Source organism: Methylobacterium sp. J-068 (assembly GCF_022829445.1).
In the GTDB taxonomy this organism is placed as follows: Bacteria; Pseudomonadota; Alphaproteobacteria; order Rhizobiales; family Beijerinckiaceae; genus Methylobacterium.
In genome coordinates this window covers 1-57,215 of sequence record NZ_JAKSXY010000046.1, presented here as the reverse complement: position 1 = coordinate 57,215, position 57,215 = coordinate 1, and the positions used below count along the sequence as shown (strand labels likewise).

The 57,215-nt window shown below is 69.4% G+C and carries 50 protein-coding genes, 1 tRNA gene, 1 other RNA gene and 1 pseudogene (1 of these 53 running past the window's edge); 25 read left to right on the top strand and 28 right to left on the bottom strand.

Annotated features, from left to right (window positions below):
* From MKK54_RS04150 to MKK54_RS04140, 3 genes are all read right to left on the bottom strand, one after another.
* Positions 1-755: the 5' portion of a class I SAM-dependent methyltransferase gene (locus MKK54_RS04150; protein WP_244009328.1), read on the bottom strand. It extends 712 nt beyond the left edge of the window; the window shows 755 of its 1,467 coding nt (coding positions 1-755); its start codon is at positions 753-755; its stop codon lies beyond the left edge, outside the window.
* A gap of 672 nt (positions 756-1,427) precedes the next feature.
* Positions 1,428-1,640, bottom strand: a complete 213-nt coding sequence (locus MKK54_RS04145; RefSeq protein WP_244009327.1) for a hypothetical protein — start codon at positions 1,638-1,640, stop codon at positions 1,428-1,430.
* A 20-nt stretch (positions 1,641-1,660) separates the two neighbouring features.
* Entirely contained in the window at positions 1,661-3,310 is a 1,650-nt protein-coding gene (locus MKK54_RS04140) for an inorganic phosphate transporter (protein WP_409564124.1), read from the bottom strand.
* Positions 3,311-3,532: 222 nt separating this feature from the next.
* Between MKK54_RS04140 and MKK54_RS04135 the strand changes: the two genes are divergently transcribed.
* Entirely contained in the window at positions 3,533-5,113 is a 1,581-nt protein-coding gene (locus tag MKK54_RS04135) for an alkaline phosphatase D family protein (protein WP_244009325.1), read from the top strand.
* A 28-nt stretch (positions 5,114-5,141) separates the two neighbouring features.
* Here the strand turns inward: MKK54_RS04135 and MKK54_RS04130 are convergent, their stop codons facing one another.
* Positions 5,142-5,588 (bottom strand): NUDIX hydrolase, encoded by a 447-nt coding sequence (locus MKK54_RS04130; RefSeq protein ID WP_244009324.1) that lies wholly within the window; start codon positions 5,586-5,588, stop codon positions 5,142-5,144.
* A gap of 180 nt (positions 5,589-5,768) precedes the next feature.
* On the opposite strand from MKK54_RS04130, the gene MKK54_RS04125 reads away from it, so the two are divergent.
* The gene (locus tag MKK54_RS04125; RefSeq protein WP_244009323.1) at positions 5,769-6,245 is read left to right on the top strand and encodes a CYTH domain-containing protein; all 477 of its coding nucleotides are present in this window, start codon (positions 5,769-5,771) and stop codon (positions 6,243-6,245) included.
* Positions 6,246-6,297: 52 nt separating this feature from the next.
* Here the strand turns inward: MKK54_RS04125 and MKK54_RS04120 are convergent, their stop codons facing one another.
* On the bottom strand, positions 6,298-7,053 hold the full coding sequence (locus MKK54_RS04120) for an AraC family transcriptional regulator (RefSeq protein WP_244009322.1): 756 nt from the start codon (positions 7,051-7,053) through the stop codon (positions 6,298-6,300).
* A 109-nt stretch (positions 7,054-7,162) separates the two neighbouring features.
* Here MKK54_RS04120 and MKK54_RS04115 point away from each other — a divergent pair, with 109 nt between their 5' ends.
* Positions 7,163-8,359, top strand: coding sequence for an MFS transporter (locus tag MKK54_RS04115; protein WP_244009321.1), 1,197 nt, complete (start codon positions 7,163-7,165; stop codon positions 8,357-8,359).
* A gap of 26 nt (positions 8,360-8,385) precedes the next feature.
* On the opposite strand, the gene MKK54_RS04110 is transcribed toward MKK54_RS04115, so the two are convergent.
* From MKK54_RS04110 to MKK54_RS04100, 3 genes are all read right to left on the bottom strand, one after another.
* Positions 8,386-8,853 (bottom strand): SRPBCC family protein, encoded by a 468-nt coding sequence (locus tag MKK54_RS04110; protein ID WP_244009320.1) that lies wholly within the window; start codon positions 8,851-8,853, stop codon positions 8,386-8,388.
* Between the two features lie 48 nt (positions 8,854-8,901).
* Positions 8,902-9,321, bottom strand: a complete 420-nt coding sequence (locus MKK54_RS04105; protein WP_244009319.1) for a VOC family protein — start codon at positions 9,319-9,321, stop codon at positions 8,902-8,904.
* 136 nt (positions 9,322-9,457) lie between these two features.
* Entirely contained in the window at positions 9,458-10,360 is a 903-nt protein-coding gene (locus MKK54_RS04100) for a LysR family transcriptional regulator (RefSeq protein ID WP_244009318.1), read from the bottom strand.
* 142 nt (positions 10,361-10,502) lie between these two features.
* Here MKK54_RS04100 and MKK54_RS04095 point away from each other — a divergent pair, with 142 nt between their 5' ends.
* Positions 10,503-11,129, top strand: coding sequence for a LysE family translocator (locus MKK54_RS04095; RefSeq protein WP_244009391.1), 627 nt, complete (start codon positions 10,503-10,505; stop codon positions 11,127-11,129).
* A gap of 7 nt (positions 11,130-11,136) precedes the next feature.
* On the opposite strand, the gene MKK54_RS04090 is transcribed toward MKK54_RS04095, so the two are convergent.
* Positions 11,137-12,366 (bottom strand): MFS transporter, encoded by a 1,230-nt coding sequence (locus MKK54_RS04090; RefSeq protein WP_244009315.1) that lies wholly within the window; start codon positions 12,364-12,366, stop codon positions 11,137-11,139.
* A gap of 181 nt (positions 12,367-12,547) precedes the next feature.
* Between MKK54_RS04090 and MKK54_RS04085 the strand changes: the two genes are divergently transcribed.
* Entirely contained in the window at positions 12,548-13,300 is a 753-nt protein-coding gene (locus MKK54_RS04085; RefSeq protein ID WP_244009313.1) for an alpha/beta fold hydrolase, read from the top strand.
* Between the two features lie 69 nt (positions 13,301-13,369).
* Here the strand turns inward: MKK54_RS04085 and MKK54_RS04080 are convergent, their stop codons facing one another.
* Positions 13,370-14,248 carry a LysR family transcriptional regulator gene (locus tag MKK54_RS04080; RefSeq protein ID WP_244009312.1) on the bottom strand — a complete coding sequence of 293 codons (879 nt, stop codon included), beginning with the start codon at positions 14,246-14,248 and terminating at the stop codon, positions 13,370-13,372.
* Between the two features lie 223 nt (positions 14,249-14,471).
* Between MKK54_RS04080 and MKK54_RS04075 the strand changes: the two genes are divergently transcribed.
* The 4 genes from MKK54_RS04075 to MKK54_RS04060 all read left to right on the top strand — a co-directional run bounded on the left by MKK54_RS04075 (position 14,472) and on the right by MKK54_RS04060 (position 19,585).
* Positions 14,472-15,782 (top strand): dicarboxylate/amino acid:cation symporter, encoded by a 1,311-nt coding sequence (locus MKK54_RS04075; RefSeq protein WP_244009310.1) that lies wholly within the window; start codon positions 14,472-14,474, stop codon positions 15,780-15,782.
* Between the two features lie 65 nt (positions 15,783-15,847).
* On the top strand, positions 15,848-16,687 hold the full coding sequence (locus tag MKK54_RS04070; RefSeq protein ID WP_244009308.1) for a bifunctional allantoicase/(S)-ureidoglycine aminohydrolase: 840 nt from the start codon (positions 15,848-15,850) through the stop codon (positions 16,685-16,687).
* Positions 16,684-17,190, top strand: coding sequence for an ureidoglycolate lyase (locus tag MKK54_RS04065; protein WP_244009307.1), 507 nt, complete (start codon positions 16,684-16,686; stop codon positions 17,188-17,190). The genes MKK54_RS04070 and MKK54_RS04065 overlap by 4 nt, the downstream gene beginning before the upstream one ends.
* Positions 17,191-17,422: 232 nt before the next feature.
* Positions 17,423-19,585, top strand: coding sequence for a malate synthase G (locus MKK54_RS04060; RefSeq protein WP_244009390.1), 2,163 nt, complete (start codon positions 17,423-17,425; stop codon positions 19,583-19,585).
* A 58-nt stretch (positions 19,586-19,643) separates the two neighbouring features.
* Here MKK54_RS04060 and MKK54_RS04055 read toward each other — a convergent pair whose 3' ends face one another.
* The 12 genes from MKK54_RS04055 to MKK54_RS04000 all read right to left on the bottom strand — a co-directional run bounded on the left by MKK54_RS04055 (position 19,644) and on the right by MKK54_RS04000 (position 33,980).
* Positions 19,644-21,365, bottom strand: a complete 1,722-nt coding sequence (locus tag MKK54_RS04055; RefSeq protein ID WP_244009306.1) for a PAS domain-containing sensor histidine kinase — start codon at positions 21,363-21,365, stop codon at positions 19,644-19,646.
* Between the two features lie 25 nt (positions 21,366-21,390).
* Positions 21,391-21,720: a circadian clock KaiB family protein gene (locus MKK54_RS04050; protein ID WP_244009305.1), complete on the bottom strand. Its 330-nt coding sequence runs from the start codon at positions 21,718-21,720 to the stop codon at positions 21,391-21,393.
* Positions 21,717-22,040 carry a circadian clock KaiB family protein gene (locus MKK54_RS04045; RefSeq protein WP_244009304.1) on the bottom strand — a complete coding sequence of 108 codons (324 nt, stop codon included), beginning with the start codon at positions 22,038-22,040 and terminating at the stop codon, positions 21,717-21,719. Before MKK54_RS04045 ends, MKK54_RS04050 begins: the two co-directional genes overlap by 4 nt.
* A complete protein-coding gene (kaiC, locus tag MKK54_RS04040) occupies positions 22,037-23,728 on the bottom strand; it encodes a circadian clock protein KaiC (RefSeq protein ID WP_244009303.1) in 1,692 nt (563 codons plus the stop codon). Before kaiC ends, MKK54_RS04045 begins: the two co-directional genes overlap by 4 nt.
* Positions 23,718-23,906, bottom strand: a complete 189-nt coding sequence (locus tag MKK54_RS04035) for a YlcI/YnfO family protein (RefSeq protein ID WP_244009302.1) — start codon at positions 23,904-23,906, stop codon at positions 23,718-23,720. Before MKK54_RS04035 ends, kaiC begins: the two co-directional genes overlap by 11 nt.
* 236 nt (positions 23,907-24,142) lie before the next feature.
* On the bottom strand, positions 24,143-24,838 hold the full coding sequence (locus MKK54_RS04030) for a response regulator transcription factor (RefSeq protein WP_244009301.1): 696 nt from the start codon (positions 24,836-24,838) through the stop codon (positions 24,143-24,145).
* Positions 24,835-27,555, bottom strand: a complete 2,721-nt coding sequence (locus tag MKK54_RS04025; RefSeq protein ID WP_244009299.1) for a sensor histidine kinase — start codon at positions 27,553-27,555, stop codon at positions 24,835-24,837. Before MKK54_RS04025 ends, MKK54_RS04030 begins: the two co-directional genes overlap by 4 nt.
* Positions 27,556-27,579: 24 nt before the next feature.
* Positions 27,580-28,185, bottom strand: coding sequence for a K(+)-transporting ATPase subunit C (locus MKK54_RS04020; RefSeq protein WP_244009298.1), 606 nt, complete (start codon positions 28,183-28,185; stop codon positions 27,580-27,582).
* 33 nt (positions 28,186-28,218) lie between these two features.
* Positions 28,219-30,327 carry a potassium-transporting ATPase subunit KdpB gene (gene kdpB, locus MKK54_RS04015; protein WP_244009297.1) on the bottom strand — a complete coding sequence of 703 codons (2,109 nt, stop codon included), beginning with the start codon at positions 30,325-30,327 and terminating at the stop codon, positions 28,219-28,221.
* 118 nt (positions 30,328-30,445) lie between these two features.
* Complete coding sequence (gene kdpA / locus MKK54_RS04010; RefSeq protein ID WP_244009296.1) at positions 30,446-32,161, bottom strand: potassium-transporting ATPase subunit KdpA; 1,716 nt, start codon at positions 32,159-32,161, stop codon at positions 30,446-30,448.
* 13 nt (positions 32,162-32,174) lie between these two features.
* A complete protein-coding gene (locus MKK54_RS04005; RefSeq protein ID WP_036267122.1) occupies positions 32,175-32,264 on the bottom strand; it encodes a K(+)-transporting ATPase subunit F in 90 nt (29 codons plus the stop codon).
* A gap of 552 nt (positions 32,265-32,816) precedes the next feature.
* Entirely contained in the window at positions 32,817-33,980 is a 1,164-nt protein-coding gene (locus MKK54_RS04000) for a LysR family transcriptional regulator (protein WP_409564123.1), read from the bottom strand.
* On the opposite strand from MKK54_RS04000, the gene MKK54_RS03995 reads away from it, so the two are divergent.
* The 8 genes from MKK54_RS03995 to MKK54_RS03960 all read left to right on the top strand — a co-directional run bounded on the left by MKK54_RS03995 (position 33,948) and on the right by MKK54_RS03960 (position 41,574).
* Positions 33,948-34,964, top strand: a complete 1,017-nt coding sequence (locus MKK54_RS03995) for a carbon-nitrogen hydrolase family protein (protein WP_244009295.1) — start codon at positions 33,948-33,950, stop codon at positions 34,962-34,964. The genes MKK54_RS04000 and MKK54_RS03995 overlap by 33 nt on opposite strands.
* Positions 34,965-35,039: 75 nt before the next feature.
* Complete coding sequence (locus MKK54_RS03990) at positions 35,040-36,350, top strand: substrate-binding protein (RefSeq protein ID WP_244009294.1); 1,311 nt, start codon at positions 35,040-35,042, stop codon at positions 36,348-36,350.
* 11 nt (positions 36,351-36,361) lie between these two features.
* A complete protein-coding gene (locus MKK54_RS03985) occupies positions 36,362-37,237 on the top strand; it encodes a branched-chain amino acid ABC transporter permease (protein WP_244009292.1) in 876 nt (291 codons plus the stop codon).
* On the top strand, positions 37,237-39,159 hold the full coding sequence (locus tag MKK54_RS03980) for an ABC transporter permease subunit (protein ID WP_244009290.1): 1,923 nt from the start codon (positions 37,237-37,239) through the stop codon (positions 39,157-39,159). The genes MKK54_RS03985 and MKK54_RS03980 overlap by 1 nt, the downstream gene beginning before the upstream one ends.
* Positions 39,146-39,850: an ABC transporter ATP-binding protein gene (locus tag MKK54_RS03975; protein ID WP_244009288.1), complete on the top strand. Its 705-nt coding sequence runs from the start codon at positions 39,146-39,148 to the stop codon at positions 39,848-39,850. Before MKK54_RS03980 ends, MKK54_RS03975 begins: the two co-directional genes overlap by 14 nt.
* Before the next feature lie 43 nt (positions 39,851-39,893).
* Positions 39,894-40,544, top strand: a complete 651-nt coding sequence (gene nthA, locus MKK54_RS03970) for a nitrile hydratase subunit alpha (RefSeq protein WP_244009286.1) — start codon at positions 39,894-39,896, stop codon at positions 40,542-40,544.
* Positions 40,541-41,218 carry a nitrile hydratase subunit beta gene (nthB, locus tag MKK54_RS03965; RefSeq protein WP_244009284.1) on the top strand — a complete coding sequence of 226 codons (678 nt, stop codon included), beginning with the start codon at positions 40,541-40,543 and terminating at the stop codon, positions 41,216-41,218. The genes nthA and nthB overlap by 4 nt, the downstream gene beginning before the upstream one ends.
* Complete coding sequence (locus MKK54_RS03960; protein WP_244009282.1) at positions 41,215-41,574, top strand: nitrile hydratase accessory protein; 360 nt, start codon at positions 41,215-41,217, stop codon at positions 41,572-41,574. The genes nthB and MKK54_RS03960 overlap by 4 nt, the downstream gene beginning before the upstream one ends.
* Before the next feature lie 318 nt (positions 41,575-41,892).
* Here MKK54_RS03960 and MKK54_RS03955 read toward each other — a convergent pair.
* Positions 41,893-41,969, bottom strand: a tRNA-Arg gene (locus tag MKK54_RS03955).
* A gap of 504 nt (positions 41,970-42,473) precedes the next feature.
* On the opposite strand from MKK54_RS03955, the gene MKK54_RS03950 reads away from it, so the two are divergent.
* Both MKK54_RS03950 and MKK54_RS03945 read left to right on the top strand, forming a co-directional pair.
* Positions 42,474-42,860 (top strand): hypothetical protein, encoded by a 387-nt coding sequence (locus tag MKK54_RS03950; protein ID WP_244009280.1) that lies wholly within the window; start codon positions 42,474-42,476, stop codon positions 42,858-42,860.
* A 60-nt stretch (positions 42,861-42,920) separates the two neighbouring features.
* Complete coding sequence (locus MKK54_RS03945; RefSeq protein WP_244009279.1) at positions 42,921-43,598, top strand: general stress protein; 678 nt, start codon at positions 42,921-42,923, stop codon at positions 43,596-43,598.
* A 441-nt stretch (positions 43,599-44,039) separates the two neighbouring features.
* Here MKK54_RS03945 and ssrA read toward each other — a convergent pair.
* The 4 genes from ssrA to MKK54_RS03925 form a co-directional block, all read right to left on the bottom strand.
* Positions 44,040-44,407: a transfer-messenger RNA gene (ssrA, locus tag MKK54_RS03940) on the bottom strand.
* A gap of 5 nt (positions 44,408-44,412) precedes the next feature.
* Positions 44,413-44,763, bottom strand: a complete 351-nt coding sequence (locus tag MKK54_RS03935) for a hypothetical protein (protein WP_244009278.1) — start codon at positions 44,761-44,763, stop codon at positions 44,413-44,415.
* Positions 44,744-44,926: a hypothetical protein gene (locus MKK54_RS03930; protein ID WP_409564122.1), complete on the bottom strand. Its 183-nt coding sequence runs from the start codon at positions 44,924-44,926 to the stop codon at positions 44,744-44,746. The genes MKK54_RS03935 and MKK54_RS03930 overlap by 20 nt, the downstream gene beginning before the upstream one ends.
* Before the next feature lie 159 nt (positions 44,927-45,085).
* On the bottom strand, positions 45,086-46,258 hold the full coding sequence (locus MKK54_RS03925; protein WP_244009276.1) for a zinc-dependent alcohol dehydrogenase: 1,173 nt from the start codon (positions 46,256-46,258) through the stop codon (positions 45,086-45,088).
* 243 nt (positions 46,259-46,501) lie between these two features.
* Here MKK54_RS03925 and MKK54_RS03920 point away from each other — a divergent pair, with 243 nt between their 5' ends.
* The 6 genes from MKK54_RS03920 (at position 46,502) to parE (ending at position 56,775) form a co-directional block, all read left to right on the top strand.
* On the top strand, positions 46,502-46,708 hold the full coding sequence (locus tag MKK54_RS03920) for a hypothetical protein (protein ID WP_244009275.1): 207 nt from the start codon (positions 46,502-46,504) through the stop codon (positions 46,706-46,708).
* Positions 46,709-46,868: 160 nt separating this feature from the next.
* Positions 46,869-47,252: a response regulator gene (locus tag MKK54_RS03915; RefSeq protein ID WP_244009274.1), complete on the top strand. Its 384-nt coding sequence runs from the start codon at positions 46,869-46,871 to the stop codon at positions 47,250-47,252.
* A gap of 113 nt (positions 47,253-47,365) precedes the next feature.
* On the top strand, positions 47,366-49,273 hold the full coding sequence (locus MKK54_RS03910; protein WP_244009273.1) for an AI-2E family transporter: 1,908 nt from the start codon (positions 47,366-47,368) through the stop codon (positions 49,271-49,273).
* A 157-nt stretch (positions 49,274-49,430) separates the two neighbouring features.
* Positions 49,431-52,238 (top strand): type I DNA topoisomerase, encoded by a 2,808-nt coding sequence (gene topA, locus MKK54_RS03905; RefSeq protein WP_244009271.1) that lies wholly within the window; start codon positions 49,431-49,433, stop codon positions 52,236-52,238.
* Positions 52,239-52,481: 243 nt separating this feature from the next.
* Complete coding sequence (locus tag MKK54_RS03900; RefSeq protein ID WP_244009270.1) at positions 52,482-54,479, top strand: PhoX family protein; 1,998 nt, start codon at positions 52,482-52,484, stop codon at positions 54,477-54,479.
* A 244-nt stretch (positions 54,480-54,723) separates the two neighbouring features.
* Positions 54,724-56,775 (top strand): DNA topoisomerase IV subunit B, encoded by a 2,052-nt coding sequence (gene parE, locus MKK54_RS03895; protein WP_244009268.1) that lies wholly within the window; start codon positions 54,724-54,726, stop codon positions 56,773-56,775.
* A 221-nt stretch (positions 56,776-56,996) separates the two neighbouring features.
* On the opposite strand, the pseudogene MKK54_RS03890 reads toward parE, so the two are convergent.
* Positions 56,997-57,215, bottom strand: a pseudogene (locus tag MKK54_RS03890) (porin family protein); the annotation flags it as partial.

The window sequence follows — 57,215 nt, the reverse complement described above, 5'->3', positions numbered from 1 at the left end:
AGCCCGGGTGGGGCATAATCGTACCGATCGATCTCGATTTCCTCGGCGGCGTCGATTTTTATTCCGCCCCAACCCGTATAATCGAACGCCCATAAAATCGGCCGCTTGTATCCGAATTTGTTGTCCAGGAAATAATCTTCGACAGCTTGTCGTGCGCCCTGCCAATGGCCGTAATCGTCGATGATGAGCACGCCACCTTTCGTCAGGCGGGGATATAGATATTCCAGCTCCGCAAAAGTGCTGTCGTAGAAATCCGTGTCCAATCGAAGGAGAGAGATTTGAAATGTTTGCGTTCTTTTGACGGTCTCGCGCGCATCACCTTTGATGAGGCGTACCAGGCGCATGTCGTAACCAGTGCTTGCGATCGCGGCATACACATCATCGAAACCGATGGAGGCTTTCACCAACTCGGCAATTTCAGGTCCCCGTATGCCTTCCATAAGCTTGGAGGCCGGGTCTCCATGTAAATCGACATCGGTCTCGCCGGGTAACGTCATGCCTTCAAAGGTATCGAAAAGATAAATATCACGATTCGCGACGCCTTTATGCAGCAATGCTAACATAATCAGCATGGAAGAGCCGCCTTTCCAGACGCCGCATTCGACAAATGCGCCTGGAATGTCGTTGTCGACGATTGTGGTGACAGCATTCCAAAGCGCGAAACCGCGCTCGGGCGAAGTCATCGTAAAGGATTTGACTTTCTCCCACGCATCCTGAAAATCTTTTGTCAGCCGTTTGTCGATTTGTTCGAGCATGTTTCTGTGGCCTGATCGTCGATATGGATGCTTTGGATGCTGTCGGGGTCGATTAAATATAAGTTGTATTGATATCCGGAATAATCGAAGTATGACTTTGCAGCGATAAATCTGTATTCTGCCTGTACCGGATTCCCCTCGCGTCGGGGGGGAAAGATATCCGAGCATTCCAATATCACCAAGCCACCGGTGCGCTCGAAAGTAGGCGAGGCGTGCCGGGCCGTGTGCACACGCGAGGGCTGGCGGAAAGGACGACCAGCCACGCCCGCAATCCGCCCTGGAGCGGGTTTCCGCCATTCCAGCGCGCCGTGACGATCTTGAGGGGCACGCGGATCGTTTGAGCCAGGATGCCGACTCGCACGCATCGGCGCCGCATAAATCCGCGGGCCATGCTGGAGACACGACACGTCCGTGCCGGCTCGATCTCGATAGCGTGGCACGCGCTCTGGCCCCGTGGCGACTGTTTCACGGATCAGGGCGGCAGGTCTTTTGGTTTGAGGGTCTGTCGTCCTGGCCCCAATGGCTCGGCGGCGGTTGTCAGCCCGGGATCAAGGACGTCCTTGCCGACATCGATCGCGCCCCACGGCGGAGCCCCACCGCCGGGAGCGCACTCCGGAAAACCGGACGGTGATCCACTGAGGGTGGGTCCCTCATCGCTCCCGTTGAGCGAGATCAGGCGGCCGAGGCGCCGGTCGGCGGTCGCTTCAGCACCTCCGTGACCTCCTCCTTCGATTTTCCGCGCACCCGATATCCCATCGCCTCGAACCGCTCGATGAGCGAGGCGCTCTCGGCCGCGCAACACGCCGCCCACTCGGCCAGCATGGCGTTCATGGATACGAGGCGCTCGCCGGAGGCCTCGTCGGGATGTGCCTGGGACTCCGTCATCCGAGCTTCCTCTCCCCCATTCAGAACACGTGCCGCAGGATGAAGAACAGGAGGCCGGCCAGGGTGATCGCGGCGGGCAGCGTCAGCACCCAGGCCAGCGCCATGTTGCGAACGGTCGACATCCGCAGGCCCGAGCCGTTGGCCGCCATGGTGCCGGCGACACCGCTCGACAGGATGTGCGTGGTCGAGACCGGCAGGCCGTAGAGTTCGGCCAGCCCGATCGTGCCGGCCGCGACCATCTCGGCCGAGGCACCCTGGGCGTAAGTGAGGTGGGTCTTGCCGATCTTCTCGCCGACCGTGACCACGATGCGCTTCCAGCCGACCATGGTGCCGAGGCCCAGGGCCAGGGCGACGCAGACCTTCACCCAGGTCGGGATGTAGCGGGTCCCGTCGTTGAGGAGGCCGGTGTAGGATTTCAGCGTCGCGGCCTCGGCCTCGGAGAAGCTGGCGCCGTTCTTCGGCAGCAGGCGGATCGCATCGGAGGCCAGGTACATGTCGTTGCGCAGGTTGGAGGTCTGCGCGGCCGGGACCTGCTTGATCGCGCCGTAGTTCTTCACGTTGGCGGCGATATCGGTCGCGAGGGACGCGAGCGCGGCGTACAGGGCGGGCTGGTTCAGGTCCTTCGAGCGTAGCGCTTCCGAGACCTGCTTGCGGGCGGACGCCGCGTCGGGCTGGGCGCTGCCTCCGGCACGGGCGGCGAACACCGCGCTCGCGCTCTGCGACATCTGGATGAAGGCCGGGGTGGTGTCGTCCGCCATGGTGCGGTTGAGGGCGTAGGCAGTCGGCGCCGCGCCGATGAGGATGAGCATGATGAGCCCCATGCCCTTCTGGCCGTCGTTGCCGCCATGGAAGAACGACACGAGGGTGCAGGTCAGGATCAGCAGGCCGCGAATCCAGAGCGGGGGCGGCGCCTCGCCCTGGGGGGCCTCGTAGAGGTCCTTGCGCCGCACCGTTAGCTTGAGCGCCAGGAGGAGCAGGGCGGCGGCGAAGAACCCGCAGAGGGGGCTGAACAGCAGGGCCTTGAACACGCCGAGCGCCTGCGCCCAATCGACCCCCGAAGTCGCGGAGCCCTCCGGCGCCATCAGCTGGTTGGCGAGGCCGACGCCGATCACCGAGCCGATCAGCGTGTGCGACGAGGAGTTCGGCAGGCCGAAGGCCCAGGTGCCGAGGTTCCAGAGGATGGCGGCGATCAGCAGCGCGAAGATCATCGCGTACCCGGCCCCGGAGCCGACCTGGAGGATCAGCTCCACCGGCAGCAGGGTGACGATGGCGTAGGCCACGGCACCGGACGAGAGCAGGACGCCGAGGAAGTTGAACGCCCCGGACCAGATCACCGCCACCAGCGGCGGCATCGCGTGCGTGTAGATCACGGTCGCGACCGCGTTGGCCGTGTCGTGGAAGCCGTTCACGAACTCGAAGGCCAAAGCGATGAGCAGGGCGAGGCCGAGCAGCACGAACGCGCCGATGGCCAGGGGCTCCTGGTGGACCGCGTTCATGTCGGCGATGAGGCTGACGACGGCGTAGGCCAGCCCTCCGACGAGCACCAGCAGGAAGGCGATGATGCCGCCGGGATGAATGCGGTGATTCATCCGCGGCCCGGGCCGCGACGTCCCTGCCCGTGCCAGGTTCGGTGACGGCAGGTCGGGGGACGTCATGGCAGCGTCGGACATGGAAGTTCCTGGGCGTCGATGCGGCGATCGTCCGTGCGCTATCCCCGAACTGATACGTTCATGTGACAGGCTGCCGCAATCCTCGCTTATTCCGGATGAGGAGTGAAGCGTTCGACGTGCTGGATTCGGCATCCGGCGCCTTCGTCCGCAACGCGGGTCGGACGTCGTCAAGGCGTCAAAGGGGAGCGGCATGGTGGAGGCGTGCCCGTCGAGTCCGCAGCCATGTCCCGTTCGAGCCTGACCCGTCGTCCGTTCCTGATCGGTGCCGCGGCCGGCCTCGCGGGCGCCGGCGCGGGTGTCTTCCGCCCCGGTCTCAGCCGGGCCGCCGATCGCCCCGTCCTGACGCACGGCCTGCAATCCGGCGACGTCGACGCGACGTCCGCCATCGTCTGGGCGCGGGCCGACCGGCCCTGCCGCGCGATGATCGAGTGGGCGACCACGGAGCGTTTCACCGAGATTCGGGGCGGCGTGTTCGCCGACGCCCTCCCCGTGAGCGACGGGACCGTAAAGGTCGCCCTGACGGGACTGCCGCCCGGCCAGGACGTCTTCTACAGGGTTCGCCTCCAGGATCTCGCCGCGCCCACGATCCTCGGCGCGCCGCAGGTCGGGCGCTTTCGGACCGCGCCGTCGGACCGCCGCTCGGTCTCGTTCTGCTGGTCCGGCGACACGGCCGGGCAGGGCTGGGGCATCGACGAGGCCCGCGGCGGGATGACGATCTACGCCGCCATGCTGCGCAACCGGCCGGACTTTTTCCTCCATTCCGGCGACACGATCTACGCCGACGGTCCGATCGTTCCCGAGGTGCGGCTCCCGGACGGCAGCCTCTGGCGCAACCGCGTCACCGAGGCGGTGTCGAAGCCCGCCGAGACCCTCGACGAGTTCCGGGGCCGTTACCGCTACAATCTCACCGACGCCAACGTGCTCGCCATGAACGCCGAGGTTCCGGTCTTCGCGCAATGGGACGACCACGAGGTCACCAACAACTGGTGGCCGGGCGAGCCGCTGACCCGCGCCGAGCACCTGCGCAAGATGTACCGCGACCCGAACGTGCTGGCCTTGCAGGTGCGCGCCACGCGCGCCTTCCACGAATACCTGCCGATGCGCTTCGAGCCCTCGGAGCCCGGCCGGGTCTACCGCAGGATCTCGCACGGGCCCCTGGTCGACGTCTTCCTGCTCGACATGCGCTCCTATCGCGGGCCGAACGGCGAGAACCGGCAGGCCGCCTACGGACCGGAATCCCATTTCCTCGGCCCGACGCAGATCGCCTGGCTCAAGCACGAACTCCGCGCCTCGCGGGCGACCTGGAAGGTGATCGCCGCCGACATGCCGCTCGGGCTCGTCGTGCCGTACGATCCGGACCGGACATTCGGCTCGGAGGCCGTCGCGCAGGGCGACGGGCCGCCCCTCGGGCGGGAACTCGAGATCGCCGATCTCCTGCGATTCCTGCGGGATTCCCGCATCCGCAACACGGTCTGGCTCACCGCCGACGTCCACTACGCGGCGGCGCATTACTACGACCCGAACCGGGCGCGCTTCCAGGATTTCGAGCCGTTCTGGGAATTCGTCGCCGGCCCGCTGCATGCCGGCACCTTCGGGCCCAACGCGCTCGACGACACCTTCGGGCCGCAACTGCGCTTCGTGAAGGCGCCCCCGCCGGGGCAGGCGAACCTCTCGCCGGCGGCGGGCTACCAGTTCTTCGGCCACGTCGCCGTCGACGGCCGCACGGAGCAGATGACGGTCACCCTCAAGGACGCCGCCGACGCCGCGCTCTGGTCGGTGATCCTCGATCCCGCGCGAGGCTGACGGCGCGGCGTCCGGCCACCCGGATCGCCTATCCGCGAAACGCCCGCAGCAAAACCCGCAGGTCCCATTCCTGAACCAGGGCCGCGGCGTCCTCGGCCGCATACCAGCGCCGCTCACGCTGCTTGTGCTCGGGCCAGCGCTTGCGCTCCTCGCTGACCCGGAGCGGATAGACCTTCACCGCGCAGGGCAGCGCGCTGCCGTCGCCCAGGCGCTTGTCGTAGCGGTAGAGGCCGACCGCCTTCTTGCCGATCCGCCCCTTCAGGCCCGCCTCCTCGAAGGCCTCCTGCTCGGCGGCACGATGGTCCTTGCGGCCGCGCATGGGCCAGCCCTTGGGGATGATCCACCGCTTCGTCTCGCGTGAGGTGACCAGCAGGATTTCGGGACGGCCCTCGGCATCGAGTCGAAACGGAAGCGCGGCGATCTGCGTGCGGGGCGTGTGCTTCTTCTTCAGCTTCGTGTCCTCGGCCATCCGCATGATATTTCGGCGATCCTGCCCTGCAACCAATGGGCCCGCATTGATTTTGTTAAATGACGGGCGCGAAATGCACCCCCGGTGCGGCGAAACAGGGACAACTCCGGTGCCCGCCGTTGGTGCCCTTGCCTTCAGCCCGGCCGTGCGGCAGGAAGCCGCCCTCGCAACGGATTCAGGCCCTGCATGCCGATCGAGATCGAGCGCAAGTTTCTCGCCCACCCGTCCGTGCTGGAGCACTGCCGGTCCGGAATCAGCATCGTGCAGGGATACCTCCTCACGGATTCGGAGAACACGATCCGGATTCGCCGGATGGACGACCGCTACTTCCTGGCCTGGAAGGGAAAGCGCCGGGGCGCCTCCCGTGTGGAGCTGGAGCAGGAGGTCGCGCGCGAGATCGGCGCGGTGATGCTCGCCACGGTCGCGTCTCGGCATCGCATCGAGAAGGTCCGCCATCGCATCGAGGCGCACGGACACGTCTGGGAGGTGGATCTCTTCGCGGGTGCGCTGAGCGGCCTCATCCTGGCCGAGGTCGAACTCGAACGCGAGGACGAGGAGGTCGTGTTCCCGGCCTGGCTCGGGCGCGAGGTGACCTCGGACGAGCGCTATCGCAACTCGTGCCTGGCGGCGCGAACCTTCAGGTCCCTTCCGATCGCGGCCTGAGGCCGAGCGGGTCCTCGAGGCCGCTCCGTGCGGGGCCCATCGGCCGCGTCGCTCAGGCCTCTCGCGCCTCGCCGATCAGGGCTTCCGTCCGGCCGCGCAGGGCCTGGAGACTGCGATAGCCGACCGAGGCCGCGACCTGGCGCGGTGCCCGGCCATCGGCCGCGAGCGCCAGGGCGCGCACGACCCGCGCTCGGGCACGCCACTGGCCGAAGGTGAGACCCGTCTCGCGGCGGAATCCCCGCGTCAGGGTCCGCCGGCTCAGGCCCGCCTGATCGGCCCAGGCGTCGAGGTCGAGCGTCCGGGCGGGATCGTCGATCAGCCCCAGGCAGACGCGGCGAAGGCGGGCGTCGCGCGGCAAGGGCAGGGTCAGCCGGGTCTCCGGGGCCCGCCCGATCTCGTCGAGGACGAGGGCCGCCAGATGCCCGCCGCGCCCGGCCTCGTCGTAGAGCACGGGCTCGTCCGTGAGGGCGACCAGGGCGGCCGCGAGAAGGGCCGAGACCTCGATGACGCGGGCCTGGCCGGGGAAGTCGCGGATCGCGTCGCGCGCGAGATAGGCCGAGCACATCGCGACGTCGCCGTGCATGGCCACCGCGTGCGGCAGGCCGGGCGGGATCCACAGGGCATGCCCTTCCGGCACGACCCAGGTCCCGGTCTCGGCCGTCGCCATCATCAGGCCGGCGGTCGCGTAGAGCAGTTGCGCGCGCGGGTGAACGTGGCGGTCCGTATGGCTGCCGGCCCTGAAGGTCTTCGGCATCACCGCGACGGCGCGCGGCACCGCCTGATAGTCCTCGGCCCGGATCGAGCGCATGGCGCCTCCCTTGTCGCGGCGTTCCCTGGCCCGAATGCGTACACCTTCGGCCCGACGGCGTTCAACGGGTCAGGTTAAGCAGGAGTCCGCTCGCGGAGAGGCCTGCCCGATGGATGCCGAGACCCTGTCCCGCCGGACGCTGCGCTTCGTCAACGTGGCGCATGCCCTCGACCACTTCGTCCTGCTGATCTATCCGACGGCCGTGATCGCTATCGCGGCCCAGACCGGCCTCGGCTACGGCGAACTGATCACGCTCGCGACCGGCGCCTTCGTGGCCTTCGGCCTCTGCGCCCTGCCGATGGGCTGGCTCGCCGACCGGTTCGGGCGGCGCAACCTCCTGGCGATCTTCTTCTTCGGCTACGGCCTGTCCTGCCTCGGCGTGGCGAGTGCCGCGAGCCCGACGGCCTTCATGGTGTGGCTCTGCGTGCTCGGGTTGGCCTCCGCGATCTACCACCCGGTCGGGTCGAGCATGCTGGTGACGCACGCCCGCCGCCTCGGACGCGATCTCGGCGTGAACGGCGTCTGGGGCAATGTCGGCGCCGCCACGGCCTCGGGCGTGACGGCGCTCCTGGCGACGGGGTTCGGCTGGCAGGCGGCCTTCGTCGTGCCGGGCCTGTTCTGCCTCGCCTGCGGGACGGCGTTCCTGGCGCTCGTCCCCGGCGACGGCGAGGGAACGCACGGCAAGGCGGGCGCCGGGCCTATCATCCCGGTGGCGCGTCCGCTCCCGCTCCTCATCGTGTTCGCCTTCGCGATCGTGGCGGGGGGGATGACCTTCAACATCACCACGATCGCCCTGCCCAAGGTGGTCGACGAGCGCGTAGGCGACGGCCTGCCCCTCGTTCTGATCGGCTCGGTCGCCACCCTCGTCTTCGTGTTCGGGGCCCTGACCCAGCTGGTGATGGGGCGTCTGATCGACCGCTACAGCCTGCCGGTGCTCTTCCTCGGATTGTCCGTCCTGCAACCGCTGGGGCTGGGCATCGCGGCGGTGAGCACGGGTCTTGCGCTCCTGGTCGGCCTCGTCCTGACGATGGCGGCCCTCTACGGGCAGGTCGTCATCAACGACGCGATGGTGGCGCGCTACGTGCCGCCGCTCTACCGCGCCCGCGCCTACAGCGTGCGCTACTTCCTCGGCTTCACGGTCAGCGGGTTCGTGGTGCCGATGATCGCCTTCCTGCACGATCGGGGCGGATTCGGATTCGTGCTGGGGATCGCGGCGGCGTTCGGGAGCGTCATCTTCGCCTCGGCGCTCGGCTTCTTCGCGCTCACGCGGCGGGACGCGGCGCGCCCGCTCGCGGCGGCGGAATAGGCGGCCGCGATCCGGTCCAGGGCGCGCTAGATGGCCTGCGCGAGTCCGGCGAGCTGGTCGGCGCAGAGGCCCCAGCCCTCGTGGAAGCCCATCGCCTTGTGGGCCGCGCAATCCTCCGCCGACCAGTGCCGGGCGCGCGCGGTGTAGCGCGTGCCGCCCGCCTCCGGCTCGAAGGTGATGATCCCGGTGAAGAAGGGTTTGGCCGAGGGCTCCCAGGCCGTGACATAGGCATCCGTGAAGACGATCCGGGCGTTCTCGACGAGTTCGAGATAGACGCCGGCGCTGGGGAATTCCGAGCCGTCCGGCGCCCGCATCACGATGCGCGTCGCGCCGCCGGGCCGGAGGTCCGTCTCGGCCTCCGACACCGTGTAGGGCTTGGGCGCGAACCAGCGCTTCAGGAGGGCCGGCTCGGTCCAGGCCCGGTAGAGGGCCGAGGCCGGTGCGGGGATGAGGCGGGTGAGGACGAGTTCGCGCTCGGGGGTGCCGTCGGTCATGTTCGGATTCCTGGTTCGCGATCGGGACGGACGTGATGGGAGCGGGGTTCAGCGGGCCCCCTGGTTCATGCCCCAGAGCACGCCGAAGGGATCGCGCACCTGAGCGTAGCGGTCGCCCCAGAACATGTCGGTCGGCGGCAGCACCGCCGTCGCGCCGGCCTCCAGCGCGCGCGTCCACCACGCTTCGAGATCCTCGACCATCAGGGTCATGGTGTAGCCCTGCGGCGTCTGCAGCGGATGGCCGTGCTCCGGATAGGCGTCGGACAGCATCAGCGACGAGCCGTTGACGTAGAGATGGACATGCATGGTCCGTCCCTGCTCGTCGGGCGGCATCGCGCCGGCCAGTTCCGCGCCGAAGGCCTGGCCGTAGAACGCGGCCGCCTTCATCGCTCCGTCGAGGGCGAGATAGGCGACGAGACCGCCCTTCACGGGGACGGGCGCGTGCTGTGCGTCGATCGTCGTGCTCATCGGGCGTCTCCTCGCGGCCGATCCCTGAATCGGCGGCCGTCTCGGCAAGGACACCTGAAATGCCGGCCCTCCGACAAGGGGGTGACAGGTGTTTTTTCGAGATCCGTCGCGCGCGTTCCCTGCCACCCGCGTCGTGCTACCCGGGCCGCCTCATGTCCTGCGCGAGCGCGATGACCGCGTCCACCAGCGGATTGTGCCGCGCCGTCGACCAGACCAGGGCTGCCGCCACGATCTCGACCCGCTCCGTCAGGGCACGGAACGCCACCTGCGGCGGCGCCAGGCGTTCGAAGCGCGCGGGCACGAGGGCGATACCCTGACCACAGGCGACGAAGGCGATCTGCGAGGTGACGGACCGGACCTCGTGCAGGATGCGCGGCGAGAACCCTCGTGCATGGCAGGCGGCGAGCACGTGGTCGAAATAGACCGGGCTGAAGCGCCGGGAGAACATCGTGAAATCGGCGTGGGCGAGGTCGGCGAGAGCGATCTCGGAACGCCGCGCGAGGGGATGCTCCTGCGGGACGGCCACCACGAGACGATCCTGGGCCACCGCGTGCGAGCGGATCGTGGGGCCGAGTTCCCCCTCCAGCCGCGCGAAGGCGAGGTCGAGCTCGCCCGCTTCCAGGGCCGGCACCGCCTCGACGCTATCGATTTCCCGCACCGAGACGGTGGTCTGGGGGTAGGCGACGCGCAGGCGCTCGACCAGGGGCGGCAGATCCTCCAGCATCGCCGAGTTGATCGCGCCGATCCGCAGCGTTCCGGTCTGTCCGTCGATCGCCTCGCGGACCGCGAGTTCCAAGCGACCCAACTGCTCGGCGAAGGTCCGCACGGCGGGCAGGATGGCGGAGCCCGCGGGCGTCAACTGCACGCCGCGCCGGTTGCGATCGAACAACCTGACCCGCAGGGCCTGCTCCAGCGCCTGAATCTGCTCCGTGAGAGGCGGCTGGGACATGCCCAGGCGCTGCGCCGCGCGCCCGAAATGCTTCTCCTCGGCCACCGCGAGGAACACCCACAGGTGACGGATCAGGCGAACGTTGATCATCGCGGCGATAGGTTTTCCAGATCACGGCCATCCGATCTTCGGAATTTACCTATCATGGAGGCGGTGCGATCTCACCCCCACCGCGCGGTCGAACACGGCGCGGATCACCTCAACGGACCCCAGGCCCATGCCCGCGATCGCACTGCCCGGCACCGCCGAGCTCACGTCCTTCCTCGTCGTCGTCCTGGGCTTTGCCGTGACGCCCGGCCCGAACATGATCTACCTGATCTCGCGCGCGATCGGACAGGGGGCGGCGGCCGGGCTGATCTCCCTCGGTGGGATGGTCCTGGGCTTCGTCGTCTACCTGCTCTGCGCCGCCCTCGGCATCACCGCGCTGCTCACGACGGTTCCCTTCGCCCACGTGACCTTGCGCCTCGTCGGCGCGGTCTACCTGATGGTTCTGGCCTGGCAGGCCCTGAAGCCCGGTGGACGCTCGCCGTTCGAGATCCGCTCCGTGCGCCGGAGCAGCGGCGGCCGCCTGTTCGGCATGGGCCTGGTGACGACGCTCCTCAACCCGAAGGCGGCCCTCCTCTATCTCGCCCTGCTGCCGCAATTCATCGTGCCCGGCCACGGCAGCGTCTTCGTCCAGACCCTCGTGCTGGGCCTGCTGCATATCGGGGTGAATCTCGTCGTCTCCGTGGGCATCGCCCTCACGGCCGGCGCCCTGGCGGGTGTCCTGGCCCGGCGGCCGGCCTGGCTGCGGGCGCAGCGCTGGATGATGGGCGGCCTGCTCGCGGCGTTCTCGGTCAAGCTGGCCGCCGAGGGCTGAGCGCCGCTCATCCCGCGCCCCGGCCCAGCGCCCGGCGGGCGACGACCAGCGACAGGCCGACATTCAGGAGCGCGGCGGCCAGCATCAGTCCCAGCAGGGCATCGAGCCCGAACCAGGCCGAGAGCGTGCCGCAGGCCAGGGGCGTCGCCGCCTGTCCGAGCAGCGGCATGCGGGCGAGCCGCCCCATCACGGCGGCATAATCCTGCTGGCCGTAGAGGGTCAGCGGCAGCGTTCCGCGCACCACGGTGCGCATCCCGTTTCCGACGCCGTAGAGGATGATGCCGGCCCAGGCGAGGCTCGGGGCGGCGGCGAGGATGACGAGGCCGAGACCGACGCTCCCGCTCGACACCAGGAGCGCCCAGGCCGGATGCGCCCGCCGCCCGAAGATCAGTTCGAGGATGCGCGCACCGACCTGCGACGGACCGATCAGCGTGCTCAGGGCGACGGCCGTGCCCGCCGCGACGCCCTTGGCCTGGAGCAGCAGGAGCAGCTGCACGGAGGTCGCCGTCATGATCACCGCCGCGCTGGTGAAGGTGACGGCGAGGATGCGCTCGCCGGGCAGCGGCCCGCGCCCGGTCGGGCTGACGAGCGGGGCCGCTCCGGCCGTCGGCGCGGATGACACGGCGCCGATGGGCGCGCGGCTCTGGGACGGCAGCGCCCAGGCGAAGAGCGGGACCACCACGAACGCGCAGAGGCCCGCGTAGACGACGCAGGTGCCCCGCCACCCGATCGCACCGACGAGGAAGCTCGAGGCCGGCCAGCACAGGGTGATGGCGAAACCCGATGCGATCGCGATCTGGGTCATCGCCCCGCGCGCCGAGGACCCGTAGGCCTGCCCGATGGCGGCGAAGAGCGGATCGTACAGGGCGCCGGCCATGCCGATGCCGAGAACCATCCAGGCCAGGAGGAAGACCGGCAGGTTCGGCGCCACGGCCATGAGGATCAGCCCCCCGGCGATGATCAGGGACCCCGCCATCAGGACCGGCCGGCCGCCATGCCGCCGGATCAGGCGCCCGACCCGGGGCGAGAGCAGGCCCGAGATCAGAATCGCCAGGGACAGGGAACTCACCACGGCGCCCTGCGGCCAACCGGTCGACTGCACGATGGGCTCGGCGAGCACGGCCAAGAGGAAGAACGAGCCGCCCCAGAGAAGGATCTGCGTGACGCCGAGCGCCGCGTTGCTCGCGAGCGTCGGCGCGCGCGGCTGCGCCGAACGGACCGGGGACGGGTCTGGCACGGGTCGGGTCTCCGCTTATCGGGTCGCGTGACGTCGCGGCGGGATTGTCACCGTTCGGGCCGCGGCAAGGCTCACACGCATCCCGGTCGATGACATCGGTATGCCGCCCCTGTGAAGCGTGGTCCAACCGCCATGTCGGTCTCGGACACGGAAACACCGGCGCGATGCTGTGAGAGAGATCATGACGTCACGGGTGCCGAGTCCCCTCGTCCTCCTGCCGGGCCTCCTGAACGATGCCGACCTGTTCCGGGATCAGGTCTCCGCGCTGTCGGACATCGCCGCCTGCCAGGTCGGCGATCTCACGCGCGGCACGACGCTGGAAGACCTCGCCGACGGGGTGCTGGCTCAGGCCCCGCCCCGCTTCGCGCTGGCGGGCTTCTCCTTCGGGGGCTACGTGGCGCAGGAGGTCGTCCGGCGCGCGCCGGAGCGGGTGACGCGCCTGGCGCTCCTCGACACCTCGATCCGCGCGGATTCCGACGATCGGGCCGCCAACCGCCGCGCCCTCGATCAGATCGCGCGCATACCGGGTCGCTTCCACGGCTTCGGCGACCGCCTGCTCGCAACCTATCTCGATCCGTCGCATCTCGGCGACGGCGCGATCGTCGCGCGCATCCGCGACATGACCGAGCGCCTCGGACCGGAGGTCTTCATCCGACAGAACAACATCGCGCGGCGTGACGGCACCGGAACGCTGCGGGCCCTCCGCGTCCCGCTGCTCGTCCTGTGCGGCGAGAGCGACGCCCTGACGCCGCCCGCGATCCACCGCGAGATGGCCGCCCTGGTGCCGGGGGCCAGGCTCGTGATCGTGCCGGGGGCCGGCCACATGAGCCCGATCGAGCAGCCCGAGGCCGTGTCGCGCGCCCTGCGGGCGTGGCTGCTCGGCATCGAGGATTCCGGGACGGAGGATTCCGGCGCCGGGGACGGTGTCGACTGAGGCGCCCTCCCGCCCGGCGGTCCTTTCCGAGGTCCCGCATCGCTTGCGCCACCCGCTTCCCGGCACGCCTCAGGCCCCGCCGGAACGCACGAGCTCCAGGAAATTGGTGATCAGGGGCCCCGCCTTCTCCTTGGACCACAGGGCATGGACGTCGGCACGGATCGGTTTGCCCGTGACGGGCCTGTAGACTACATCCGCGTGCGCCAGACGGGCGACGAATTCCGGAATGATGGCGATCCCCAGTCCCGTCGCGACGAGGCTCGTCAACGAGGCCGCCTCGACGACCTGATGCGTGATGTTCGGGACGAAGCCGGCGTCGACGCAGCAATCCCAGAGGTATTTCGCGAACAGGGAATCCGACAGCCGCAGGAACACGAACCGCTCCCGGCTCAGCTCGGCGAGGTCGATCGTCGCCCTCCCCGCCAGGCGATGGTCCTTCGGGAGAACGAGGCTGACGGTCTCGCACCACGCGCGTTCGCTGACGAGGTCCGCGTCGTGCGGTGGGCTGCGCAGGAAGCTGATGTCGGTCTGGCCGGCCTTCAGCATCGAGATCTGCCGGTCCGGCGACATCTCGTGGATGCGCAGGTCGACATCGGGATACAGGCTCAAAAAGTCGCGTATGGCCTGGCCGAGCGGGCCGGCCAGCATGGATCCCGTCAGGCCGACATTGACGATGCCGGCCACCCCGGCGCCGATGGCGCGGGCGCGGTCGACGGCTTCGCCGGATTTTTCCAGGATGCCGAGCGCCTGCGCGTGGAAGTCCATGCCGGCCCTCGTCAGCGCGACGCGACGCGTCGTCCGTTCGAACAGCGCGGTGCCGATCTCGGCTTCGAGATCGCGGATCTGCTGGCTCAGCGGTGGCTGCGCGACGCCCAGGCTCTCGGCGGCGGCGGTGAAGCTCAGATGCCGGGCCACGGCCACGAAGTAGCGCAGGTGCCGGAGTTCCATACGTTATATATATCGGGAAAGTATCAATGGCGATATATGAAATATTTGACGTTTAGATGCCTCGGCAACATGGTGCCGCCGATCGCGCGGATCCACCGACGGGCTGCACGATAACGCCGGTGGTGCGATATCCCTCCAGCGCCAGAATCGACGCGAGTTCAGACGCATGTGAGCCTGGCGGTCGGGGAACGGAACGGCTCGAGGAAACACGAGGGGGTTTGCGATGAGGCGGTTCTTTGGGTCGCTGTTCGGGCAGGTTGTCGCCGCCCTCGTGCTCGGCGTCGTTCTCGGCATGGTCTGGCCCGGCTTCGCGGTGACGCTCAAGCCGCTCGGCGACGCCTTCATCAAGCTGATCAAGATGGCGATCGCACCGCTGGTGTTCGGTGTGGTCGTCCACGGCATCGTCGGTGCCGGCGACCTCAGAAAGGTCGGCCGCGTCGGGCTCAAGTCCCTGATCTACTTCGAGGCGGTGACGACCATCGCCCTCGTGCTCGGTCTCGTGTTGGCCTACGTGTTCGCGCCCGGCCACGGCATGAACGTCGACCTGACCACCTTGGACGCGAAATCCATCGCCGGTTACACCGAGCGCGTCGGGCAGGTCACCGGCACCGTCGACTTCCTGATGAAGCTGGTGCCGACGACGTTCGTCGACGCCTTCGCCAAGGGCGACATCCTCCAGGTCCTCATCCTGGCGATCCTGTTCGGGTCCGGGCTGGCGCTGCTGGGCGAGCGGGGCAAGCCGCTGGCCGACAGCCTGGAGCGCATCACCGAGGTCCTGTTCAAGATCATCGGCTTCATCGTCAGGCTCGCCCCGCTCGGCGTGCTCGGCGCCGTCGCCTTCACGGTGGGCAAGTACGGCATCGGCTCGCTGAAGCAGCTCGGCATGCTGGTGGTGCTGTTCTACGCGGGCGTCGCGTTCTTCGTCTTCGTGGTGCTCGGCACCATCATGCGCCTGGCCGGCTTCAGCATCGTCAAGCTGCTGGCCTACCTGCGCGAAGAGTTGACGGTCGTGGCCGGCACCGCCTCCTCCGACAGCGTGCTGCCGCAGGTGATGCGCAAGCTGGAGCGCCTCGGGATCAAGGATTCGACCGTCGGCCTCGTGATCCCGACCGGGTACTCGTTCAACCTCGATGCCTTCTCGCTCTACCTGACCCTGGCCACGGTGTTCATCGCCCAGGCGACCAACACGGACCTCTCCTTCGGCCACCTGATGCTGATCCTCGGCATCGCGCTCCTGACCTCGAAGGGGGCCCACGGCGTGCCCGGCTCGGCCATCGTCGTGCTGGCCGCCACCCTGTCGGCGGTGCCGGAAATCCCGGTGATCGGCCTCGTGCTCGTACTGTCGATCGACTGGTTCGTCGGCATCGCCCGGGCCCTCGGCAACCTGATCGGCAACTGCGTCGCGACGGTGGTGATCGCCGCCTGGGAGGGCGACATCGATCGCGCGCAGGCCCAGCGCGTCCTCGACGGCGACGTCACGACCGATACGGCGGCGATCCTCGACGCGCCGATCGCGAAAACCCAATCGGCCTGACCGCGACGGCCCGGAGCCCGTCGGCCCGGGTCCTGCTTTCCCAGACGGATCATCGGAGACGCTCCATGAACGCACCGTTGTACAACCCCACCTGCGGAGGTCTGCCGGCGCAGACGACGCTGATGACCGGCCGTGCGGTGTTCACCGAGGCCTACGCGGTGATCCCCCGTGGCGTGATGAGCGACATCGTCACGAGTTTCCTGCCCGGCTGGGACGGGACCCGCGCCTGGGTCCTGGCCCGGCCCCTGTCGGGCTTTTCCGAGACCTTCGCGCAGTACCTGATGGAGGTCGCCCCCGGCGGCGGCAGTGACGCTCCCGAGCCCGACGAAGGGGCCGAAGGCGTGCTGTTCGTGGTCGAGGGCACCCCGAGCCTGACCCTCGACGGCCGGGCGCATGCCCTGCGGCCCGGCGGCTACGCCTACCTGCCGCCCGGCGCGGCGTGGAGCCTGCGCAACGCGGGCGCCGAGCCTGCCCGCTTCCACTGGGTTCGCAAGGCCTACGAGCGCGCCCCGGGCCTCGCGGTGCCGGAGGCCTTCGTCACCCACGAATCCGAGGTCGCCCCGAGGGCGATGCCCGGCACGGACGGGGCCTGGGCCACCACCCGCTTCGTCGCGCCCGAGGATCTGCGCCACGACATGCACGTCAACATCGTCACGATGCAGCCCGGCGGGACGATCCCGTTCGAGGAGACGCACGTGATGGAGCACGGCCTGTTCGTGCTGGAGGGCAAGGCGGTCTACCGGCTCAATCGCGACTGGGTGGAGGTGGAGGCGGGCGACTTCATGTGGCTGCGCGCGTTCTGCCCGCAGGCCTGCTACGCGGGCGGCCCCGGCCCCTTCCGCTATCTCCTCTACAAGGACGTCAACCGGCACGCTCCGCTGGCGCCGTTCCGGTCGGCCCGATGAGCGGCCGGACCCTGACCGCACGGCCGCTGACGCAGGAGGCCTTCGCCCCCTTCGGCACCGTGATCGACAAGGCCGCCGTCGCGCCCCGGCCGATGAATGCCGGCATGGCGCGCCGCTTCCACGATCTCGCCGAGGTCGCGGTGCTGGGCAGCGGCGGCCGGGCGGTGATCGGCCTCGTCGAAGCGCAACCCTACGCCTTGCCGCTGGCCCTGACCCTCGTCGAGCGCCACCCGCTGGGCGCGCAGGCCTTCCTGCCGCTCGACGCCTCGCCCTTCCTCGTCGTCGTCTGCCCGGACGAGGACGGCCGACCCGGCGCGCCCCTGGCGTTCCTGACCGCGCCGGGCCAGGGCGTGTGCTACGGCGTCGGCACCTGGCACGGCGTGCTCACGCCGCTCGGCGCGCCGCAGGACTTCGTGGTCGTCGACCGGGGCGGGCCGGGCGTGAACCTCGAGGAGTTCACGTTCGCGCAGCCCTGGTCGATCCGAATTCCGGACGCGGTATGACCCGCCCACGCCCCGCGGCACGGCGGCCGGTCCTGCCTCGGGGCGGCGGGCGATCCCGTCCGGCTTTCGCGAGGCCGAACGCGAGCCGATGCCCCGCGTTGGCGCGTCGATGGTCCCGCCGTGCGTCGGTGGGCCTCGCCTTCACGCCGAGACGCGTCGATCGACACCGGCGGCCGCCTATATCCCACATGGGTGGCTTTCCGGCCGCCAACCTTCCCCGAGTGGATTGATGATGGATCGCATGAACATTGGCGGCCTCGCCGTCGCCCGCGTGCTCTACGACTTCGTGGCCGATGAGGCTTTGCCCGGCACCAGCATCTCGCCGGAGGTGTTTTGGGGCGGTCTCGGTGCGATCGTGCGCGACCTGACGCCGAAGAACCGGGCCCTGCTGGCCAAGCGTGATACGCTCCAGGACCGCCTCGATGCCTGGCATCGGGAGCGCGCCGGCACGCCGATCGATCCGGCGGCCTACAAGGCATACCTGGAGGAGATCGGCTACCTCCTGCCCGCCCCGGGATCGGTGCAGGTGAGGACGGACAACGTCGACGCCGAGATCGCCCGCATCGCGGGGCCGCAGCTCGTGGTGCCGGTCTCGAACGCCCGCTACGCGCTCAATGCCGCCAATGCCCGCTGGGGCTCGCTCTACGACGCGCTCTACGGCACCGACGCGGTGTCGGAGGAAGGCGGCGCGGTCCGCAGCGGCGGCTACAACCGCACCCGGGGCGCCCGGGTCGTCACCCGCGCCCGCGGCTACCTCGACCGCTTCGTGCCGCTGGCCGGCGGCCGCCACGCCGACGTCGTCACCTACGCGGTGGAGGACGGGGCGCTCGTCGGAAACATGAACACCGGCGAGACCGTGCCGCTCGCCCGACCGGACCTCTTCGTCGGCTATCGCGGCCGGGCCGGCATGCCCGCGTCCCTGCTCCTGCGGCACAACGGGTTGCACGTCGAGGTCGTCATCGACCGGACGCATCGGATCGGCCGCTTCGACGCGTCCGGCGTCGCCGACATCCTGCTGGAATCGGCCGTCTCGACGATCATGGACCTCGAGGATTCGGTGGCGACGGTCGACGCCGAGGACAAGGTGCTGGTCTACCGCAACTGGCTCGGCCTGATGAAGGGCACCCTGGCGGCCACCATCGAGAAGGACGGCCGCAGGCAGGAGCGGCGCCTCAACCCCGACCGGCACTACATCGCGCCGAACGGCGGCGAGGTGGTGGTGCCCGGCCGCTCCCTGATGCTGGTGCGCAATGTCGGCCACCACATGGACACCGACGCGGTGCTCGACGCCGAGGGCCACGAAATTCCCGAGGGAATGCTCGACGCGGCGGTGACCGCGATGATCGCGATCCACGATCTCATGGGCGATTCCGGCCTGCGCAACAGCCGCGAGGGCTCGGTCTACATCGTCAAGCCGAAGATGCACGGGCCCGAGGAGGTCGCCTTCGCGGTCGAATTGTTCGGGCGCGTCGAGGCCATGCTGGGCCTGGAGGCCAACACCCTCAAGATGGGCATCATGGACGAGGAGCGCCGCACCACGGTGAACCTCGCCGCCTGCATCGAGGCCGCGGCCGAGCGGGTGGTATTCATCAATACCGGGTTCCTCGACCGCACCGGGGACGAGATCCACACCGCGATGGAGGCGGGCCCGGTCATCCGCAAGAACGACATGAAGGCGACGCCCTGGATCAAGGGCTACGAGGAGAACAACGTCGATGTCGGCCTCGTCTGCGGCCTGCTCGACCGGGCGCAGATCGGCAAGGGCATGTGGGCGGCCCCCGACGCCATGGCCGACATGCTGATGCAGAAGGGCGCGCACCCGAAGGCCGGCGCCAGTACGGCCTGGGTGCCGTCACCCACCGCCGCGACCCTGCACGCGCTCCACTATCACGAGACCGACGTGCGGGCGCGGCAGGCGGAACTCGCCCGCCGGCCGCGCTCGGCGCTGGACGAGATCCTCGAGATTCCGCTGGCCCGCTCGAACTTCGCGCCCGACGACGTGGCCCAGGAGATCGACAACAACGTCCAGGGCATCCTCGGCTACGTGGTGCGCTGGGTCGACCAGGGCGTGGGCTGCTCCAAGGTTCCGGACATCCACGATGTCGGCCTGATGGAGGACCGCGCGACCCTGAGGATCTCGTCCCAGCACATCGCGAACTGGCTGCACCACGGCGTCGTCAGCGAGGAGCAGGTGACGGAGGCGCTGAAGCGGATGGCGAAGGTGGTCGATCGCCAGAATGCCGGCGATCCGCTCTATCGCCCGATGGCGCCCGGCTTCGACGGCCCGGCCTTCCAGGCGGCCAGCGACCTCGTGTTCAGGGGCCGTGCGCAGCCGAACGGCTACACGGAATGGATCCTGACCGCGCGTCGCCGGGCGGCCAAGGCGGCCGGGTAATCTTCCAGACCTCGCGGCGCGTGACACCGTCTTCCGCTTTGATCAAGCGGGGACGGTCTCACGGCGCGGCGCGATCACCCGTGATCATGTGCCGGATCCGCGCCGCCATGGCGTCGACCGCGAACGGCTTGGTCAGCACCGCCATGCCGGGGGCGAGGTGTCCGTTCCCCAGCACGGCGTTCTCCGCGTAGCCGGTGATGAACAGCACCTTGAGATCCGGTCGCGAGACGCGGGCGGCGTCGGCCATCTGGCGCCCGTTCATGCCGCCGGGCAGGCCGACATCGGTGACCAGGAGGTCGATCCGGGCGTCCGATTGCAACACCTTGAGCCCGCTCGCGCTGTCGGCCGCCTCGATGGCCGTATAGCCGAGCTCGGCCAGGATGTCGGTGACCAGCATGCGCACGGTGGGCTCGTCGTCGACCACCAGCACGGTCTCGCCCTGCTCGGAGCGAGACAGTTCCAGCGTCGCGGTCGAGGCATCGTTCTCGTCGACCTCGCCATGATGGCGCGGCAGGTAGAGGCAGACCGTCGTGCCCCGGCCGACCTCCGAGCGGATGCGGACCTGCCCCCCGGATTGCTTGACGAATCCGTAGATCATCGAGAGCCCGAGACCGGTCCCTTCGCCCAAGGGCTTCGTCGTGAAGAACGGATCGAATGCCCGCGCGATGACCTCCGGCGTCATGCCGGTTCCGGTGTCGGTGACGTGGAGCGAGAGGTACTGACCCTCCGGGACCTCATGGCGACGCGCCGCGGGCGCATCCAACTCCCTGTTGGCGGTCTCGACCGTGATGCGCCCCCCGCCCGGCATGGCATCCCGCGCGTTGATGCAGAGGTTCAGCAGCGCGTTCTCGAGCTGGGACGGATCGACCAATATGGGCCAGAGCCCCGAGGCGCCGACGAACTCGAAGGCGATCGCCGGACCGACGGTGCGCTGGATCATCTCCTGCAGGCCGGAGACCAGTCGGTTCACGTTGGTGGGCTTGGGGTCGAGGGTCTGGCGGCGCGAGAAGGCGAGCAGGCGATGCGTCAGGGCGGCGGCGCGCTTGGCGGCTCCTTGCGCGGCCGTCATGTAACGCTCGACATCGCCGAACCGCCCCTGCCGCATGCGGGACTGCATCAATTCCAGCGAACCCGAGATGCCGGCCAGCAGGTTGTTGAAGTCGTGGGCGAGGCCGCCCGTGAGCTGGCCCACCGCCTCCATCTTCTGCGACTGGCGCAGGGCCTCCTCGATCCGTTCGCGCTCCGCGCTCTCGGAGCGCAGCTGGTCGTTCGCCTCGGCCAGATCGCGCAGATGCGCGCGCTGCTCGCTCAGGTCGGTCAGGATCCCGCAGAGGAGCGGCGTGACGTCCTCGCGGTGCAGCCGGCTGAGCGAAAGGTTGACCGGCAGGCTTCCCGAATCCGGGACGGCCAGGGCCAGTTCGCCGCGAACGGCGCCGTCGGCCGCCCCGTCGAGCAGGCGGTGTAGGATGGACCGGTCGACGTCCAGGACGAAGTCTTGGAGCGACCGGCCGATGACGCGCTCCTGCGAGACGCCCAGCATCTCGGCCAGGCGCCGGTTGCCGTAGAGGATCGTCCCTTCGGCGCTGAGCGTGAGGGCGCCCTCCTGGATCTGCTCGATCAGCACGCGGTAGGGCCGGTCGGCATTCTCCAGGGTGTAGATGAGGCGCTCGCCCGCACCGTCCTCGACCACCACGGCGTCGAAGTCGCCGCGCCGGATCGCCGCCAGGGTGTCCTCGGCCTCCTCCAGGCGAGCCGCCATCGACGCGAGGCGGCCACGCAAATCCGCGGTCGTAGGCTCCGGACCCTCAGCGTTCATCGGCGCCTCGTCGGGGCGAGACGGGCAGATCGAGGCCGGCGAGGACCCGGGCCTCGTCGGAGAGGTCCCCGATCAGCCGCTTGACCGGCAGCGGCTCCAGCCTGAGCAGGGTCGGCGCCGCGACGACCTGATGCTCCTCGGCCAGGTGAGGCTGCTGGAAGATGTCGATGGTGGCGAGGTCGACCCGCCCGGCCAGCCGTTCGTCGCAGATCCGGCGCAGGTTCGCGATGGCCCGCTGCGAGCGCGGGGTCATGCCGGCCACGAACAGCCGCAGCACGTAGCGTGGCGATGAGGCGGACTCCGTCCACGCCTCGCTCAAGCGATCCTGGCTTTCGGACGGAGATCGAGCCCGACCAGGACCTTCTCGGTGTTCGACAGGTCCCCGATGATCCGCTTCAGCGGTTCCGGCAGACGGCGCACCAGGGTGGGAATGGCGAGGATCTGGTCGCCCGCCGCGAGCTTGGGATTCTGCATCAGGTCGACGACCTCGATGTCGTACCGGCCCGGCAGGTGCTCCTCGCAGATCCGCTTGAGGTTGGCCAGGGCCGCCATCGACTTGGCGGTCTGGCCCGCCACGTAGAGGCGCATGTGGTAGGGGCCGGGATCGACCTCTTCGTCCGTCATCCGATCATCGCTCATTCGGCCGCGCTCCGTCGTGCCGCGATCGCCCGGCGCTCCTGCCCCAACAGCGTCTCTCGGGTGTCGTCCTCCTCGCGCAGAACGATCTCCTCCTCCTCGGCGACCTCCAGGCTCGCGCGCAGTTCCGCGATCTGCCGCTCGATGGAGAGCCGCCGTCGAACGACCTCGCGCTTGCGCCGTTCGGCCTCCTGCCGCTGCCGCAGGAGGCTGGCCTGTTCCTCGGCCTCCTGCACCATGCGGGCGGTGCCCGTGAGGACGCCGGCGGGCCCGACATAGGCGTCGACCAGCCTGATCCCGGCCGCCGACATCTGGAATTCGCGGACCTGATTGGAGTGGCTCATGCCACGGGCCTTGATCATGTAGAGGGTCCGCGTGCGCTCGCCGTTGGCCTCGACGTCGACGAGCTTGATCCACGCGTCCATCAGCGAGGACAGGCCGAGGTCGCCGACCTGGTCGAAGGCCCCATCCGTTCGCAGGCTCGTGAACACCGCTGTGATGCCGCGGCTCTTCAGCATGTCGACCATGCGAAGGAGCGTCGCCTGCAACTCGACGGCCGGCCCGCGCAGCGCCGAGATCGGGTCGATGACGACGATCGCCGGTTGGAACCGCTCGATGTCCCGGTGCATCCGGGCGAGATGCGTCTCCAGACCGTACAGGGTGGGACGGGCGGCCTCGAAGCGGAGCAGGCCGCTCTCGACGTGCCGCTTCAGGTCGAGGCCGACCGACAGGGCATTGCGGCAGATCTGCGCGCCGCTCTCCTCGAAGACGAAGGACATGCAGCGCTCGCCCCGCTCGCAGGCCGCATCGACGAGGTGCGTGCTGATCGTGGTCTTTCCCGTTCCCGCGACCCCCGAGATGAGGATGCTGGTGCCGCGATGGAAGCCGCCGGAGCCGAGCATCGCGTCGAGCCCGTCGATGCCGCTCGACACGATGTCGTTCGAGACGCCGTAGTCGAGTTCGGCGGAGGTCACGGGCAGGACGCTGATGCCGTCCTGGTCGATCAGGAAGGGATATTCGTTGGTGCCGTGCGCCGAGCCGCGGTACTTCACCACCCGCAGGCGGCGCGTCGTGACCTGATCCTCGACGCGGTTGTCGAGGAGGATGACGCAGTCGGAGACGTATTCCTCGAGGCCCTGGCGGGTGAGCTGGCCGTCGCCGCGCTCGCCCGTGATGACGGCGGTCAGGCCCCGGTCCCGGAGCCAGCCGAACAGGCGCCGCAATTCCGCCCGCAGGATCGCGGCATCGCTCAGGCCGGCGAACAGGGTCTCGATCGTGTCGAGCACCACGCGCTTGGCGCCGATGGTGTCGACGGCATAGCCGAGGCGGATGAACAGGCCTTCGAGGTCGTACTCGCCGGTCTCCTCGATCTCGTTGCGCTCGACCCGCACGTGATCGATGGCGAGTTTGCCTTCGGCCACCAGCGCATCGAGGTCGTAGCCGAGCGAGGCGACGTTGGCGGCGAGATCCTCGGCGCGCTCCTCGAAGCTCATGAACACGCCGGGCTCGTCGAACTGGGTCGCGCCATTCACCAGGAAGGTGACGGCGAACAGGGTCTTGCCGCAGCCCGCGGCGCCACAGACCAGCGAGGGGCGTCCAGCGGGCAGGCCGCCGAAGGTGACGTCGTCGAACCCGGATATGCCGGTCCGCGCCTTGGGCAGAGCGTGCCCCTTCGGTAGGTCAGGCGTCACGCATCGTATCCTTCGTGCCCTGCTGCCCTTGCAGCGCGCCCACTGGGGTCAGCCGCGCGATACGGTCACGCAAGGCCGTTTCGATGAAATTGGTCAGGCTGCGATTGTCTCGACGGGCGCACTCGCGCGCGGCGTCCAGGAGGTCCGGCTCGATTCGAAGGGCGAGAGGCTTCTTCAAGATCGGTCCTTCCAGGGTCACCCCTCGGGCTGCGCTAGCCTACGGTATCGCAAACGGCAATACACGAATAGTTTTTTCCATGAATGCGTTTCCGTCATGATGCGTCCAGCTTTAGCATGGATTTCCCGCCGCGACGGAAGAACCTGGCAAGACATGACCGGAGCATCTCGCCCCGACATGACCGTGGATTCCGAGGCAGGCTTGCCTCGCATGAGCCCCGGGGCGGGCCGCTACCATCAGGCTCGCGCCTCGTCGTCCGGCGCCCGCAGGCGATAGCCGACACCGGTCTCGGTCAGGAGGATGCGCGGACGCTCAGGGTCGGTCTCCAGCTTGAGGCGAAGCTGGCGCACATAGACCCGCAGGTATTGCGGGTCGGACGAGGTCGAGACCTCTTTCATGAGCTGGGCATGAGTCAGCGCCTTGCCGGCGTGCTGGATCAGCACCCGCAGAAAGTCGTACTCACGCGGGGTGAGTTTCACCTCGGCGCCGCGCACGCGAACGCGGCGTCGCACGAGGTCGACGCTGAGGCCATCGACCTCGAACAGCGCGCGCTCGCCCTGCACCGCCAACTGGTGGCGCAGGGCCGCGCGGATGCGGGCCAGGAGTTCGCCCATGCCGAAGGGCTTGGTGACGTAGTCGTCGGCACCGAGGTCCAGGGCCTCCACCTTGCCCGCCTCGTCGTCGCGGCTCGACAGGACCACGACCGGCAGGTCGCGATGGGCCGCGCGGACACGGCGCAGCAGGTCGTGACCCGGCATGTCGGGCAACCCGAGGTCGAGGATGACGAGGTCGACGCTCTCCCGGGACAGGACGGCGAGGGCCGTGAGCGCGTTCGGCGCCTCGAGGACCTCGTAGCCCTGCGTGGCGAGCCCCACGCGGAGCAGCTTACGGATCGGCGGCTCGTCGTCGATGACGAGGATGCTCAAGGTCATGCGACGACATCCGCGTGTGCGCGTCCCACGGGGGGAATGGGCAGGAGGATGGTGAAGACGGCGCCGAGGCGGTCCCGACGGTTGGCCGCCGTGAGGCTGCCGCCCATGGCCTCGACGAAACCGCGGGCGATGGCAAGGCCGAGACCCGTCCCGGCGCGGACGCTGTCCGACTTGCGCACGCGGTAGAACTTGTCGAACACCCGCTCGACATCGGCCTCGGGCAGGCCGTCGCCCTCGTCGAGGATCTGGATCCGGACCCGCCCGCGCTCGGCCGCGGCGCTGACGGTCACCGTCGACCCTTCCGGCGCGTATTTGGCGGCGTTGTCGAGGAGGTTGACCAGCACCTGCTCGAACAGGACCGGATCGAGGCGCAGGGCCGGCAAGGCCGGCGGCAGCGCAAGGACGACGCGATGCGCGTCGAGGATCGGACCCAGCCGGCGCAATGCCGTGTCGACGCCCTCGCCGACATCCTGCGGGGTGAGGCTCGCGGCGACGGCCCCGGCCTCCAGACGGGTCATGTCGAGGAGGTTGACGATGAAGCGGTTCAGCCGCTCCGATTCCGCGATGACGGTCGCCAGCAGGTCGGCCTTGGCCGCGCCCGCCAAGGCCCCGTCGAGGTCGCGCAGCGTGGTCGCCGCCCCGAGCACGGAGGAGAGCGGCGTGCGCAGGTCGTGGGAGATCGAGGTGAGAAGGGCCTGGCGCAGCCGGTCGGTCTCCGCGGCGCGCTCGGCCCGGTCGAGATCCTCCACCAGGCGGACCCGCTCGATGGCCAGCGCCGCCATGTCGGCGAGCGCGTCGAACAGGCGTCGGCTCTCCGGCGAGAGGATCGGCCCGGTACCGTCGGCGTCGAGACCGATCACGCCGACGAGGCCCCGGCCCGTCCGCATGGGCAGGAACAGGCGCTTGCCCCCCGGGAGCGTATCGGCGCCCCGGCCGGCCGGCCGCTCGTGGTCGAACGCCCAGGTCGCGGCGCCGAGATCGGCCGCGTCCAGCATATCCTCGGGCGGGAAGCCGGCCTTGACCGAGATCGACCCGTTCTCGGGCAGCAGCAGGACCACCCGGACCCGCAGCATGGCGGCGATCTGGGCCGAGGTCGCCCAGAGCACGTCGTCGAGGGTGGCGCAGCCGGCGAGCGTGCGGCTGAACCCGTAGAGGCGCTCGGTGGCACGTGCCCGGCCATGCGAGACCACGGCCTCGCGGCGTGAGCGGGAGGCCAGGTTCGAGACGGCCACGGCCACCACCGTGAAGAGCAGGAACGCGGCGATGTTGGTCGGGTCCGCGATGGTCAGCGTGTAGACCGGCGGCAGGAAGAAGAAGTTGTAGGCGAGCGACGCGGCGACGACGGCGAGCAGCGAAGGCCCGAGTCCGAAGCGCACCGCGACCGCGACGATGGCCGTCAGCAGGATGAGGTCGGCGTTCTCGACCCCGAGATAGGGTTCGACCAGCAGTGCGAGCCCGAGGGCGGCGCCCGTGCCGAGGAGTCCGAGGGCATAGGGCAGGATCTCGACCTGGCGCGTCTCGACCGCCGTGGCGACCGTCTTCGCCGGGACCGGATCGGCCTTCGCGGCCTCTCCGGCGATGACATGGATGCTGATGTTGCCCGAGCGCCGGACGATGTCGTGCACGACCGAGCCGTTGAGGAGTTCGAACAGCGCGGACCGGTCGGCCTTGCCGAGGATGATGTGGTTCACGTTCGTGGAGCGGGCGAAGGCAAGGATGTCGTCGGCGATGCGCCGCCCGCCCGGGATGGTCACGGCGTCGCCCCCGAGGCGGTCGGCGAGGCGAAGCGTGTCGGCGATGCGGTCCCGGGCGGCTTCGTCGAGGGAGAGGCTGCGCGGCCCCTCCACGGTCAGCGCGGTCCAGGGCGCGTGCAGGCGGTCGGCGAGGCGCTTGGCATGGCGCACGAGGCCGGCGGAGCGCGGATCCTCGCTGACGCAGACCAGCACGCGTTCGCCGGCCCCCCACGGGCCCGCGATGGCGTGGGCCCGCATGTGGCTCAGGAGTTCGTCGTCGACCCGGTCGGCCGTCCGGCGGAGCGCCAGCTCCCGGAGCGCCGTGAGGTTGCCCCGCGAAAAGTAGTGCCTGAGCGCGCGCTCGGCATTGCCCCTCACGTAGACCTTGCCGGCCTTGAGCCGCTCGATCAGGTCGTCGGGATTGAGGTCCACGACCTCGATGTCGTCCGCCCGGTCGAGGATGCCGTCCGGCACGGTCTCGCGCACCCGGATGCGGGTGATCTGCGCGACGACGTCGTTGAGGCTCTCGACATGCTGGATGTTGAGCGTGGTGTAGACGTCGATGCCGGCCTCGAGCAACTCCTCGACGTCCTGGAAGCGCTTCGGATGGCGCGAGCCCGGCGCGTTGGTGTGGGCGAGTTCGTCCACCAGCGCGAGCCCCGGCCTGCGCGCGAGGATCGCGTCGAGGTCCATCTCCCGCAGGACCGTGCCGTGATACGGCACCGGGCGACGCGCCACGGTCTCGAAGCCCTCCGCGAGGGCTTCGGTCTCGGCGCGCCCATGCGTCTCCACCACGCCCACGACGACATCCGCGCCGGCCTTCAGCCGAGCCTGCCCGACCGTGAGCATCTCGTAGGTCTTGCCGACGCCGGGCGCCGCCCCGAGGAAGATCTTGAGATGGCCGCGATGGCCCTCTTCCCGGCGGGCGGCCGCGAGCAGCGCGTCGGGCGAGGGACGGTCCGGATCGCGTTGGCGCGTCGACATGGGCTGGCCTGTCATGCGGCGTGTCTACTGCGACCCCGCCTCGTCGAGGGCGAGGTTGAGGGCGAGCACGTTGACCCGGGGCTCGCCGAGGATGCCGAGAAGGCGACCCCGGGTCTGACCCTCTACCAGGGCGCGCACCCGATCCTCGGACAGGTTGCGCGCCTTGGCGACGCGGGGCACCTGGAACAGGGCGGCCTCCGGCGAGACGTCCGGGTCGAGACCCGAGCCGCTCGTGGTGACGAGGTCGACCGGCACGGGCTCGCCCGGGTTCTCGGCCCGGCGCGACGCGAGGTCGGCCTTCACGCGCTCCGCCAGGGCGGCGCTGGTCGGCCCGAGGTTGGAGCCCGAGGAATTCGCCGCGTTGTAGGGCGACGGGACGGTCTTGGTGGCGTCCGCCGGGTCGACTGCGCTCGTGGCGGACGGGCGGCCCTGGAAGTAACGCTCGCGCGTGAACGATTGTCCGATCAGGCTCGAGCCGACGACCTTGCCGTCGCGCTCGATCAGGCTGCCGGCCGCCTGGGCGGGAAAGACCGCGCCCGCGATGCCGGTCATCGCGAGGGGATAGGCGAGGCCCGTGAGCGCCGCCAGGGCGATCAGCAGGACGAGGGCGGGGCGGAGCGGGTTCGACATGGGCGTTGACCTGATGTGGTGGTTCGACGGGGCTCAGACGAGGTGCAGGGCCGTGATGGCGAGGTCGATGGCCTTGATGCCGACGAAGGGCACCAGGATGCCGCCGAGGCCGTAGATCAGCAGGTTGCGCCGCAGCAGCGCGCCCGCCCCGACCGCCCGGTAGGTCACGCCGCGAAGCGCCAGCGGAATCAGCGCCACGATGATGAGCGCGTTGAAGATGATGGCCGACAGGATCGCGCTCTCGGGCGAGGCGAGTCGCATGACGTTGAGGGTCTGGAGCTGCGGGTAGAGCACCAGGAACATCGCCGGGATGATCGCGAAATATTTGGCCACGTCGTTGGCGATGGAGAACGTGGTCAGGGCCCCGCGGGTCATGAGGAGCTGCTTGCCGATCCCGACGATCTCGATGAGCTTGGTCGGATCGGAGTCGAGGTCGACCATGTTGCCGGCCTCGCGCGCCGCCACCGTGCCGGTGTTCATGGCAACACCCACATCGGCCTGGGCGAGCGCCGGGGCGTCGTTGGTGCCATCGCCGCACATGGCCACGAGCTTGCCCTGGGCCTGCTCCTTGCGGATGAGGGCGAGCTTGTCCTCCGGCGTGGCCTGCGCCAGGAAGTCGTCGACGCCGGCCTCGGCCGCGATGGCCGCGGCGGTCATGGGGTTGTCGCCGGTGATCATCACCGTGCGGATGCCCATCCGGCGGAGTTCGGCGAAGCGCTCGCGGATGCCGCCCTTCACGATGTCCTTGAGGTAGACGACGCCGAGGAGCTGTCCGTCGCGGGCGACCGCCAGGGGCGTGCCCCCGGCCTTCGCGATGTCCTCGGCGATGGCCTGGATCTCGGCGATGGCCTGGATCTCGCGCGCGGTCTCGGAGGCGGTGCCGGGACTGTAGGCCAGGGCCGCGCCGGAGCCGCGCGTGGCCATCGGCCGCCGGCTCACGGACGCGATGATGGAATCCACCGCCCCCTTGCGGATGGCGGATCCGTCGCGGTCGACGCCGCTCATCCGGGTCTGCGCGGTGAAGGGCACGAAGGTGGCGTTGAGGCTCGCCATGTCCCGGGCCCGGATGCCGTACCTGTCCTTGGCCAGCACCACGATGGAGCGGCCCTCGGGCGTCTCGTCGGCCAGCGATGCCAACTGGGCGGCGTCGGCCAGGTCCTGCTCGGAGACGCCCCGCACGGGGCGGAATTCGGTGGCCTGGCGGTTGCCCAGGGTGATCGTGCCGGTCTTGTCGAGGAGGAGGGTATCGACGTCGCCGGCCGCCTCGACCGCGCGGCCCGACATGGCCAGCACGTTGAAGCGCACGAGGCGGTCCATGCCGGCGATGCCGATCGCCGACAGGAGCGCGCCGATGGTGGTCGGGATGAGGGTCACGAACAGGGCCGCCAGCACGATGAGCGGGATCGACCCGCCGGCGTAGTTCGCGAAGCTCGGGATCGAGGCGACCGCGAAGACGAAGACGATGGTCAGGCCCGCGAGCAGGATGTTGAGGGCGATCTCGTTCGGGGTCTTCTGCCGGGAGGCACCCTCGACCAGGGCGATCATGCGGTCGACGAAGGTCGAGCCGGCGGCCGCCGTGATCCGCACCCGGATCTCATCGGAGAGCACCTGCGTTCCGCCGGTCACCGCCGACCGGTCCCCGCCGGATTCCCGGATCACGGGGGCGGACTCGCCCGTGATGGCCGCTTCGTTGACCGACGCGACGCCGAGGATGACCTCGCCATCGGAAGGGATCAGGTCGCCCGCCTCGACCAGCACGACGTCGCCGACCTTGAGGGCGGTGCCCGGGATAGTCTCGTAGTCGCGGCCGGAGCCCGTGAGGCGTTTGGCCTGCATCTCGGTGCGCGTGCGGCGCAGGCTGTCGGCCTGGGCCTTGCCGCGCCCCTCGGCCAGGGCCTCCGCGAAGTTGGCGAAGATCAGGGTGAACCAGAGCCACAGGATGATCTGGCCCGAGAAGGCCAGGCCGCTCGCGCCGACGACGAGGTCGCGGACGAACAGCACGGTGGTGAGCGCGGCCACGACCTCGACCACGAACATGACCGGGTTCCGGATCATGGCGCGCGGGTCGAGCTTCCTGACGGAGCCGAGGAGGGCCGGCCCGACGAGGGCGGCGCTGAACAGGGATGACGGGGAACGGGACATGATGCGGTGTCCGGAAGGAGAGGTTCGGAACCCGGCGCGGGCCGCCGGGCCGGGCGTTCGGTTCGGCCGCGCCGTCAGGGCGCGACGGCGCGGCCGATCGGGGAGGCCGCGGGGCATCTCAGCCCCCCGCCGCGAAGGTCTGCCCGAGGCCGCCGGCGAGGTGCTCGACGATGGGTCCGAGCGCCAGCGCCGGGAAGAAGGTCAGGCCGCCCACGATCAGGATCACGCCCACCAGCAGGCCGACGAACAGGCCGCCATGGGTCGGGAAGGTCCCGGCCGAGGCCGGCACGGTCTTCTTGGCCGCCAGCGATCCCGCGATGGCGAGCGCCGGGACGATCACGAAGAATCGCCCGAACAGCATCCCGAGGCCCAGTGTCGTGTTGTAGAAGGACGTGTTCGCCGTCAGCCCACCGAAGGCCGAGCCGTTGTTGGCCGCCGCCGAGGTGAAGGCGTAGAGGATTTCCGAGAAGCCGTGCGGTCCGGCGTTGGCGGGCCCCGCGAGGCCGGCCGCCACGACGGTGGCGAGCGCCGTGAAGCCCAGCATCATCAGGGGCAGGCACAGGATGGCGAGCATCGCCATCTTGACCTCGCGCCCCTCGATCTTCTTGCCGAGGTATTCCGGGGTGCGCCCGACCATCAGGCCGGCCACGAAGATCGTCACGATGACGAAGACGAGGATGCCGTAGAGGCCCGCGCCCACGCCGCCGACGATGATCTCGCCGAGCTGCATGTTGATCATCGGGATCATGCCGCCCAGCGCCGTGAAGCTGTCGTGCATGGCGTTGACCGCGCCGCAGGAGGCGGCCGTGGTCACCGCCGCGAACAGAGCCGAGGCCACGATGCCGAAGCGGACCTCCTTGCCCTCCATGTTTCCGCCGGTCAGGCCGAGCCCGTCGAGCACGGGGCTTCCGGCGCTCTCGGCCCAATAGACCACCGCGGTGCCGGCGAGGAACAGCACGCCCATGGCGGCCAGGATCGCCCAGCCCTGGCGCTCGTCGCCGACCATGCGGCCGAAGACGTTGGTCATCGCCGCGCCGATGGCGAAGATCGAGACCATCTGAACGAAGTTCGAGAGGGCGGTCGGGTTCTCGAAGGGATGGGCGGCGTTGGCGTTGAAGAAGCCGCCGCCGTTGGTGCCCAGCATCTTGATCGCGACCTGGCTCGCGACCGGGCCGACCGCGAGGGTTTGCGTGGCGCCTTCCAGCGTGGTCGCCTCGACGGCGCCACCGAGCGTCTGGGGGATGCCCTGCGAGACCAGGAACAGCGTGTAGACGGTGCAGAGAGGCAGCAGCACGTAGAGGGTGGTGCGGGTCAGATCGACCCAGAACGAGCCCACCGTTTTGGCCGAGGCCCGTGAGAAGCCGCGCACCAGCGCGACGGCCACGGCGATGCCGGTGGCGGCCGAGAGGAAGTTCTGGTGGGTCAGCCCCAGCATCTGGGTGAGGTACGACATCGTCGTCTCGCCACCGTAGGATTGCCAGTTGGTGTTGGTGACGAAGCTGGCCGACGTGTCGAAGGCGAGGTCCGGCGCGACCGCGGACTGCCCGTCCGGGTTGAACGGCAGGACCGCCTGGAAACGCAACAGTCCGTACAGGGCCAGGAAGCCGAGGACATGGAAGGTCAGAAGGGCCAGGGCGTAGGCCAGCCAGGATTGTTCCTGGCCGCCGTGGATGCCGGCGACGCGGTAGAGCCCGCGCTCGACGGGCGCCAGCACGGGCGAGAGGAATGTACGCTCCCCCGTGTACACGCGGGTCATGTAGCCCCCGAGAGGGCGTGCGAGCGCGACGATGACCGCGCAGAACAGCGCGATCTGGAACCAGCCGTTGAGGGTCATGGGAAGCGTTCCTTCAGAACCGCTCGGGGCGGACGAGGGCGTAGGTGAGGTAGCCGAGCAGCCCGAGGGTCACGAGGGCGCCGAGGGTAAGATCGAGTGTCATGGCGAGCGGTCTCAGAGGCGTTCGCAGAGGACAGCGTAGCCGGCGGCCAGGCCGAAGAAGGCGAGGCCCGCGGCGAGGAAGACGAGGTCGGGCATGGGGCGGTCCGTTTCGGTTCGGCGGGCCGGTGCCGTGACCGGCCGCGCTCGTGACCCGATGTGGCCCGGAACCGCATTAGGGTTCGAGAGGGACGCGAGGACGATCTTATAAGGATCGCATGAGGATCGGCGGGTCACGCCCGGCCCCGAGGTCCCGACTTGTGCGGGGGGTACAGGCCTTCACCGTCACGCCGAACGCGACGCGGGATTCCTGTCGCGCCGTCATCCGGGGGGCCTCGCCCATCCTGATCACGGTCGGGTCGGCGGCGAGCTTCTGGTCGGACGAGTTCTTGGCGTAGGCGGTCCGAAGCTGGGCCGGGCGGCAAGAGCGTTGGCAAGAGCGTTGGTATGAATCCGACGCCTAACCCCACGCATAGGTCGGGCCGTTACCGCCGCGCAGGGCCCGCCCCCTCGACATGTCGCCCGTGGCCGCCTCCGCCGTTCACGAACGGCCCCGTCAGGTCAGCGAATTCGACAGGCGCGTGTGCGGCGAAGGATTGGCGCAGGACGGTGCCTGCGGGAGCGCCTTGGCTTCGGACAGCCGGAACTGCACATCCGACGTGAAGGTCTTCTTGAGGAAGACCATGACGGCCCGGACCCGGGGCGCGAATTGCAGGTCCGCGTGGACGTTCAGCCAGAGTTCCCGCGTCGTGAATGCGACGTCGTGCAGGACCGGGACAAGGTCGTCACGCGCCGTCACCGCGAAGCTCGGCAGGAGAACGAGGCCGAAGCCTCCGAGTGCGGCGCTCTTCTGCGCGATCATGCTGTTGGACCGGAACACCATCTGGGGTTCCTCGAGGAGGTCGTCCAGCCATCGCACGCAGTCGACCTGAACGAGATCGTCAACATACGAGACGAAGTGGTGCTGTTTCAGCGACCGCAGGTCGACGGGGCATCCCTGCCGCGCGAGGTAGCCCGGCGCCGCGTACAGTCCAAGCCGGAACGCTCCGATCTGCTCCGAGATCAACCCTTTTCCGGGCGGCTTGAAGAAGCTGAGGAAGAGGTCGGCTTCACGGCGGTTGACGTAGACCGTCTGGGCCGAGGTCACGAGATCGACCATCAGGTCGGGGTGACGCTCGCGCAGGCCCCAGAGGCGCTCGGCGAGGTACAGGGAGGCGATCCCCTCCATGGTGGCGAGCCGGACGCGGCCCCCGATGCGGCCGTTCCCGGGGGGATGCTCGTGCTGGAGGGAAATGACCGCGCTCTCGACCTGTTCGGCATGCTGGAGCAGGCGCTGTCCCACGTCGCTGAGGCGCAAACCCGACGGCAATCGTTCGAACAGCGCAAGGCCGAGGGCACTTTCCAGGCTCGCGAGTCGCCGGCTCACGGTCGATTGGTCGACCCTCAGGCGCTTGGCGGCGGCTGCGAGACTTCCGCCCCGAGCCGCTCCCAGAAAGACTTTGATGTCGTTCCAATCCAGGAGATCGAAGGTCTGCATGACCTGAAAGGCTGCAAGATACGCGCCAGACCCGGCTCGCGCTCGTCCCTCGACCCGTTCCTTCGGGACATCCTGCAAGTCGCCTTGCAGAAATGCCGGCTTTGCAGGCCGCGCCCGCGCCGTAACCTCGCCGTGGATAAGGGAAACCCCATGCTTCCACGGTTCAAGGCCGCCGCCGTTCACGCGTCACCCATCTTCCTCGATGCGGCCGCGACCACCGCCAAGGCGGTCGCCCTGATCGAAGAGGCCGCCAGGGCCGGCGCCGCGCTGATCGCCTTTCCCGAGACCTTCATCCCGGCCTTTCCGGTCTGGGCCGCGCTCTCGGCTCCGATCGACAACCACGACCTCTTCGCCCGCATGGCCGAGCAATCCGTCCTCGTCGACGGGCCGGAGGTGACGCGCATCCGACAGGCGGCACGGGCGGCGGGCCTCTTCGTGTCGATCGGCATCAGCGAGCGCTCGCCCGCCAGCGTGGGCTGCCTCTGGAATGGCAATCTCCTCATCGGCGAGGACGGCACGATCCTCAACCATCATCGCAAGCTGATGCCGACCTATTACGAGAAGCTCATCTGGGCCCCGGGCGACGGGGCCGGGCTGAAGGTGGTGGAGACGGGGATCGGCCGCATCGGCCAGCTCATCTGCGGCGAGAACACCAACCCGCTCGCGCGCTACGCCCTGATGGCGCAGGGCGAGCAGTTCCACATCTCGTCCTGGCCTCCGGTCTGGCCGACGCGCCGGCCGAAGGGCGGCGGCAACTACGACAACCTCGCCGCCAACCGCCTGCGCGCCAGCGCCCATTGCTTCGAGGCCAAGGTCTTCGGCCTCGTCACGGCGGGCGTGCTCGACCGGACCGCCTACGACTTCCTGGCGGCGCGCGATCCGGGTGCCGCCGAGGTGCTCGACGGAACGCCGCGCGCCGCCTCGTTCTTCGTCGATCCGACCGGCGCGCAGATCGGCGAGGCCCTCCAGGAGGAGGGAATCCTCTATGCGGAGATCGACCTCAACGCCTGCGTCGAGCCCAAGCAGTTCCACGACGTGGTCGGCTACTACAACCGCTTCGACGTCTTCGACCTCGCGGTGAACCGCCAGCGTCTCGCGCCCGCCCAGTTCCGCGACGGCCCGATGCCGGCCCCCGAACCGCTGCCGCCGGTGGCGACCGGCGCGTGACTTGCTCAGTCCCGAGGCACGTTCCCCGATCCCCACCGAGGCCCCGCATCCGCAGCCACACAGGAGAGACCCCTCATGCTTGATCGTCGCAAGCTCATCCTCGGAGGCGCGGCCGGCCTGATGCTGCCGGACCTGCGCGGGGCCTTCGCCCAGAGCCCCGCCCAGATCGGGACCTTCCCGGAAGGGGTCGGCGCCGACTCGGTCTTCATCGGCCTCAACATGCCGCTCACCGGGCTCTTCTCCGGCGACGGCAGCGACCTGAAGCTCGGCTACGAACTCGCGATCAGCCAGATCAACGCGGGCGGTGAGATCCCCGCCGCCTGGGGCCTCAAGGGCAAGGGCGTGCTCGGGCGCCAGATCCGCCACAAGATCGCCGACACGGAGGGCAAGCCCAACGTCGCGGTCCAGGCCGCGACCCAGTTCATCCAGCGCGACAAGGCGATCCTGTTCCAGGGCTCCGTCAGCAGCGCCGAGGCCATCGCTCTGGAAGAACTCGCGAGCCGCGACAAGGTCCTCTACATGGTCGGCATCGCCGGCTCGAACGACGTCACCGGCAAGAACTGCCAGCGCTACGGCTTCCGCTCGCAGCAGAACGCCTACATGGCCGCCAAGGCGCTGGCCCCCGTCGTCGCCAAGGCGCTCGGCAAGAAACTCAAGGCCGCCTTCCTCGTCCCCGACTACACCTACGGCCAGACGGTCTACGATTCCTTCGCCAAGTTCTCGAAGGAGCAGGGCTGGACGCAGGTCCTGAAGGAGACGGTGCCGCTGGGCACCGCCGATTACAGCTCGGCGCTGCTCAACATCGCCAACAGCGGTGCCGACGTCTTCGTCAACATCTGCTTCGGATCGGATGCGGTGGCCTCGACCAAGCAGGCCGAGCAGTTCGGCGTCCTCTCCAGCATGAAGCTCGTGGTGCCCAACCTGTCCTCGTTCCAGGACAAGGAGGTCGGGCCCGAACTGATGCAGGGCGTCTACGGCTCCTGCGACTTCTGGTGGACGCTGGAGGATCGCTTCCCCCTCGCCAAGAGCTTCGTCGCGGCGTTCCTGGCCCGGAACAAGTACCGCCCTCGCTGGGGCGCCCACATCGCCTACATGCAGACCTACCTCTGGGCGCTCTCGGTGGAACGGGCGGGCGGCTTCAACCCGGTCGACATCATCAAGGTGATGGAGGCCTCGAAGGCGCAGCCCTACGAGACCACCATCGGCCGGGTCTATTACCGCGCCGAGGACCACCAGATGGTCCGCCCGATCCCGATCCTGCGCGGCAAGGCGCCCTCGGCCATGAAGGGGCCGGAGGATTTCTACGAGGTCGTCGACCTTGTCGACGGCGAGAGCGTGATGAACCCGCCCGACCTGTTCGGGTGCAAGCTCGGCCCCTACACCTGAGGGAAGCCACCATGCCGAGCACCGCCGTCCTCCTCTCCCAGGCCTTCAACGGCCTCGCGCTGGGCAGCCTGCTGGCGCTCGTTTCCAGCGGGCTCACCATCATCCTGGGCACGCTCGGCGTGCTCAACTTCGCCCACGGCGCGCTGTTCGCGGTCGGCGCCTACACCGCCTTCGTGATGATGCAGGCGACGCATTCCTTCGTGCTCGCCCTCATCGGCGGCTGCGCCGTCATGCTCATCATCGGCTTCGCCATGGAGCGGCTCGTCATCCGCCACTTCTACGCCCGGCCGGACGAGGACCAGATCCTCGTCACCTACGGGATCGGCATGGTGCTGGTGGAGGCTTTGCGGGCTTGGTTCGGGGGCAACAGCCAGCGGGTGCCGGTGCCCTCCTGGGGCATGGGCGCGACGAAGCTCGGCTTCCTGGTCTACCCGACCTATCGCCTCCAGCTCATCGGCATCATCGCCGCGCTCCTCGTCGGACTCTACCTCGTGCTCTACCGGACCTCGGTGGGTCTCGTGGTGCGGGCCGGCATCGAGAATGCCGGCATGGTTGGCATCCTCGGCATCGACGTGCGCCGCACCTTCCTGTTCGTCTTCGCGGTGGGCATCGTCGCCGTGGGTCTGGCCGGCATGCTCTACGCCCCCGTGGTGGCGGTGACGCCCGACATGGGCGCGAGCTTCATGGTGCAGTCCTTCGTGGTGATCGTGCTGGGCGGCCTCGGCTCCTTTCCGGGCGCCATCGTGGGCGGCCTGATCGCGGGCGAGATCATCAGCCTGACGAGCGCCTTCGACTCCGCCTATTCGGAGGTGATGCTCTACGGCCTGATGGCCCTCGTCCTCGTGGCGCGGCCGCAGGGGCTGTTCGGCACGGAGGGCCGGGTCTGATGGTCCCCCGCCCCTTTCGCGCCGCCTGGCCCGAACTCGCCCTCCTCGTCGCGCTCATCGCCGCGCCCGTGCTGCTGCCGCCCCTTGGCTTCTCGCACGACCTCCTGTCGCGGGCGCTCAACTGGGCCCTGTTCGGGCTCGGCCTCGACATCCTGTTCGGCCTTGCCGGCCTGCTCTCCTTCGGGCAGGCGGCCTTCTACGGGGCCGGCGGCTTCGTCGCCGCCTGCCTGCTGGTCTCGGGGACGATCCAGAGCGTCTGGCTCGCCTTCCTGATCGGCACCCTGGCGGCCGGCCTGTTCGGCCTCGCGGTCGGCTGGCTCGCGGTCCGGCGCATCGGCATCTACTTCGCCATGATCACCCTGGCCTTCGGGCAGATGGCCTACTTCATCCAGAACTCGCCGCTCTCCGACTACACCGGAGGCGAGAACGGCATCGCGGGGGTTCCGGTGCCGGTGATCGGCTTCGGGGCGTGGGCCGTGCGGATCACCGCCGGGCTGCCCATGTACGCACTCCTCGCGGCGACCTTCTTCCTCGGCTTCGTGCTCGCCCGGCGCATCGTGCATTCGCCGGTCGGGCTGATCCTGAAGGCCGTCAAGGAGAACACTCCGCGCGTGGCCATGCTCGGCCACGACGTACCGGCCTACAAGCTCGCGGCCTTCACCATCGCGGCCCTCTACGCGGGTCTGGCCGGGGCGATGCTGGGCTCCTTCCAGAGCTACATGCCGCCCGATGCCTTCGCGCTCGAGACGTCCGGCCAGCTCGTGGTGCAGACCATCGTGGGCGGGGTCGGAACCCTGGTGGGGCCCCTCGTCGGCGCCGCGCTCTGGCTGTGGCTGCGCGACAATCTCCAGCTCATCCCCGGCTTCGGCTCCCTCTGGAAGCTGATCCTCGGCATGGCCTTCATCGGTCTGGTGATGGGCCTGCGGCGGGGGATCTGCGGGGAGATCCTGCACCGCTGGGGTCAGCGCCGCGAGGCTGCCCGCTTGGGCGCCGCCAAGGCCCGCACCGACGCGATCGAGGAGGCCATCGCCGCGGGAGGCGGCGTCGCGCCGGAAGTCCCGGCCGAGGTCGCGCTGCCCATGCCTCGGCCGGCCTTCGACGGCCGGACCGCCCACGCAGAGATCGCCCTGGAGGCGCAGGGGCTCGCCCGGCATTACGGGGGCCTCAAGGCCGTGGACGGCGTGAGCTTCCAGGTCCGTCGCGGCTCGATCCATGCGGTGATCGGCCCGAACGGCGCCGGCAAGAGCACGCTCTTCAAGATGCTCTCCGACGAGGTGAGCCCGAGCGCCGGATCGGTTCTGCTGTTCGGCGAGCGCCTCACGGGCGCCGGGGTGACGGAGGCGACGCAGCGCGGCGTCGCCAAGAGCAACCAGCTCAACCAGCTGTTCCTCGCTCTGACCGTGCGGGAGAACCTGCGGGTGGCGGCGCTGGCCCGGGCGCGCGGCCGCTTCCGCCTCGACCTTCTGGCGCCGGCCACGGGCCGCGCGGACGTGGAGGCCCAGGTCGAGACCCTGCTGGGCATCCTCGACCTCGGGACGCGGGCCGAGACGCGCGTCGGCGTGCTGGCCTACGGCGAGAAGCGCCGCCTCGAGATCGGCATGGCCCTGGCGACGAGCCCCAACGTCCTTCTCCTCGACGAGCCGCTCGCCGGCATGAGTCCCTCGGAGCGCGTCGCGACCTGTGCGCTCATCCGCAGGATCGGCCGCTCCTGCACCATCCTCCTCGTCGAGCATGACCTCGATGCCGTGTTCGATCTCGCCGAGCGCATCACCGTGCTGAGCGAGGGGCGCCTCCTCGCGGACGGCCCCGCCGAGGCGGTGCGCCGCGATCCGGCGGTGCAGAAAGCGTACCTCGGTGCGGCGCCGGATGAGGCGCTCGGCGAGACGACCGGGACCTGGGGAGCCGTGCATGAGCCTGCTTGAGGTCGAGGGTATCAACACCCTCTACGGAGACTCGCATGTCCTGTTCGACGTCTCCCTGCGCGTCGAGGAGAACGAGGTCGTGGCCCTGCTCGGCCGCAACGGCGCCGGCAAGACCACGACGCTGCGGACACTGATGGGCGCGCTCGCCCCGCGCAGCGGCACGATCCGCCTCGACGGCCAACCGATTCAGGGGCTGCCACCCGAGAAGATCGCGCGCGTCGGCATGCAGCTCGTCCCGGAGGAGCGCGCCGTCTTCGGCACCCTCACGGTGGAGGAGAACCTGCGTGTCGCCCGCCTCACCGCGCCGAAGGGCTGGTCCCTCGACCGGATCTGGGAGGTTTTCCCGCGTCTCAAGGAGCGCCGGGCGTCGCGGGGCCGGACCCTGTCGGGCGGCGAGCAGCAGATGCTGTCGATCGCGCGCGCCCTCATCCGCGATCCCCGGATCCTCCTCCTCGACGAACCGTTCGAGGGCTTGGCGCCGCTGATCGTGCAGGATCTGATCGCGCTCACGCGCCGCCTCGCGCAGGAAGGCCGCACCATCGTCGTCGTCGAGCAGAACGTGGCCGCGGTACTCGGTTTCGCCCAGCGGGTGTATGGTTTCAACAACGGACACGTCGTCTACGAAGGATCGGCGGCCGACCTTCGCGGCGATCCGGCGCCGATGCGCGCCTTCATGGGACTGGCCGCGTGACGGTCGCTGCCGCGTCCCCTACGATACCGCCCGGAGATTGAGCATGGCGCACGACCATGATCACGAAGATCACGATCACGACCATCACGCGCCGCACCACGCGAGCGAACTCTCCCCGATGGAGTTGCGCGTGCGCGCCCTGGAATCCGTGCTCGTGGAGAAAGGCTACGTCGACCCGGCCGCCCTCGATCGGCTGATCGAGACCTACGAGACGAAGGTCGGCCCGCACAACGGCGCCCGCGTGGTGGCGCGGGCCTGGGTCGATGCCGACTTCCGCGCGCGCCTGCTCGCGGACGCCACCCCGGCGATGCGCGAACTCGGCGTGGGTGGACGCGGCGGCGAGCACATGGTCGTCGTGGCCAACACGCAAGAGGAACACAACCTCGTCGTCTGCACCCTATGCTCCTGCTACCCGTGGCCGGTGCTCGGCCTGCCGCCGGTCTGGTACAAGTCGCCGCCCTATCGCTCGCGCGCCGTGATCGAGCCCCGCGCGGTGCTGGCCGAGTTCGGCGTGACGCTCCCCGCCGATCAGCGCATCCGGGTCTGGGATTCCACCGCCGAGCTTCGCTACATGGTGCTGCCGATGCGGCCCGCCGGGACGGAAGCCCTCGACGAGGCGGCGCTGGCCGCCCTCGTCACCCGGGATTCGATGATCGGCACCGGCCTGCCGCGCGCACCGGGCCCAAGCGCATGAACGGGGGGCAGGATCTCGGCGGCATGCACGGCTTCGGTCCCGTCGCGCCGGAGGCGGACGAGCCGCGCTTCCATGCGGCCTGGGAGAAGCGCGTCTTCGGCCTCGCGATGGCGATGGGCCTCTCCGGCACCTGGAACCTCGATGCGAGCCGGTCGGCCCGCGAGGCGCTGCCGCCGGGCGAGTACCTCACCTCCAGCTACTACGCGATCTGGCTCAAGGCGCTGGAAAGCCAGGTCCAGGCCCACGGCCTCGTCACGCCCGAGGAGCTGGCCACCGGCAGGGGCTTCGTCCCGGCCGCTCCGGTCAAGCGGGTGCTCCGGGGGGAGGAGGTGGACCCGCTCTTCGCACGGGGCTTTCCGAGCGATCGGCCCGTGCCCGACCCGGCGCGCTTCACGGTGGGCGACCGCGTTCGCGCCCGGATCGTCAATCCGGTCGGACACACGCGTCTGCCGCGCTACGTGCGGGGCCGGACCGGCAGGATCGAGGCGGTGCATGGCGGCTTTGTCTTTCCCGACACGAACGCGCAGTTCGCCGGCGAGGCGCCGCAATGGCTCTACACCGTCCGGTTCGCTGCCCGCGACCTCTGGGGCGACCAGGCGGAGGCGGGCCACGCCGTCTCAGTGAACGCGTTTGAGAGCTACCTGGAGCCTGCCGAACCGGAATCCGCCGCATGAGCGACGATCGGATCCCCCTGGACGGCCCGGCCGATCCGGTCTTCGCCAAGCCCTGGGAGGCGCAGGCCTTCGCCCTCGTGGTGACGCTCCACGACGGCGGCCTGTTCAGCTGGAGCCAATGGGCCGAGGCGCTGGGCGCACAGACGCGCCAGACCGGGCGGGCGGCGGACTACGCCGCCTGGCTCGCGACCCTCGAAGGCCTGCTCGCGGCGCGCGGGATCGTGGCGCCCGAACGCCTCGCCGAGCGCCGGGCCGCCTTTGCGCGGGCCGCCGCCGCTACCCCGCACGGAGAGCCGATCCGTCTCGCCAACGATCCCCTCGCCAATGATCCCTCCACCAACGTCCGTCTGGGATGAGTCTCGGGGCCACCGCGATTGCGAGGCCGTTCTCCGTGCGGCTTGCCGGGGTTGATGAAGCGCACGTCATCGCCCTGGAAAAGATCGAGACTGCGACCGTGCCGCAGGCCGACTTAGACCGTCGGCTTGGAACGGGCCTCGCCTTCGTCGCAAGTTCTTGAAATTCATGGAGTATGGAACGGATTGAGGACCGCCGTGCGGTACTCAAACTCACCTCTGCCCATCGCCTTCGCTACAAGCGCAGCGAGAGATTTAGAACGCCCAAGACGACCTTGCGGATCGAGGTCTTGACCGACTTTCTCAGTGGTGATGTGGGAATGGCGCGCCCGAAAGGATTCGAACCTCTGACCCCCAGATTCGTAGTCTGGTGCTCTATCCAGCTGAGCTACGGGCGCCTGCGACCGGGTGGCTCGTCGTTGCCGCCCCGGTGTGAGCGGGTGTTTAGAGGCTCCTTTTTCCGCTGGCAACCCTGGCCGGACAAGTTTTTCACGCGGACCGAATCTGCACGCCCACGGCGGGACATCGGACCGCGCTCGGGGGACCGTAATCGACGCGCGGGCGCACCAGCTCGTGCGTGAGCCTGTTCCCCGATCGGAAACATAAAACCTCGTTGGTGTTGAGCGCCATGAAAAAAGGCATCGCATTCGATCGTAAGTGCGATGTGTTGTCCGTAAACCGAAAATCTGGACGCGCTTTGCGCTTGAAACGGTCGCCCGCCCGCCTGTGATTGTCTTGTTCAACACCAAGGTGGAATTATGCGAGGCCTTTCAGGCTTGGCCTTTCAAGCCTGGCTTGGCTGCGCGCGTCGTCGCGACGTCATGAAGGTGTCTTGGAACGCTTTGTGGTCTCGCGGGATTGAGAGGGACTTTCGCCAGTCTCAGATCTCGAAGGAGAATACCGTGAAACGGTCCCTGACCACCCTCGCCGTCCTGACCGTCCTCGGCGCGAGCCCGGTTTTCGCCCAGACCACCGTGACCGGCACGCCGGCACCGGATGCCAAGTCCAGTGCCACGTCCGGGGGCCAGGAGGCCGTGACGCGGCCCAACACCGACAAGCCGGACGCGACGAAGCCCGGTGCGGCCCATGCGGCCTCGCACGCGAAACTCGAAGAAGGCGCCAACAGCTTCACCGAGGCGCAGACCCACCACCGGCTCACCGAGGCCGGATACAAGGACGTCAAGGGTCTGACCAAGGACGACAAGGGCATCTGGCGCGGCGACGCGATGCTCGACGGCAAGCCGGTCAAGGTCGGCGTCGACTTCAAGGGCAACGTCGCCGTGCAATAGCGGCGTCCGAGGCCTTCAACCCATCGCGCCGCCGAAACGTCCCGCCAGCAGGAGATTTCCATGGCCCAGCAGACCATCACCGCCCTCTACGACGATTACGAGGCCGCGAGCACGGCCGTCACCAAGCTCGAGGCCGCCGGCATTCCGCATAGCGACATCAGCATCGTGAGCAACAACGAGGGGGACCGTCACGCCGGCCGCCTGCGCACCACCACCGATCACGACGACACGACGACCCGTCACGACGCGCCCGAGAAGGCGTCCACGGGCGCCGGGACCGGTGCCACCCTCGGAACGGTCCTGGGTGGCGCCGCCGGTCTCCTGACCGGCCTCGGCCTCCTCGCGATTCCGGGCGTCGGCCCCGTGGTTGCAGCGGGCTGGCTCGTGGCGACGGTGACGGGTGCGGGGATCGGTGCGGCCGCTGGCGGCCTCGCGGGCGGCCTCACGGGCGCCGGCTTGAGCGAGGGCGACGCCCAGACCTACAGCGAGGGCGTGCGCCGTGGCGGCACCTTGGTCACGGTCCGTGCCGACCAGGGTCATGCGGCCCGCGTGATGGACATCCTGGAGGAGCACGGCTCGATCGACATCGACGAGCGGGCGCAGAACTGGCGCGCCGAGGGCTGGACCGCGCCGCAGGCCGCTGCCGTCACCTCGCCGGATGCGATCCCGGGCAATGCCCTGGGCGGCACCGGGGAAGGCCGCACCCGGGTGCGCTCGTATCCGAACACCCCGATCTGACGGAGCGGCCCCTTCAGATCGGGGCCGGACAACGATCGGCATGCGATCACCCCGGCGCCCCTCGGCGCCGGGGTTTTTTGGTTCTTGGGCTTTATGCTCGGTCTCATCGCGGTTCGGCGGACGCCAGTGCCGTGCGGTCGCGCGAGTAGACCTCGATGAATCCTGCGCGGCGAGGTCTGGATTTAGGGCGCCTCTCCGCCGAGCGGCCGCTGCATCGGCACGGTGTCGACCCAGGCACCGTGCTTGAACCCAACCCCGGAGAAGCCCATCCGCCGGTACAGGGCGATGGAGCCCCGGTGGCGCTGTCGCTGATTACCGCCAGCATCTGCGCCAGGGGCCGGCCTCGCGGCGCGCGTTCGGCGCGCGCATCCACCGCTCCGGTGGCCGAGCCATCCCGTGGTCGACCCATCGATGGAGGGAAAAGGTGGGTCCCGGAGCCGAAGCTCCGGGTTCTGTTTCGACGGTTACCCTACCGCAAGATGCTTACGCCGCGAGGCGGGCATCCATGACAACGTTATCGTTGGCATTTAGAGTTTTGGCCAAATGCTCGAAACAGGGTTTGCCTGCGCCGAACCGGTCGAGTCCTTACCGACAGCCGCATCGTCTCGCACCGAAGTGAAAGCGAACTCGCGATCCCTTTACCGCCCAGTCGATCCTATTTCGCCCCCATCAGAAGCCCAGTGGCATAAACGCCCATGGGCTCGTGGTGGAGGCGCCGGAGTACTGCCCTCCGGGTCCTGAAACGTTATTACGAACCGGTCATCAACCGCACGTCTCATATAGGCGAAGCCGGGCCGCCGGTCCAGTCGTCGCGCTATCCCGCCGCATCCGTGCGACCCGCGAACCACGCCGCGTAGGGCGTGTTGCGGGCCATGTGCCGGTTCAGGTCGGGAGCGCCGTCGTCCCACCAGACGGGGCCGCGCTCGCCGAGCCCGTGCTTGGCGGCATCGACGGCCGCGCGGGCGGTCTTCAGGGCCGTGGCATCGTCGGCGGCCTTGGCGGCCTTAACCGCGCGGCGGGCCTCCATCAGGGCCGCGACGAGCGCCTCGTGCTCGGCAGGGCCGAGATCGGGCCGGGTCCGGCGCCAGAGTCGCCCGCGGACGACGATGTAGCGTCCGTCCGGCGTCTCCAGCGTGCCGGCGGCGTCAGCCGGCGGCGCGGCCACGGCGATGGGCGTGTTCCTCGATCAGGGCCTCCACGGCCGCGATCGTGTTCTCGAGGTCCGCGACGCGGCGCAGCATGCTGTCCGGCGGCAGCATGTCGATCTTCGCCGCCTCGACGATCAGGGTGCGCTGGGCATCCTTGAGGCGCTCAAGGAGAGATTCCAAGTCTGACATGCTTTGGCTTTAGCGGATGCCCGCCCCGGCCCGCAATGCGCATCGACGCGCCGCCGCGAGATATCCTTCGGTGTTGTGAAGCCGCGCATCGGACGCGACGCGCGACATCATCCCCTGGTCTAGGGATCGTACCGCGTCGCGCGCCTCCGATCAGGTGGGATGGAAGACCACCTTCACGCAGCCGTCCTTCTTGTCACGGAACGTCTTGTAGAGGTCCGGACCGTCCGCGAGGCTGCTGGAGCGATGCGTGATCAGCGAGGTCGTGTCGATCCTGCCCGCCTGGATCAGCTTCGTCAGCGGCTCCAGGTAGCGCTTCACGTGGGTCTGGCCGCTCTTGATGGTCAGGCCCTTCTGCACCACCGAGCCCATGTTGATCGGGACCGGACCGCCATAGACGCCGGGCACCGAGACGATGCCGCAGGGGCGCACCGCCTTGATCGCCTCGGCGAGCACGTAGGGCCGCTCGGTCGAGGTGAGCTTCTCCTGCAGGGTGCTGAGCACCCCGGCGATGCCGTGGCCGGCGGTGGCCTCCATGCCGACGCAGTCGATGACACCGTCGGCCCCCTCCCCCTTGCTGATTTCCTTGATGCGCTCGAACACATCCTCCTTCATGAAGTCGATGACGTCGGTGGCGCCGTATTTCCAGGCCAGCGCCATGCGCTCCGGCACCGTCTCGATGGCGATGACGCGCTCGGCGCCCATAATCTTGGCCGACTGGATCGCGAACAGCCCGACGGGCCCGGCGCCCCAGACGGCGATGATCTCGCCGCCCTTGATCTCGCAATGCTCGGCGCCCTGCCAGCCGGTCGGCAGGATGTCGGTGAGGAACAGGACCGACTCGTCGTCCATGTCGTCCGGCACCTTCATCGGGGCGACGTCGGCCATGGGCACGCGCACGTACTCCGCCTGGCCGCCCGCATAGCCGCCGGTGAGGTGCGAATAGCCGAACAGCCCGGCCGTGGTGTAGCCGAACTGGGCCGCCGCCATCGCGGCATTGCGGTTCGAGCGCTGGCAGACCGACCAATTGCCGAGCTTGCACTGGCGGCACGCGCCGCAATTGATGTTGAAGGGCACGACGATGCGGTCGCCCTTGCGGAACTTCGTGAATCCGGCCCCGACCTCCACGACCTCGCCCATGAATTCATGGCCGAGCACGTCGCCGCTCTCCATGGTGGGCATCTGCCCGTCCATCAGGTGGAGGTCCGAGCCGCAGATCGCGCAGGACGTCACCTTGATGATGACGTCGCGCGCATCCTCGATCTGCGGGTCCGGGACCGTGTCGCAGCGGATGTCGCCCTTGCCGTGCCAGCACAATGCTTTCATCGCGGGTCTCCACCCGGCCGGCGGCGCGAAACGGGGCGCGCGGCCGGGCATGGGTCGTGAAGGGGAACGGGTCGTGAAGGGGGAACGGGTCGTGACGTCGAAGAGGGTGTCCTCGACGTGAAGACCGGCGTGCCCGGGCTTGTTCCCTGGCGCCGGACGTCGGAACGGGCACGGCTTCGCCCCGTTGGCACTCCATCCCATGGTGGGGAAAGGCCCCATGGTGGGGAAAGGCCCGTCCGTCCCATGCTGCTGCTCGCCCTGGCCCTCGTCCTCCTCGTCACCCTCGGGCTGATCGTCGTGAGGCGGCGCCACGTCGGACGGCTGACCTCGTTCGCGACGCTGGTGGCCACGATCATGCTGATGATCTGGCTGCAGGATGCCGGCCTCCTGCCCGGCACGAAGGGGCCGCTGAGCGACATCCGGCCCCGCACGAACCTCGATGCGCCGTGAGTGCCACAGCGCTGCGACCGTGGCGCCGGATCGCGTGGAATGCCATGGACCGTTCCGCTTCGTCGTGCGTTCTCAGCACGCCCCGCGCACGTGTCTTGCTCGGGGGCCAGGGCTTGGTCGGGCTGACCGGGACTGGCGACGATCGAGAGGTTCAGGGGCGATGGCGAAGATCCTGCTGGTGGAAGATCACGAGGAGATCTGGGACTTCCTGTCCCGCCGGCTGAAGCGGCGCGGCTACGACGTCATCCTCGCCCATGACGGCGAGTCCGGCGTGCAGCAGGCGCGGACCGGGCGACCGGACGTCATCCTCCTCGACATGAACCTGCCGATCCTCGACGGCTGGTCGGCCGCGCGGGTTCTGAAATCCGGGAGCGACACGCAGGGCATCCCGATCATCGCCCTCACCGCGCACGCGATGTCGGGCGATCGCGACAAGGCGATCCAGGCGGGCTGCAACGACTATCACCCGAAGCCCGTCGACTTCTCCAAGCTGCTGACCCAGATCAACGCCGCCGTCGGGCCGCAGGCGCCGGCCGTCGCCTGAGCGCGGCGGGGCGCGCCGCGCCCGATCCGAACCCCGTCGCTCCCGACGCCTCGCCCGACGCGCGCGTCGCCGGGCCCGCGCGTCGCTCACCCTGACGAGACCTCAAGATTCCCATGAGCGACGATCCCATCACCGCCCGCCTCCTGCGGCAGGCGATGCCGGTCTTCACGACCCTGGCCTCCTGCCTTCTCGTCATCACCATCGCGGCGGCCCTGTATCTCGGGCGCGACATCTTCGTTCCCGTGACCCTGGCGATCCTGCTGAGCTTCGTGCTCGTGCCGGGCGTGCGGCTCCTGCGGCGCATCCGGGTGCCGCGCGCCCTCGCGGTCCTGGTCGTGGTGCTCACCGCCTTCGGGGCGCTCCTCGGCGTCGCCCTCCTGATCGCCAACGAGGCGGCGCAGCTCGCCTCCGACCTGCCGCGCTACCAGGTCACGATGCGCGAGAAGATCGCCTCCCTGAAGGAAGCGACCGCCGGCAGCGGCACGCTCTCCCGCATGATCGACATGGTGCAGGATCTCGGAACCGAACTGCAGCCGGACCTGACGTCGCGGGCGCCGGAAGGCAGCGCCGGCACCCTCGGTCACCCCCTCCACGTTCAGATCGCGGCCGAGAAGGCGGGCCTGCTCGGCACCCTCGGCACCTTCGCCGCCCCGATCCTGCACCCGCTGGCCACCACCGGCCTGATCCTCATCTTCACGATCTTCATCCTGCTGCAGCGGGAGGACCTGCGGAACCGCGCGATCCGGCTCGCGGGCTCGGGCGACCTGCGCCGGACCACGGCGGCCATCGACGACGCGGTGGCGCGCCTCAGCCGGTTCTTCCTCGCCCAGCTCGTGCTCAACATCGCCTTCGGCCTCGTCATCGGCTTCGGGCTCTGGTGGATCGGCGTGCCGAATCCGATCCTGTTCGGCGTGCTCGCCGCGATCATGCGCTTCGTGCCCTATATCGGCGCGGCGATCAGCGCCCTGCTGCCCCTCGTCGTGGCGGCGGCCGTCGATCCGGGCTGGAGCATGATGATCGCCACCGCCGCCCTGTTCCTCGTGGTCGAGCCCATCGCCGGCCACGTCGTCGAGCCGCTGCTCTACGGCCATTCCACCGGCCTCTCCCCCATCGCGGTGATCCTGGCGGCCACCCTCTGGGCCTTTCTGTGGGGACCGATCGGCCTCGTCCTCGCGACCCCCATCACCGTCTGCCTCGTGGTGCTGGGGCGGCACATCGAGAGGCTGTGGTTCCTCGACGTGATCCTCGGCGACCGACCGGCGCTGTCGCCGCCCGAGATCTTCTACCAGCGCATGCTGGCGGGTGATCCGGCCGAGGCCATCGACCAGGGCCGGATGTTCCTCAAGGCCCGCGCGCTGGTGACCTATTACGACGAGGTCGTGCTGGCGGGCCTCCTGATGGCGCAGGAAGACCTGTCGCGCGGCACCCTCGATCGCGCGCGCCAGGACGAGGTCGGCACGGCCTTGCGGACGGTGGTGGCGCGCCTCGGGACCGTGCCCGTGGGTCGCAAGGTCGGCTCCGGAACCGCGTCGTCGGGCAATTCCGAGACGTCCGCCGCTTTCGCGGCCATCGGCCCGGACCGGCAGATCGCCGCCGTGGTGATGCGTCCGGGCGATCTCCCGCCGCGCTGGCAGGCGACCCGGCCGGTGCTCTGCGTCTCCAGCCGCGGCCCGTTCGACGAGGCGGCGACGGCGATGCTCGGGCAGATCCTCGGCCGGCACGGCCTCTCGGCCGAGGTCGTGTCCATGGCGGACCTGCGCCGGGGCGAGCGACCGGCGGACCTCTCCGGCATCGCGCTGGTCTGCTTCTCCTATCTCGAACCCGTCAGCCTGTCGCAGATCCGGCTCAACGTGCGCCAGGCGCGCCGGATGATCCCGGGCGTCAAGGTCCTGGTCGGGTTCTGGCGCGAGCGCGATCCCGCCTCGATCGACCGCCTGCGCCGGACCCTCTCGGCCGACGTGCTGGTGACCTCCCTGAACGGTGCCCTCGACGCGGCCCTGAGCTTCGCCAGGCGGGTGTAAGGCCCCTGTCCGGGGGGAGGTCATTTGACATCCCCCTGGGCTTGACCCACTTCTCCCCCGCGCCGGCCCTCCCTGACAGGGGCCGCGGCGCCTCCCGCACAATCTTCCACCGATCGTTGCTGCGGGTCAGGCTCTGACGAGAGGCTAGAATTCGCACATGAAAGTCGTCGTCGTCGAGTCGCCGGCCAAGGCCAAGACGATCAACAAGTATCTCGGTCGCGACTACGAGGTGCTCGCCTCGTTCGGCCATATCCGCGACCTTCCCGCCAAGGACGGCTCCGTCGATCCGGAGGCGGACTTCCACATGCTGTGGGAACTCGACGACCGGGGATCGAAGCGCGTCTCGGACATCGTCAAGGCGCTCAAGGGCGCCGACGGACTGATTCTCGCGACCGACCCGGATCGCGAGGGCGAGGCGATCTCCTGGCACGTGGTCGAGGCGCTGACGGCGCGGCGCGCCCTCAAGGGCATGCCGGTGGAGCGCGTCACCTTCAACGCCATCACCAAGGCGGCGGTCGAGACCGCCATGCGCCAGCCCCGGCAGATCGACCAGGCCCTGGTCGACGCCTACCTGGCCCGGCGCGCGCTCGACTACCTCGTCGGCTTCAACCTCTCGCCCGTCCTGTGGCGCAAGCTGCCCGGGGCCCGCTCGGCGGGCCGCGTCCAATCCGTGGCCTTGCGCCTCGTCTGCGAGCGCGAGCGCGAGATCGAGCTCTTCAAGCCGCGCGAGTACTGGTCGCTGGTGGCGACCCTGGTGACGGAGAACGGCGCCAGCTTCGAGGCCCGCCTGACGGGCGCCGACGGCAAGCGCATCCAGCGCTTGGACGTGGGCACCGGCGACGAGGCGGCGGCGTTCAGGCGCGACCTCGAACTGGCCACCTTCCAGGTGGGCAGCGTCGAGGCCAAGCCCGCCAAGCGCCACCCCGCCCCGCCCTTCACGACCTCGACCCTGCAGCAGGAAGCCTCGCGAAAGCTCGGGATGGCGCCGGCCCAGACCATGCGGGCGGCGCAGAAGCTCTACGAGGGCGTCGAGATCGACGGCGAGACGGTGGGTCTCATCACCTACATGCGGACCGACGGCGTCGACATGGCGCCCGAGGCCATCCAGGACGTGCGCCGGGTCGTCGCCCGGGAATACGGCGAGCGCTATCTGCCGGGTGCGCCGCGCAAGTACAGCGTCAAGGCCAAGAACGCCCAGGAGGCGCACGAGGCCGTGCGGCCCACCGACATGAGCCGCCTGCCGAAGACGGTGGCCCGCACCGTCGATGCCGAACAGGCCCGGCTCTACGAGCTGATCTGGACCCGCACGGTGGCGAGCCAGATGGAATCGGCCGAGCTGGAGCGCACGACGGTCGACGTGGTCGCCCAGGTCGGCCCGCGCAGGCTGGAGCTGCGCGCCACCGGCCAGGTGGTGAAGTTCGACGGCTTCCTCACCCTGTACCAGGAGGGCAAGGACGACGAGGAGGACGAGGACGGCCGCCGCCTGCCGCCGATGACGGCCGGCGATCCGTTGAAGCGCGAGCGCATCGCCTCGACGCAGCACTTCACCGAGCCGCCGCCGCGCTACTCCGAGGCCAGCCTCGTCAAGCGCATGGAGGAGCTCGGCATCGGCCGGCCCTCCACCTACGCCGCCGTGCTCCAGACCCTGCGCGACCGTGAATACGTGCGGATCGACAAGAAGCGGCTGGTGGCCGAGGACAAGGGCCGCCTCGTCACGGGCTTCCTCGAGAGCTTCTTCAAGCGCTACGTCGAGTACGACTTCACCGCCGACCTCGAGACGCAGCTCGACCGGGTCTCGAACGCCGAGATCGACTGGCGCGAGGTCCTGCGCGATTTCTGGCGCGACTTCTCCGCCGCGATCTCCGGCACCAAGGAACTGCGCGTCACCGAGGTGCTCGACGCTCTCAACGACCTGCTCGGGGCCCACATCTTCCCCGAGAAGGCGGACGGCTCGAACCCGCGCACCTGCCCGACCTGTGGCTCGGGCCAGCTCTCGCTGAAGCTCGGCAAGTTCGGTGCCTTCGTGGGCTGCTCGAACTATCCCGAGTGCAAGTACACCCGCCAGCTCGCCGCCTCCGGCGTCGAGGGCGACGGCGAGGGCTCGTCGGAGAATGGCGGCCAGCCCGGCACGCGTGTGCTCGGCAACGACCCGGCCAGCGGGCTGCCGGTGACGGTCCGCGACGGTCGCTTCGGCCCCTTCGTCCAGCTGGGCGAGGCATCCGCCGAGAAGGACGCGGCCAAGCCCAAGCGCTCCTCGATCCCGAAGGGCACCAGCCCGTCCTCCGTCGACCTGGAGATGGCGCTGAAGCTGCTCGCGCTGCCGCGCGAGGTGGCCAAGCACCCCGAGACCGGCGAGCCGATCCTGGCCAATCTCGGCCGCTTCGGACCCTACGTGCAGCACGGCAAGATGTACGCGAATCTCGGCCGCGACGACGACGTGCTGGAGATCGGCGCCAACCGGGCCATCGACCTCATCGTGGCCAAGGAGCAGGGCGGCGGCCGACGCGGGCCGGCGGCCGATCCGGGTCGCGCCCTCGGCGAGCACCCGGAAACGGGCAAGCCCATCGTGGTGAAGTCGGGCAAGTACGGCCCCTACGTCACCGACGGCACCACCAACGCGACGCTGCCGAAAACCATGGCGGCCGAGGCGGTCGACCTGCCCCAGGCGCTCGAACTGATCGCGGCGCGGGAAGCCGCGGGCGGCTCCAAGAAGAAGGCTCCGGCGCGCAAGGCGGGGGCGGCCAAGACGGGAGCGGCCAAGACGGCGCCTGCCAAGAAAGCGCCTGCCAAGAAGCCGCCTGCCAAGAAGCCACCTGCCAAGAAGGCTTCGGCGGCCGAGGCGCCGGACGGTGAGGCGCCGGCGTCCAAACCCGCCGTCAGGAAGGCGCCCGCGAAGAAGGCCACGGCCTCGGCTGAAGAGCCGGCCGCCGCCAAATCCGGCACCGCCGCGCGCAAGAAGGCGTGAGGCGGGCCCCGCCGGGCATCCGCCAGAACGAGATCGGCGACCGCCGCCGGGCCGACCGCTGCCCGGCGGATCTCATGGTGCCGCTCGAAGGCGGGGGGGCGCACCCGCACCGCCGACATCGGCGAGGGGGGCATCCTCCCGGCGCGGCCCGGGACCGGCCGGGACGGACCTGTCACACCGGTGCCATGCGCGGCCGCTAGCGAGACGGGTTTCCAGCCCCTCACGACAGCCGGACCTTGAGTCATGAACGAGCCGACGCGAACCCGCTCCCAGGCGGCGGAAGACGCCGAGGATGCCGGCTCGAACGCCAGTGCCAACCCGACCTTCGGCGACGTGGTGGCGGCGCGCTTCGACCGGCGCGACCTCCTGCGCGGCCTGCTCGGCGTCGGTGCGATCGCCGCCGTGGTGACGCCGCGCGCCCTGGCGGCCGGGGCCTCATCGAGGAACGACGCCTCTGGCGCCGAGGGATCCGGGGCCGCCACGCGCTTCCCCTTCGCGGAAGTCGAGGCGGGTTCGGACGCGCATCATCGCGTCGCCGCCGGGCACGATGCCGAGATCCTGATCCGCTGGGGCGATCCCGTGCTGCCCGGCGCGCCGGCCTTCGATCCGCACAATCAGTCGGCCGCGGCGCAGGGCCAGCAATTCGGCTACAACAACGACTTCGTGGGCTACTTTCCGATACCGGGCGCGACCGATCCGGCGGCGCACGGCTTGCTCGTGGTCAACCACGAATACACCAACGAGGAACTGATGTTCCCCGGCCTCGGGCGCCAGGACATCAAGTCGGTCGCCTTCCAGGGCATGACCCGCGACCTCGTCGAGATCGAGATGGCGGCCCATGGCGGCTCGGTGATCGAGATCCGCCGCACGGACGGCAAGTGGGCCGTGGTGCCGGATTCGAAGTACGCCCGCCGCATCACGGCCGGGACACCGATGGTGCTGACGGGCCCGGCCGCCGGCACGGACCGGGTGAGGACGGCCGCCGACCCCACGGGGCGCGCCGTGCTCGGCATGATCAACAACTGCGCCGGCGGCACCACGCCGTGGGGCACGTGGCTGACCTGCGAGGAGAACATCAACTACTACTTCTCGGGCTCCCTGGCGAAGGACTCGCCCGAGGCCGCCAACCACAAGCGCTTCAACCTGCCGGCCAACGCCTATGCCTGGGGCCGCTTCCACGAGCGCTTCGACGTCTCCAAGGAGCCCAACGAGCCCAACCGCTTCGGCTGGGTGGTGGAGATCGACCCGTTCGACCCGACCTCCGTCCCGAAGAAGCGCACGGCGCTCGGCCGCTTCAAGCACGAGGGCGCGGCCGGCATCGTCGCGCGGGACGGCCGCTACGTGATCTACCAGGGCGACGACGAGCGCTTCGATTACGTCTACAAGTTCGTCACCACGGGCCGCGCCGACAGCGGCGACCGCGACCTCCTCGATTCCGGCACGCTGCACGTCGCCCGCTTCGACGCGGACGGGCGCGGGACCTGGATGCCGCTGGTGTTCGGACAGGGGCCGCTGACGCCGGAGAACGGCTTCCGGACCAAAGCGGACGTGGTCATCGGCGCGCGGCTCGCCGCCGACCGGCTCGGCGCCACCAAGATGGACCGGCCCGAGGACGTCGAGGCCAACCCGAAGACCGGCAAGGTCTACGTGATGCTCACCAACAACGGGAAGCGCACGGGGGATAAGGTCGATGCCGCGAACCCGCGCGCCGACAACCGCTTCGGCCACATCGTCGAACTGACCCCCGACGAGGGCGACCATGCCGCCACGGGCTTCACCTGGGAGATCCTGGTCCGCTGCGGCGATCCGGGCATCGCGGCCGTCGGCGCCACCTTCTCGTCGGCTACCACGAAGGACGGCTGGTTCGGCATGCCCGACAATTGCGCGGTCGACGGCCTCGGCCGGCTCTGGGTCGCCACGGACGGCAACGCGCCCTCGCGCACGGGCCGCAACGACGGCATCTGGGCGATGGAGACGGAGGGGCCCGGGCGGGGCACGGGCAAGCACTTCTTCCGCGTGCCCCTCGGAGCCGAGATGTGCGGCCCCTACTTCACGCCCGACGACACCACCTTCTTCGTCGCCGTGCAGCATCCCGGCGAGGCCGACGAGGAGGATCCGAAGGCGGTGCCCGCCACCTTCGAGGCGCCCGCCACCCGCTGGCCCGATTTCGACGCGGGCATGCCGCCGCGCCCGGCCCTCGTGGCGATCACCCGGCACGGGGGCGGCCGCGTCGGCACCTGAGGCGGCGCGGTGAAAACGCATCGCGTCATCGTCAGGCCTTCTTAACCACCCCCATACCATGTCATGGGGTGGTTCGCCCTGCGCGGCGGGGGGTGCGTTCCCCTGCTCCAGGCTGCGGGAACCCCTTTCTGTTTCCGGTTTGTTCCGGTATGGTCAGAGGATGAAGGCGAATGCTGCACGGTCTCCCTCTGCGATCCGGTCCGCGAAGCCCGCGGCCGTGCCAGTTCCCGCTCGGGGCGCTCCGGTGAGCGACCCCGCGCGCGACCTCTTCGCGGGTGGCAAGGCGCCGCCGCCGAAGCCCGCCGAGCGGCGCAAGCTCGACGCCGCCGTGACGCCGCTGGCGCCCGTCACCTCGGCCGAGGACGGTTACGACGCCTCCGCCATCGAGGTGCTGGAGGGGCTGGAGCCGGTGCGCCGCCGCCCCGGCATGTATATCGGCGGCACCGACGAGCGCGCCCTGCACCACCTCTTCGCCGAGGTGATCGACAATTCCATGGACGAGGCGGTGGCGGGACATGCCAGCTTCATCGAGGTGGAGCTGGAGGAGAGCGGCCACCTGATCGTGACCGACAACGGCCGCGGCATCCCCGTCGACCCGCACCCGAAATACCCGAACAAGTCGGCCCTGGAGGTCATCATGACCATCCTGCACGCGGGGGGTAAGTTCGACTCGAAGGTCTACGAGACCTCGGGCGGCCTGCACGGGGTGGGCATCTCCGTCGTCAACGCCCTCTCGGACGAACTCGAGGTCGAGGTCGCGCGCGCGCAGACCCTCTATCGCCAGACCTTCTCGCGCGGGCACGTGCAGGGGCCGCTGGAGACCGTGGGCCGGGTGCAGAACCGGCGCGGCACGCGGGTGCGCTTCCACCCCGACGCCCAGATCTTCGGCGCCCTGAAATTCGATCCGCGCCGCCTGTTCAAGATGGCGCGCTCCAAGGCCTACCTGTTCGGCGGCGTCGAGATCCGCTGGCGCTGCGCGCCCGCACTGCTCGAGGGCATGGACGACGTGCCGGCCGAGACCGTGCACCGCTTCCCCGGGGGGCTTCGCGATTATCTGGCCCGTGACTTGGAGGGCAAGGACCTCGTCACCGACGCGATCTTCTCAGGCAAGATCACGAAGCCCGGCGGCCACGGATCGCTCGAATGGGCGGTGGCCTGGATGGTCGCCGACGACGGCGTCTCGGCCTCCTACTGCAACACGATTCCGACCGCCGAGGGCGGCACCCACGAGAGCGGCCTGCGCGTCGCCCTGCTGCGGGCCCTGCGCGAGCACGCCGAGCGCGTCGGCCAAGCCAAGCGCATGACGGCCGTGACCACCGACGACGTCATGGCGACCTGTGCCTCGATGCTGTCCGTGTTCATCCGCGAGCCCGAGTTCCAGGGCCAGACCAAGGACAAGCTCGCCACCGTCGAGGCGTCGCGCATCGTCGAGACCGCGATCCGCGACGCCTTCGACCACTGGCTCGCCGCCTCCCCGGCCCAGGCCAACAAGCTCCTCGACTGGGTGATCGACCGGGCGGAGGAGCGCCTGCGCCGCCGCCAGGAAAAGGAGGTCGCGCGCAAATCCGCCACCCGCAAGCTGCGGCTGCCGGGCAAGCTCGCCGATTGCTCCAAGGCGGGCATGGCCGGCTCCGAGATCTTCATCGTCGAGGGCGACTCGGCCGGCGGCTCCGCCAAGCAGGCGCGGGACCGCGCCACCCAGGCGATCCTCCCGCTGCGGGGCAAGATCCTCAACGTGGCCTCGGCGAGCCGCGACAAGCTCGGGGCCAACCAGCTCATCTCCGACCTGACCCAGGCGCTCGGCTGCGGCACGGGCGCGGGCTACCGCTCGGAGGACCTTCGCTACGAGAAGGTCATCATCATGACGGATGCCGACGTGGACGGGGCCCACATCGCCTCGCTGCTCATCACCTTCTTCTACCGGCAGATGCCCAAGCTCATCGACCGGGGGCATCTCTACCTCGCGATCCCGCCCCTCTACCGCATCAGCCAGGGCGCCAAGACGGCCTATGCCCGCGACGACGACCACAAGGCGCAGCTGATCCGGACGGTGTTCAAGAACGGCAAGGTCGAGATCGGCCGCTTCAAGGGCCTCGGCGAGATGATGCCGGCGCAGTTGAAGGAGACCACGATGGACCCGAAGAAGCGCACGCTCCTGCGGGTCGAGGTGCTCGACGAGGCACGCGCTTCCACGGGCGACGCGGTGGAGCGGCTGATGGGGAACAAGCCGGAGGCCCGCTTCACCTTCATCTCCGAGCGCGCCGCCTTCGCGGATGGGGCCGAGCTCGATATCTGAACCGAGTCGACCCGATGCGTTCAGGGGATGCTGAACGCATCGGGTTCGTAACTGTGGGACCGCCACGACGCAGGACCCATACGGAAAAAGCCCGGCCGCGAAGCGGCCGGGCTTTTTTTCTGTCATCCCAAATCCGTCTGATCCCTTCGGGATGGCGGATTTGGGCTTCGCCTGACGTCCCGCGCGGCCGTGACGGCCCCGCGAGACGGTCCGGGTTCGGCTTAGTACGAGCCGAACTTGTAGTTCACGCCGGCGCGGACGACGACGAACTCGTCGGAGCGGCGGTTGGTGTAGCCCGAGGTGGCGGTCGCGTAGTTGGTGTTGATGCGGTAGGTCTGGCCGGTGGAGTTCGAGTACGCGAACACGCCGTTGTTGGCGTTGTCGCGGTCGAGGTTCACGTACAGGCCTTCGACCTTCAGCGTCACGGCCGAGGACTTGAA

Coding starts and splice junctions, on each gene's coding strand:
- MKK54_RS04060 (WP_244009390.1), top strand. CDS start 17,423: ATGGATCGCATGAACATTGGCGGCCTCGCCGTCGCCCGCGTGCTCTAC.
- MKK54_RS03910 (WP_244009273.1), top strand. CDS start 47,366: ATGAGCGACGATCCCATCACCGCCCGCCTCCTGCGGCAGGCGATGCCG.
- kdpA (WP_244009296.1), bottom strand. CDS start 32,161: ATGACCCTCAACGGCTGGTTCCAGATCGCGCTGTTCTGCGCGGTCATC.
- nthA (WP_244009286.1), top strand. CDS start 39,894: ATGGCGCACGACCATGATCACGAAGATCACGATCACGACCATCACGCG.
- MKK54_RS04080 (WP_244009312.1), bottom strand. CDS start 14,248: ATGGAACTCCGGCACCTGCGCTACTTCGTGGCCGTGGCCCGGCATCTG.
- MKK54_RS04045 (WP_244009304.1), bottom strand. CDS start 22,040: ATGAGCGATGATCGGATGACGGACGAAGAGGTCGATCCCGGCCCCTAC.
- MKK54_RS04105 (WP_244009319.1), bottom strand. CDS start 9,321: ATGAGCACGACGATCGACGCACAGCACGCGCCCGTCCCCGTGAAGGGC.
- MKK54_RS04075 (WP_244009310.1), top strand. CDS start 14,472: ATGAGGCGGTTCTTTGGGTCGCTGTTCGGGCAGGTTGTCGCCGCCCTC.
- MKK54_RS04130 (WP_244009324.1), bottom strand. CDS start 5,588: ATGCGGATGGCCGAGGACACGAAGCTGAAGAAGAAGCACACGCCCCGC.
- MKK54_RS04120 (WP_244009322.1), bottom strand. CDS start 7,053: ATGCGCTCGATCCGGGCCGAGGACTATCAGGCGGTGCCGCGCGCCGTC.
- MKK54_RS04135 (WP_244009325.1), top strand. CDS start 3,533: ATGTCCCGTTCGAGCCTGACCCGTCGTCCGTTCCTGATCGGTGCCGCG.
- MKK54_RS04005 (WP_036267122.1), bottom strand. CDS start 32,264: ATGACACTCGATCTTACCCTCGGCGCCCTCGTGACCCTCGGGCTGCTC.
- MKK54_RS04070 (WP_244009308.1), top strand. CDS start 15,848: ATGAACGCACCGTTGTACAACCCCACCTGCGGAGGTCTGCCGGCGCAG.
- MKK54_RS04025 (WP_244009299.1), bottom strand. CDS start 27,555: ATGTCGACGCGCCAACGCGATCCGGACCGTCCCTCGCCCGACGCGCTG.
- MKK54_RS04065 (WP_244009307.1), top strand. CDS start 16,684: ATGAGCGGCCGGACCCTGACCGCACGGCCGCTGACGCAGGAGGCCTTC.
- MKK54_RS03915 (WP_244009274.1), top strand. CDS start 46,869: ATGGCGAAGATCCTGCTGGTGGAAGATCACGAGGAGATCTGGGACTTC.
- MKK54_RS03990 (WP_244009294.1), top strand. CDS start 35,040: ATGCTTGATCGTCGCAAGCTCATCCTCGGAGGCGCGGCCGGCCTGATG.
- MKK54_RS03960 (WP_244009282.1), top strand. CDS start 41,215: ATGAGCGACGATCGGATCCCCCTGGACGGCCCGGCCGATCCGGTCTTC.
- MKK54_RS04110 (WP_244009320.1), bottom strand. CDS start 8,853: ATGACCGACGGCACCCCCGAGCGCGAACTCGTCCTCACCCGCCTCATC.
- MKK54_RS04125 (WP_244009323.1), top strand. CDS start 5,769: ATGCCGATCGAGATCGAGCGCAAGTTTCTCGCCCACCCGTCCGTGCTG.
- MKK54_RS04020 (WP_244009298.1), bottom strand. CDS start 28,185: ATGTCGAACCCGCTCCGCCCCGCCCTCGTCCTGCTGATCGCCCTGGCG.
- MKK54_RS04115 (WP_244009321.1), top strand. CDS start 7,163: ATGGATGCCGAGACCCTGTCCCGCCGGACGCTGCGCTTCGTCAACGTG.
- MKK54_RS04100 (WP_244009318.1), bottom strand. CDS start 10,360: ATGATCAACGTTCGCCTGATCCGTCACCTGTGGGTGTTCCTCGCGGTG.
- MKK54_RS04145 (WP_244009327.1), bottom strand. CDS start 1,640: ATGACGGAGTCCCAGGCACATCCCGACGAGGCCTCCGGCGAGCGCCTC.
- MKK54_RS03900 (WP_244009270.1), top strand. CDS start 52,482: ATGAACGAGCCGACGCGAACCCGCTCCCAGGCGGCGGAAGACGCCGAG.
- MKK54_RS03980 (WP_244009290.1), top strand. CDS start 37,237: ATGGTCCCCCGCCCCTTTCGCGCCGCCTGGCCCGAACTCGCCCTCCTC.
- MKK54_RS03925 (WP_244009276.1), bottom strand. CDS start 46,258: ATGAAAGCATTGTGCTGGCACGGCAAGGGCGACATCCGCTGCGACACG.
- MKK54_RS04140 (WP_409564124.1), bottom strand. CDS start 3,310: ATGTCCGACGCTGCCATGACGTCCCCCGACCTGCCGTCACCGAACCTG.
- MKK54_RS03995 (WP_244009295.1), top strand. CDS start 33,948: ATGCTTCCACGGTTCAAGGCCGCCGCCGTTCACGCGTCACCCATCTTC.
- MKK54_RS04085 (WP_244009313.1), top strand. CDS start 12,548: ATGACGTCACGGGTGCCGAGTCCCCTCGTCCTCCTGCCGGGCCTCCTG.
- MKK54_RS03920 (WP_244009275.1), top strand. CDS start 46,502: ATGCTGCTGCTCGCCCTGGCCCTCGTCCTCCTCGTCACCCTCGGGCTG.
- MKK54_RS03985 (WP_244009292.1), top strand. CDS start 36,362: ATGCCGAGCACCGCCGTCCTCCTCTCCCAGGCCTTCAACGGCCTCGCG.
- kdpB (WP_244009297.1), bottom strand. CDS start 30,327: ATGTCCCGTTCCCCGTCATCCCTGTTCAGCGCCGCCCTCGTCGGGCCG.
- MKK54_RS03945 (WP_244009279.1), top strand. CDS start 42,921: ATGGCCCAGCAGACCATCACCGCCCTCTACGACGATTACGAGGCCGCG.
- topA (WP_244009271.1), top strand. CDS start 49,431: ATGAAAGTCGTCGTCGTCGAGTCGCCGGCCAAGGCCAAGACGATCAAC.
- MKK54_RS03975 (WP_244009288.1), top strand. CDS start 39,146: ATGAGCCTGCTTGAGGTCGAGGGTATCAACACCCTCTACGGAGACTCG.
- MKK54_RS04030 (WP_244009301.1), bottom strand. CDS start 24,838: ATGACCTTGAGCATCCTCGTCATCGACGACGAGCCGCCGATCCGTAAG.
- nthB (WP_244009284.1), top strand. CDS start 40,541: ATGAACGGGGGGCAGGATCTCGGCGGCATGCACGGCTTCGGTCCCGTC.